Source organism: Bacteroides sp. GD17 (assembly GCF_038448625.1).
Classification (GTDB): domain Bacteria; phylum Bacteroidota; class Bacteroidia; order Bacteroidales; family Bacteroidaceae; genus Bacteroides.
Window position 1 is genome coordinate 1 of the sequence record NZ_JBCEZS010000019.1, and the last position, 57,671, is coordinate 57,671.

At 50.8% G+C, this 57,671-nt stretch carries 52 protein-coding genes (1 of these 52 running past the window's edge); 37 read left to right on the plus strand and 15 right to left on the minus strand.

All coding sequences use genetic code 11. The features are described 5' to 3' along the window. The 14 genes from AAE250_RS21265 to AAE250_RS21330 all read left to right on the plus strand — a co-directional run. Positions 1-836 (plus strand): FimB/Mfa2 family fimbrial subunit (locus AAE250_RS21265; protein ID WP_342289429.1); only part of this gene is annotated, 836 nt, incomplete at its 5' end. Between the two features lie 42 nt (positions 837-878). Further along, complete coding sequence (locus AAE250_RS21270) at positions 879-1,790, plus strand: fimbrillin family protein (RefSeq protein WP_342289430.1); 912 nt, start codon at positions 879-881, stop codon at positions 1,788-1,790. 34 nt (positions 1,791-1,824) lie between these two features. Continuing rightward, the gene (locus tag AAE250_RS21275; RefSeq protein WP_294602451.1) at positions 1,825-2,727 is read left to right on the plus strand and encodes a fimbrillin family protein; all 903 of its coding nucleotides are present in this window, start codon (positions 1,825-1,827) and stop codon (positions 2,725-2,727) included. A 210-nt stretch (positions 2,728-2,937) separates the two neighbouring features. Further along, complete coding sequence (locus AAE250_RS21280; RefSeq protein WP_294602979.1) at positions 2,938-3,102, plus strand: hypothetical protein; 165 nt, start codon at positions 2,938-2,940, stop codon at positions 3,100-3,102. Beyond that, positions 3,095-3,655, plus strand: a complete 561-nt coding sequence (locus tag AAE250_RS21285) for a GNAT family N-acetyltransferase (RefSeq protein ID WP_294602980.1) — start codon at positions 3,095-3,097, stop codon at positions 3,653-3,655. The genes AAE250_RS21280 and AAE250_RS21285 overlap by 8 nt, the downstream gene beginning before the upstream one ends. Before the next feature lie 111 nt (positions 3,656-3,766). Continuing rightward, positions 3,767-5,572: a fimbrillin family protein gene (locus AAE250_RS21290; RefSeq protein WP_294602981.1), complete on the plus strand. Its 1,806-nt coding sequence runs from the start codon at positions 3,767-3,769 to the stop codon at positions 5,570-5,572. A 14-nt stretch (positions 5,573-5,586) separates the two neighbouring features. Continuing rightward, the gene (locus AAE250_RS21295) at positions 5,587-7,173 is read left to right on the plus strand and encodes a fimbrillin family protein (RefSeq protein WP_294602982.1); all 1,587 of its coding nucleotides are present in this window, start codon (positions 5,587-5,589) and stop codon (positions 7,171-7,173) included. 286 nt (positions 7,174-7,459) lie between these two features. Next, entirely contained in the window at positions 7,460-7,909 is a 450-nt protein-coding gene (locus AAE250_RS21300; protein WP_294602984.1) for a hypothetical protein, read from the plus strand. Positions 7,910-8,027: 118 nt separating this feature from the next. Beyond that, the gene (locus AAE250_RS21305; protein WP_294602986.1) at positions 8,028-8,333 is read left to right on the plus strand and encodes a DUF4248 domain-containing protein; all 306 of its coding nucleotides are present in this window, start codon (positions 8,028-8,030) and stop codon (positions 8,331-8,333) included. A gap of 238 nt (positions 8,334-8,571) precedes the next feature. Next, a complete protein-coding gene (locus tag AAE250_RS21310) occupies positions 8,572-9,225 on the plus strand; it encodes a hypothetical protein (protein WP_294602988.1) in 654 nt (217 codons plus the stop codon). Next, positions 9,215-10,603, plus strand: coding sequence for a replicative DNA helicase (dnaB, locus tag AAE250_RS21315; RefSeq protein WP_294602990.1), 1,389 nt, complete (start codon positions 9,215-9,217; stop codon positions 10,601-10,603). Before AAE250_RS21310 ends, dnaB begins: the two co-directional genes overlap by 11 nt. 140 nt (positions 10,604-10,743) lie before the next feature. Continuing rightward, positions 10,744-11,271 (plus strand): HU family DNA-binding protein, encoded by a 528-nt coding sequence (locus AAE250_RS21320; RefSeq protein WP_294601744.1) that lies wholly within the window; start codon positions 10,744-10,746, stop codon positions 11,269-11,271. Positions 11,272-11,419: 148 nt separating this feature from the next. Beyond that, positions 11,420-11,521, plus strand: coding sequence for a smalltalk protein (locus AAE250_RS21325; RefSeq protein WP_294601746.1), 102 nt, complete (start codon positions 11,420-11,422; stop codon positions 11,519-11,521). 59 nt (positions 11,522-11,580) lie between these two features. Next, positions 11,581-12,069 (plus strand): N-acetylmuramoyl-L-alanine amidase, encoded by a 489-nt coding sequence (locus tag AAE250_RS21330; RefSeq protein WP_294602992.1) that lies wholly within the window; start codon positions 11,581-11,583, stop codon positions 12,067-12,069. Here AAE250_RS21330 and AAE250_RS21335 read toward each other — a convergent pair. The 4 genes from AAE250_RS21335 to nadB all read right to left on the minus strand — a co-directional run bounded on the left by AAE250_RS21335 (position 12,052) and on the right by nadB (position 19,072). Continuing rightward, a complete protein-coding gene (locus AAE250_RS21335) occupies positions 12,052-13,326 on the minus strand; it encodes an ATP-binding protein (RefSeq protein WP_294602993.1) in 1,275 nt (424 codons plus the stop codon). The two genes, AAE250_RS21330 and AAE250_RS21335, sit on opposite strands and share 18 nt — an antisense overlap. A gap of 158 nt (positions 13,327-13,484) precedes the next feature. Next, the gene (locus tag AAE250_RS21340; protein WP_294602994.1) at positions 13,485-15,656 is read right to left on the minus strand and encodes a DUF3857 domain-containing protein; all 2,172 of its coding nucleotides are present in this window, start codon (positions 15,654-15,656) and stop codon (positions 13,485-13,487) included. 9 nt (positions 15,657-15,665) lie between these two features. Further along, positions 15,666-17,480, minus strand: coding sequence for a transglutaminase-like domain-containing protein (locus tag AAE250_RS21345; RefSeq protein WP_294602995.1), 1,815 nt, complete (start codon positions 17,478-17,480; stop codon positions 15,666-15,668). Positions 17,481-17,500: 20 nt separating this feature from the next. Next, entirely contained in the window at positions 17,501-19,072 is a 1,572-nt protein-coding gene (gene nadB / locus AAE250_RS21350; protein ID WP_294602997.1) for an L-aspartate oxidase, read from the minus strand. Between the two features lie 108 nt (positions 19,073-19,180). Here nadB and AAE250_RS21355 point away from each other — a divergent pair, with 108 nt between their 5' ends. Both AAE250_RS21355 and AAE250_RS21360 read left to right on the plus strand, forming a co-directional pair. Next, positions 19,181-19,576, plus strand: coding sequence for a PH domain-containing protein (locus tag AAE250_RS21355; protein WP_294602998.1), 396 nt, complete (start codon positions 19,181-19,183; stop codon positions 19,574-19,576). 78 nt (positions 19,577-19,654) lie between these two features. Continuing rightward, positions 19,655-20,401: a LytR/AlgR family response regulator transcription factor gene (locus AAE250_RS21360; RefSeq protein ID WP_294603000.1), complete on the plus strand. Its 747-nt coding sequence runs from the start codon at positions 19,655-19,657 to the stop codon at positions 20,399-20,401. Between the two features lie 153 nt (positions 20,402-20,554). Here the strand turns inward: AAE250_RS21360 and AAE250_RS21365 are convergent, their stop codons facing one another. Further along, positions 20,555-21,766, minus strand: a complete 1,212-nt coding sequence (locus AAE250_RS21365) for an OmpP1/FadL family transporter (RefSeq protein ID WP_294603002.1) — start codon at positions 21,764-21,766, stop codon at positions 20,555-20,557. Further along, on the minus strand, positions 21,763-23,079 hold the full coding sequence (locus AAE250_RS21370; protein ID WP_294603004.1) for a DUF4270 family protein: 1,317 nt from the start codon (positions 23,077-23,079) through the stop codon (positions 21,763-21,765). The genes AAE250_RS21365 and AAE250_RS21370 overlap by 4 nt, the downstream gene beginning before the upstream one ends. A 202-nt stretch (positions 23,080-23,281) precedes the next feature. On the opposite strand from AAE250_RS21370, the gene AAE250_RS21375 reads away from it, so the two are divergent. Both AAE250_RS21375 and AAE250_RS21380 read left to right on the plus strand, forming a co-directional pair. Beyond that, on the plus strand, positions 23,282-24,331 hold the full coding sequence (locus AAE250_RS21375) for a Kelch repeat-containing protein (RefSeq protein ID WP_294603005.1): 1,050 nt from the start codon (positions 23,282-23,284) through the stop codon (positions 24,329-24,331). Between the two features lie 334 nt (positions 24,332-24,665). Further along, positions 24,666-25,043 (plus strand): DUF4907 domain-containing protein, encoded by a 378-nt coding sequence (locus AAE250_RS21380; RefSeq protein ID WP_342289431.1) that lies wholly within the window; start codon positions 24,666-24,668, stop codon positions 25,041-25,043. Between the two features lie 105 nt (positions 25,044-25,148). Here the strand turns inward: AAE250_RS21380 and AAE250_RS21385 are convergent, their stop codons facing one another. Further along, positions 25,149-26,084: a hypothetical protein gene (locus tag AAE250_RS21385; RefSeq protein ID WP_294603218.1), complete on the minus strand. Its 936-nt coding sequence runs from the start codon at positions 26,082-26,084 to the stop codon at positions 25,149-25,151. A 156-nt stretch (positions 26,085-26,240) separates the two neighbouring features. On the opposite strand from AAE250_RS21385, the gene lpdA reads away from it, so the two are divergent. The 4 genes from lpdA to dacB all read left to right on the plus strand — a co-directional run bounded on the left by lpdA (position 26,241) and on the right by dacB (position 30,820). Next, on the plus strand, positions 26,241-27,599 hold the full coding sequence (lpdA, locus tag AAE250_RS21390) for a dihydrolipoyl dehydrogenase (protein WP_294603221.1): 1,359 nt from the start codon (positions 26,241-26,243) through the stop codon (positions 27,597-27,599). A 77-nt stretch (positions 27,600-27,676) separates the two neighbouring features. Then, on the plus strand, positions 27,677-28,888 hold the full coding sequence (locus tag AAE250_RS21395) for a TlpA disulfide reductase family protein (protein WP_294603223.1): 1,212 nt from the start codon (positions 27,677-27,679) through the stop codon (positions 28,886-28,888). A 6-nt stretch (positions 28,889-28,894) separates the two neighbouring features. Beyond that, positions 28,895-29,320, plus strand: coding sequence for a putative signal transducing protein (locus AAE250_RS21400; protein WP_294603225.1), 426 nt, complete (start codon positions 28,895-28,897; stop codon positions 29,318-29,320). Positions 29,321-29,374: 54 nt separating this feature from the next. After that, entirely contained in the window at positions 29,375-30,820 is a 1,446-nt protein-coding gene (gene dacB, locus AAE250_RS21405; RefSeq protein ID WP_294603227.1) for a D-alanyl-D-alanine carboxypeptidase/D-alanyl-D-alanine endopeptidase, read from the plus strand. Positions 30,821-30,830: 10 nt separating this feature from the next. Here the strand turns inward: dacB and AAE250_RS21410 are convergent, their stop codons facing one another. Further along, positions 30,831-31,742 carry a helix-turn-helix domain-containing protein gene (locus AAE250_RS21410; RefSeq protein ID WP_342289432.1) on the minus strand — a complete coding sequence of 304 codons (912 nt, stop codon included), beginning with the start codon at positions 31,740-31,742 and terminating at the stop codon, positions 30,831-30,833. Between the two features lie 227 nt (positions 31,743-31,969). On the opposite strand from AAE250_RS21410, the gene AAE250_RS21415 reads away from it, so the two are divergent. From AAE250_RS21415 to AAE250_RS21430, 4 genes are all read left to right on the plus strand, one after another. Continuing rightward, on the plus strand, positions 31,970-33,073 hold the full coding sequence (locus tag AAE250_RS21415; RefSeq protein ID WP_294603232.1) for an efflux RND transporter periplasmic adaptor subunit: 1,104 nt from the start codon (positions 31,970-31,972) through the stop codon (positions 33,071-33,073). 13 nt (positions 33,074-33,086) lie between these two features. After that, positions 33,087-36,266 carry an efflux RND transporter permease subunit gene (locus AAE250_RS21420; protein ID WP_294603235.1) on the plus strand — a complete coding sequence of 1,060 codons (3,180 nt, stop codon included), beginning with the start codon at positions 33,087-33,089 and terminating at the stop codon, positions 36,264-36,266. 415 nt (positions 36,267-36,681) lie between these two features. After that, entirely contained in the window at positions 36,682-36,804 is a 123-nt protein-coding gene (locus AAE250_RS21425) for a hypothetical protein (RefSeq protein WP_294603238.1), read from the plus strand. Next, complete coding sequence (locus tag AAE250_RS21430) at positions 36,801-38,186, plus strand: TolC family protein (RefSeq protein ID WP_294603240.1); 1,386 nt, start codon at positions 36,801-36,803, stop codon at positions 38,184-38,186. The genes AAE250_RS21425 and AAE250_RS21430 overlap by 4 nt, the downstream gene beginning before the upstream one ends. 140 nt (positions 38,187-38,326) lie before the next feature. Here AAE250_RS21430 and AAE250_RS21435 read toward each other — a convergent pair whose 3' ends face one another. Both AAE250_RS21435 and AAE250_RS21440 read right to left on the minus strand, forming a co-directional pair. Then, positions 38,327-39,823 carry an acetyl-CoA hydrolase/transferase family protein gene (locus AAE250_RS21435; RefSeq protein WP_294603242.1) on the minus strand — a complete coding sequence of 499 codons (1,497 nt, stop codon included), beginning with the start codon at positions 39,821-39,823 and terminating at the stop codon, positions 38,327-38,329. A 117-nt stretch (positions 39,824-39,940) separates the two neighbouring features. Continuing rightward, positions 39,941-40,381, minus strand: a complete 441-nt coding sequence (locus AAE250_RS21440; RefSeq protein ID WP_294603245.1) for a hypothetical protein — start codon at positions 40,379-40,381, stop codon at positions 39,941-39,943. A gap of 785 nt (positions 40,382-41,166) precedes the next feature. On the opposite strand from AAE250_RS21440, the gene miaB reads away from it, so the two are divergent. Continuing rightward, positions 41,167-42,540 (plus strand): tRNA (N6-isopentenyl adenosine(37)-C2)-methylthiotransferase MiaB, encoded by a 1,374-nt coding sequence (gene miaB, locus AAE250_RS21445; protein WP_294603563.1) that lies wholly within the window; start codon positions 41,167-41,169, stop codon positions 42,538-42,540. A 79-nt stretch (positions 42,541-42,619) separates the two neighbouring features. Here miaB and AAE250_RS21450 read toward each other — a convergent pair whose 3' ends face one another. Further along, positions 42,620-43,123: a DUF3836 domain-containing protein gene (locus AAE250_RS21450; protein WP_294603560.1), complete on the minus strand. Its 504-nt coding sequence runs from the start codon at positions 43,121-43,123 to the stop codon at positions 42,620-42,622. A gap of 454 nt (positions 43,124-43,577) precedes the next feature. Between AAE250_RS21450 and AAE250_RS21455 the strand changes: the two genes are divergently transcribed. From AAE250_RS21455 to folK, 7 genes are all read left to right on the plus strand, one after another. Next, positions 43,578-44,480 (plus strand): class I SAM-dependent methyltransferase, encoded by a 903-nt coding sequence (locus AAE250_RS21455; protein WP_294603557.1) that lies wholly within the window; start codon positions 43,578-43,580, stop codon positions 44,478-44,480. 64 nt (positions 44,481-44,544) lie between these two features. Then, positions 44,545-45,426, plus strand: coding sequence for a cell division protein FtsX (locus AAE250_RS21460; protein ID WP_294603555.1), 882 nt, complete (start codon positions 44,545-44,547; stop codon positions 45,424-45,426). Between the two features lie 37 nt (positions 45,427-45,463). Continuing rightward, complete coding sequence (locus tag AAE250_RS21465) at positions 45,464-45,706, plus strand: DUF3098 domain-containing protein (protein WP_294603553.1); 243 nt, start codon at positions 45,464-45,466, stop codon at positions 45,704-45,706. A gap of 36 nt (positions 45,707-45,742) precedes the next feature. Then, on the plus strand, positions 45,743-46,543 hold the full coding sequence (locus tag AAE250_RS21470; RefSeq protein WP_294603550.1) for an undecaprenyl-diphosphate phosphatase: 801 nt from the start codon (positions 45,743-45,745) through the stop codon (positions 46,541-46,543). A 21-nt stretch (positions 46,544-46,564) separates the two neighbouring features. After that, a complete protein-coding gene (truB, locus tag AAE250_RS21475) occupies positions 46,565-47,272 on the plus strand; it encodes a tRNA pseudouridine(55) synthase TruB (protein WP_294603547.1) in 708 nt (235 codons plus the stop codon). Positions 47,273-47,292: 20 nt separating this feature from the next. Further along, a complete protein-coding gene (queA, locus tag AAE250_RS21480; RefSeq protein WP_294603544.1) occupies positions 47,293-48,351 on the plus strand; it encodes a tRNA preQ1(34) S-adenosylmethionine ribosyltransferase-isomerase QueA in 1,059 nt (352 codons plus the stop codon). Between the two features lie 283 nt (positions 48,352-48,634). Next, the gene (gene folK, locus AAE250_RS21485; protein ID WP_294602617.1) at positions 48,635-49,126 is read left to right on the plus strand and encodes a 2-amino-4-hydroxy-6-hydroxymethyldihydropteridine diphosphokinase; all 492 of its coding nucleotides are present in this window, start codon (positions 48,635-48,637) and stop codon (positions 49,124-49,126) included. Positions 49,127-49,130: 4 nt separating this feature from the next. Here the strand turns inward: folK and AAE250_RS21490 are convergent, their stop codons facing one another. The 4 genes from AAE250_RS21490 to AAE250_RS21505 form a co-directional block, all read right to left on the minus strand. After that, positions 49,131-50,876, minus strand: coding sequence for an ATP-binding protein (locus tag AAE250_RS21490; protein WP_294602614.1), 1,746 nt, complete (start codon positions 50,874-50,876; stop codon positions 49,131-49,133). Positions 50,877-50,955: 79 nt separating this feature from the next. Beyond that, positions 50,956-51,447, minus strand: coding sequence for a hypothetical protein (locus AAE250_RS21495; protein WP_294602612.1), 492 nt, complete (start codon positions 51,445-51,447; stop codon positions 50,956-50,958). 552 nt (positions 51,448-51,999) lie between these two features. Next, the gene (locus AAE250_RS21500) at positions 52,000-53,028 is read right to left on the minus strand and encodes an endonuclease/exonuclease/phosphatase family protein (protein WP_294602609.1); all 1,029 of its coding nucleotides are present in this window, start codon (positions 53,026-53,028) and stop codon (positions 52,000-52,002) included. Positions 53,029-53,072: 44 nt separating this feature from the next. Further along, the gene (locus AAE250_RS21505) at positions 53,073-54,254 is read right to left on the minus strand and encodes a PDDEXK nuclease domain-containing protein (protein WP_294602606.1); all 1,182 of its coding nucleotides are present in this window, start codon (positions 54,252-54,254) and stop codon (positions 53,073-53,075) included. Between the two features lie 455 nt (positions 54,255-54,709). On the opposite strand from AAE250_RS21505, the gene AAE250_RS21510 reads away from it, so the two are divergent. The 3 genes in view from AAE250_RS21510 to AAE250_RS21520 are tightly spaced (each overlapping or abutting the next) and all read left to right on the plus strand, a layout consistent with a single transcriptional unit that may run on beyond the window. After that, positions 54,710-56,284, plus strand: a complete 1,575-nt coding sequence (locus AAE250_RS21510) for a nucleotidyltransferase family protein (protein WP_294602603.1) — start codon at positions 54,710-54,712, stop codon at positions 56,282-56,284. After that, positions 56,274-57,182 carry a CDP-alcohol phosphatidyltransferase family protein gene (locus tag AAE250_RS21515; protein ID WP_294602601.1) on the plus strand — a complete coding sequence of 303 codons (909 nt, stop codon included), beginning with the start codon at positions 56,274-56,276 and terminating at the stop codon, positions 57,180-57,182. The genes AAE250_RS21510 and AAE250_RS21515 overlap by 11 nt, the downstream gene beginning before the upstream one ends. Then, a protein-coding gene (locus tag AAE250_RS21520; RefSeq protein ID WP_294602598.1) for a lysylphosphatidylglycerol synthase transmembrane domain-containing protein crosses the window boundary here: on the plus strand, positions 57,172-57,671 show its 5' portion. It continues 496 nt past the right edge of the window; only the first 500 of its 996 coding nucleotides appear in the window; the start codon lies at positions 57,172-57,174; the stop codon falls past the right edge of the window. The genes AAE250_RS21515 and AAE250_RS21520 overlap by 11 nt, the downstream gene beginning before the upstream one ends.

The window sequence follows — 57,671 nt, forward strand, 5'->3', positions numbered from 1 at the left end:
TATCCCATTCATTAAGCAGTTGTTCAAAGGACGATCCTTCCAACACGCCGCATCCCGACGAAGGCGCGGTTGTGGTCACTACCGACTGGAACGCCCGCTCGTCGGATGCCGTACTACCGGATAACTACATCCTGCGCATTGGTGCACAAGAGCAGACCGTCAGCGGAGTAACGAACGCTTTCCATGCGCTGTTTCTTCCCGGCGAACAAGAACTTCTGGTCTATCATCAAGCCGAAGGAATCACTATCAGCGGAAACACCGCCACGGTAAACACACTGTCGGACGGCATGCTGGAACCCTTGCCCGGCTACTTGTTCTCTGCCTCCCGTAAACTGGAAATCGTGAAAGACGATACGCTGAAAGTAACCGTACCGATGCAGCAACGCATCCGCCGCCTGGCGTTGTCGCTGCAGTTGAAGCCCGATGACGAACAACGTATCGCCCATACTGCCGCTACTCTGATGGGCATCGCCTCTACCATAGATTTGACCACCGGAGCCATCACGTCCACCGAAGGAAAAACCGTCATCCCAACATTCACTCTCCAAACAGACGGCAGCGGAACACGCGCCGCAGGACAATCGCAGCTCAAAACTACCCTGTGCCTGCTGGGAGTGGTGACCGCAGAAAAGCAGATACTGACGATCGACGTTACCTTGCACGACGGATCTGTGCAGACCATCACCACCGACCTGACGGATATGCTGAAGAATTTCGGCAGCGACAGGAAGCCTTTGGAACTGGATGCCACGCTGGAACTGCCCACAGCAGCAGGCATGAGTGCCACTATCGCGGGCTGGAATGTGATAGACAACGGGGAAGTGGGAATTCATTGAGAATGAAAAATGAAAAGTTAAAAATCAAATAGAATAAATGATATGAAAAGACAGTTATTATGTATTTGTGTATCTGCTGCCTTGCTGGCGGGATGCACGGGCGACGGCGAAGCTACAGTACCGGACCGCGACGGACGAGTACCCCTGCAGGTGAATAGCGGCATCCATGTGCAGACGCGTGCCTACGATGACAAGTGGGAAACGGGCGATGCCATCGGCATCTACATGCTGGACGGTGAAACGGCCGAGAGTGAAAACAACCGCTACACCACCGCCGCCGATAAACAGGCGACCGGCAGCTTCTCTGCCGCCGACGGACAGACCATCTACTTTCCCGCAAGTGGTGATGCAAGGGACTTCATCGCTTACTATCCCTGGCAGGACATCCCGAGGGGGAGCACCACGTACCGTGTGGACGTAGCCACCCAGGACCCGCAGCAAGCCATCGACCTGATGGGCGCCGCCAAAGTGACGGGCAAGGACAAGAGCGACCCGGAGGTAACATTCCGGTTCACCCACAAACTGGTGAAGCTGGTACTCACCATCCGGCCTGCCGCAGGGATGAGCAGCAGCAACCTGCAAGGGTTGAAAGTGACGCTCACCAACCAGCGCACTCAAGCGACGTATGACGTGCTGAAGAGGGACGACGTAACCGTTGATACGGATGTCGCTGCTACCGCCATCCCCCTGAAGACTGCCGCTGACGGAGCAAGCGCCGAAGGCATTGTACTGCCTGCCGCTGATACCGCCGACATGCTGCTGACCTTTACGTTAAGCGACGGCGGTACGCCTCTGACATGGGCCGTAAAAGACGCCCCGTTGTCCCGGCGGTTCGTTGCAGGCAGCAAATACCTGTATACCATCACCATCGGTAAGACCGACCTCGAAGTGACTTCCACCGTGACCGACTGGGCGCCGGGTAACGGCAGCGGCGAATCGGGCAGTGCCCAATGACAGAATGATAACAATTTAATTAAAAACCATAAAGATGAAAACAAGATTATTTATGACAATGGCTGCCGCCACGCTACTGCTGGCAGGTTGCAGCAACGACGAGAACGAACTGGATAACTGGAACGGTGAGATCCGCCTGAGTAGTGGCCTGGTGGTGCAGACACGTGCCAACACTGCTGCCGTGCCCGACAAGCAGATTGCAGAGGACGAACAGATAGGCGTCTACGTGACCGGCGTTTCGGGTGAAACCGATTACAACGGATATACCAACGTCTCCGCCACCGCCGACGGTGCAGGAAAGTTCAGCAATTACTCCACCACCATGTATTATCCTCAAAGCGGAAACGGTGTGCAGATTTCCGCCTATCACCCTTATGATAGCAGAACGGATGCCGACGAGTACGACTTCACAGTAGAAACCGTCCAATCCACGGCTGCCAATTACTTCAAGTCCGACTTGCTCTACTGCACTACGGCTACTTATGCCCGCAGCAAGGATGCGCATAACCTTACCTTCGACCATAAACTGGTGAAAGTGGTGTGTAACCTGACTGCCGGTGCCGGAAGCCCCGACATCACTAATGCAACTGTAGAAATTGTAACCCCGAAACGTGCCGTCAAGTTCAACCGGAAAACAGGTGCTGTAACTACTGCCGGTACACCTGCCAAAAGCGCCAATGTAACATTGGGACAATACGGTGCTATCATCGCTCCCCAGACTTATACCATGGGCACAAAGTTCCTGAAAGTAACTTTAGCCGGTGGCAGCGGTGCATTCTATTATACCATTCCTAAGGATGAAGCGAATTTGGATTTGGCCGCCGGCAGCATCTATACCTTTAACATCACCGTAGATCTTACCGGACTGACGGTTACTTCTGCAATCAATGAATGGACGCCGGTAACTACCAAGGACGGTACCGCCGTAATGGATTAAAACTTAATAACCTCAGCCACCGTCGGACACTTGTGTGCGTAAGTCCGGAGTGAGCTGCCTGTCAGGGGTAGCACTGACCACGTCGCTGTGGTCGGTGGCGCACAACGTAAGATATTGAAAACAAAAGCGTTCTTTGAAAGATTGTGTTGGAGATTCGGAAAGTAAAGCGTATCTTTGCATCGTAAATTAAATAGAAAGGAGGAAAGCTGTATGGCAAGACCTATCAAGGAAACCCCGATACTTTACGGGGAAGATGCCCGGAGATTCCTGGAACGGATGAAGAACCCGCCCAAGGAAACGAAGGAAGAGCGTGAACGCCGTTTGGCACATTATAGAGCTGTGATGCAATGGTTTGAAAATGGAAAGAATGAATAGATTGGACAACAAACTAAGCATACGAAAGCTTAATAAGAATGAAAAGGTAAACTCGTTCGATTGCGGAGATGCAGATTTGAACGAGTTTATTTTAAATGAATCGGTTCTCTACCGCAAAGCTTTGCTTGCTGTCAGTTATGTGGTGGAAGACTTGACAGACAGACAAGTTTTGGCCTACTTCAGTTTGGCAAACGACCGTGTATCACTAAGCGATTTCGGTAGCAAGACGGAATTCAATCGTTTTCGCAAGCATCGGTTCGTCAATGAGAAACGCCTGAAAAGTTATCCGGCAAGTAAAGTATGTCGTTTAGGCGTGGATCTTTCGGCAAAAGGTATGCGCATTGGTTCGTATCTTATCGACTTCATCAAGAGCTATTTTTTGGTGGACAACAAGACCGGTTGCCGTTTCCTGACCGTAGATGCATACGCCGATGCCATTCCTTTTTACTTGAAGAACGGCTTCGTTCCCTTGAATGATGAAGATGCTGATTCCGATACCCGTTTGCTGTATTTTGATTTGGCAACCATAGCCGATGATGAATTAGACGATTAAGCCTTTGTTTCGGCAGATTACAAATCTGTCGTTCTTTCACCCTCCAACACCTCTCCTTTCATCCCGAACGCTTATAACGACATTGTAGAAACAATAAAAATTATAAGCGATATGAACTATAACAATTTATTTCGGTCTCTCCGGCAGACAATGTACCACCGCCCTACAGCGGGGATGCTCACGGCGATGCTGATGATGCTCGCCGCCGCAGGATGTACGGACGATGCCGACAACGACAACCGCCTGCCGGACGGGAAATACCCCATAACATTCAGTGCCGCCGTGGACGGTTTGACCGTGAGTCGTGCCACAGGTAAAGACGCGTGGGCAGAGAACGACGAAGTAGCCATACAGATAAACGGTAAGACAAAAAAATACACAGCCGCATCCGATGGAAGTTTGACCGTAGCAGGCAGCGATGCTCCTTTCTACTGGCAAAGTACGGGCGACATTACCGTCAACGCCTGGTATCCCTATAATGACGGCACAAAACCCACCGATAGCGACTTGCGAGTGAAGGCCGACCAAACCACCGACAACAACTATCAGGAAAGCGACTATCTGGAAGCGGTGGATGCTACTGTGACGTTTAATCAAACGGCATCACTTGCTTTCAAACATCGCACGGCAAAGGTCGTAGTAACGCTGCAAGCAGGCGACTTCGTAACTGATTTAACCAGTGCTGCTGTTACATTTGTCAATCAAATAGGTGTAGACGGCAATGGAACAGAAGTCACCCCGAAAACAGAAACTACAAGCGGAGGCGTAACCACCTATTCCGCCCTTCTTATTCCTCAGAACATGCAGGGAAAGCAGTTCATTAAAGTGACCTTGGGCGGCAATACCTATTATTATACTCCGAAAGGTGCGGAGAACGCCAACCTCCGGGCAGGCTATGTTGAGAATTACACCATCACCGTGAAACAAAACGGGCTGTCGGTGGTATGGCAGCAAGGGGAGCAGATAGACTATACCCCCGAAGAAGCCACCACCTTTAAAATACATTTGAATGCTTTCACTGCACCGCAGAACACAAGCTATAAAGTAACTGATGCCGACGGAACAAAGTTGCAGGCAACCGATGGCGTATATACCTTGACAGGCAATGAACTGAATGTCTCTCTAACCGTTAATGAAGGCTATTTATTTGGTTTTTCTACAGACATAACAGGCGGCATAGGCAAACGGAAAAAAACACTGGCAAACAACACCTATACCTATACATTCTATGATATCCGGTCTGATTTATGGCTAAGCGCAGTGCAGGCTACAACCACTTCAAGCCCGACAGAATATACAAACGTATCCGTAGGCGACTATTTTTACTCGGATGGTACATGTTCCTCTGCTTTGGATAATAATAAAACTTGTATCGGCATTGTCTTCAAGGTCGGTGTCGGTCAAGGGGATAAGATAGATAATTATGATAGCTTCTTGACAGGTAATACCATTCACGGCTATGTGGCAGCTTTGATAAATGCCAATTCGGGACAGACATTGCAATGGAGTACTGCAAATGTGGCAACTGGCGTAAGTACCAGTCAGGAGAATTTCGACGGATACAGTAATACTCTAATTTTAAGGAAGAAAGATGATTCACAAAACAAATATCCAGCCGTGTGGGCTTGCATTTACAATAATAACATTTCTGCTCCCATATCTTCGAGCAGTTGGTATTTACCGTCTTATGCACAAATGAAAGAATTGAGTACCCAAGAAGACGATGAAAGTTTCGCGGCAAAATTAGAAGCAGTTCAGGGCTCTATAATGAAGGTTTGGGGTAATCCCGATTTCTGGACAAGTAGCGAGGACAATAATACTAACGTCTGGCATTTTTCTGGATATGAAGGCGGTACTTTCTGGAATGACCATGCAAAAACAAATTTTGATTATGTCCGTGCCGTATTAACCTTTTAACCCCGTAAATGAAGATGAAACATACCATTCTATCTATTCGTCTTGCAGCCTTTGCATCGCTTTTGTCCTTGCTGGGGGCTTGTAGCAGTGAGTTCAACGAACTGCCCGTGCAGGACAATCCTTCTGCTCCCCTTACCATTCGTGTAAATATGGACGGCTTTTCCGATGAACTTGAACCAAGTACCCGTGCCATTGACGACGGCGTGCATACTTTCTTTCAGGATGGCGATTGCGTGGGGATTATTGCCATAAAGAGTGACGGGACTACGCAACAAACCGTTACCTATAATGCGACCAGCCGTTCATGGAAGGCAAGTGATAGTGATACCTATGATGATAGCGGTGCTACGACTTATGTCCCTTATTTCCCTTACGATGAGAATTTAACATTGACAGGTATCAGCGATGAGGCATCAGCCCTTGCCGCCATCAAAGCAGCCATTCAGCCGAAAGAAGACCAGCGCACCGCCGCTGCCTATCGTGCTTCCGACCTGCTGACAGGTAGTTGTACATACAGCGAAAATACACTCAGCATCAACTTGGCTCATGCCTATTCTTTATTGTGGTTGCAAGCCGGTACGGAATATTCCACTTCGGATGATTATATTTACCGTACTCCTTTAAGCGATGTGGTAGTGAATTTGAATGATAAGTTCTTGTACCCCAACTCCTCTATCGATGGTTACCGGTTGGTGACAGATAAAGGAACGTCCTCTCCATCGACTCTTGATATGACGTGGTTTTATACGCTTGCCGGTGGAAAGACTTATCAGATAACAGCCAATACTCTTCCCGATGCCGGCAAGTACCGTTTATACCGCAATGTAACCAGTGGTGGTCTTCGTCCGATAAAGGCCGGTGATTATTATTACTCCGACGGTGGGATTGTTCCCGGTGACACAGAGAATCCTCCGGCAGAAGGTTGTATCGGTATTGTTAGCTGTACGGATGTAAGCCGTATCGGTAAGGCGGCAGTCGCAAAGTTGAAAACATTGGGCGTACAGAAACCTCACGGTCTTGTAATGGCATTGACCAATGCTTCGGAAGGTTGCCGGTGGGGAGATTACTATAAAGATGAAAACAGTGATGGTAGCGACGGAACGCCTTTTAAGGATAATACCGACAAATTGAACAAACAATATAATAACGTTGACGGTTATGCCGAAACACATTGGATGTTCGATAAATTAAAAAATGGAGGATATAACCAAGAGACTTATAAGGCTTTCACTGTAGCCAGGAGCTACAATGTTGCCACTCCTGATAATACTACCGGTTGGTTTATTCCCAGTATAGGCCAGTGGTGGGATATTCTATCTAATTTGGGCGGGATAAATTTAAGTGAATATCAGGATAATAGTCAAGCCGGTTCTACATCTATATCAGGAGCTGCTCAAACAGCCGTAAATAATATGAATAAATATTTAGATAAAATCAGTGGCGCAACGATATTCAGCAAGGACACATATTTTTGGTCGAGTTCGGAGTACAGTAGCTACAATGCCTGCTCCGTGTATTTCAGCAGCGGTGGCGATCTCTACCTGAGCAACAACGGTAAGAACGACACCTTCTATAGGGTGCGGTGTGTTCTCGCTTTCTGAGTGCGACAAGAAGTCGTATAAGTAATTGTTTGTCATATAGTTATCTATAGCATAAACCTGCTATTCCGTTAGCAGAGCCTAGGGAAACATGCGTATTTAGTAATGAATGGGTATGAAGCTTTCCCGGAAAGAAAATCTCCATCATCACCTTTATAGCAAACGGATGATACGTTCCCCCCGAACACATCATCCGTTTACTATACATGCATCATCCGTTCTCCCTGAACGGATGATGTATTTTTTTTGAATAAACCATCAGTTATCAACTTTTAAAACAACATCTGAAATGAAAACAAAAAACAGCAACAACAAAGGAATGAAAATGACAGCCCAAGACCTGGAAGCCCTATTGGCCCGAAAGAAAGAACGCTATGCCGGGCAACAGGAACGAAAGGAAAAGCTGGAACAAACCATGCAGAACACCCGCAATGACATAGAACAACTGGAATACACACTACGCCAGCTGAAGCGTGCCGAAAAGCCCCGCAAATGCCGCTCCCGCTTCATTCCCCACGAGCGCATCGCCGCCTTCTTCTCCCACGCATCCCGCGTATTCAACCGCCTTCTTCTCCGCCTGAACCGGACACTGAACTATACCTGGTTCTGCCTCGTGCTCTGTTCCCGCTACACCATAGAAAGCCGCACTAAGCGCACCGGACACCGGTGCCTGACGCCTGCCACCGTACTGAGTTACTTCAAGAGGCAAAAGGAGGACTTCGTTACATGCCTGGATTGATTATTTTCGGACATACATCCTTCTCTGGAAAGTCTTTTTGGGGTAATCGAAATTTTTACCGTTAACGCATCCTGCCTAACTTCGCGGCGTATTAAACAAATAAAAAATTTATAGTAACATGAGTAAAAATCCGAATCATGACTGGCTGCTCGAAGGCTGCCATCACATCACAGACGTTGCAGTAGTCTATTTCCCCAATTATTCGTACACCACCTCGGCCGTAAAGGCCATGCGGCGCACCATCACCGAGCATGCCTTGCTGCTGCAGGAGCTCACCGCCGAAGGCTATACGCCCAAGACGCTGCATCTCACCCCGAAGCAGATAGACGTCATCGTGCGCTTCTGGGGAATGCCCGACCACGTGAAGGTGGCCGTAGACAAGAACCCATACCTGGCCGTTCCCAAAAAGTATGGAAAGATATAATGCATTTTAATGCATTAATTACTTTGTATACATAGTTACATGGTGGTGAAAGACGGGGTGAATGGCTTTTTCAAGCAATCTCCGTATCGGGCTGTGCCAGGGAGATAGCGCAAGGTCTCCGGGTGGTGGATCGGAGGGTGGCATTTTTCATCCTATTTTGCCGATTACAACCGGATAATTGCGCTGTCTCCGCCCGCACCTTACCTTTGCTGCATCAAATATTGAATAAGGAAAAGAAATGAGTGGATTAACCCTGGAGATCCTGAAAAAAGGCTATCTCCTCTTCCCCAAAGTACTCTTTGAGGAACAAATGAAAATGAGAACAAGTAAGCAAGCAGCGGGAAACTTCGAGGCTTTTGTCCTTGTACTGACACACGTCAACTACAGCACCGTGTCGTGCCGCGTCAAGGGCCATACCTTCGACTGCATGCGCGGCGAGTCCGTACTGACTATGAGCCACTGGATGCAGATCTTCGGCTGGAACCGCAACCGCACGCGCTACTTCTTCAACAAGATGTTCGGCTGCGGCATCATTGAGCGGCTGCTGAACCCCTACGTGTTGCATATCCGCATCCCCGACTACGATTTGCTGACGGGCAACGTCCGCCCGCAATCCGCAGCCCCGTCTTCACGGCCGGGCACTGCCCGCACCAAGGACGCGCCGGGACAGGACTTTGCCACCTTCTGGCAGAAGTATTACGACGTCACCGAGTACCCCAAGATCAACATCGGGCGGGCGCGCCGCGAGTGGAAGAAGCTGTCGCCGCAAGAGAAACTCCTCGCCATAGAGCGCATCGACGAGTACTACGACCACCTGTCCAACCTGAAATATTGCAAACAAGCCGCCAGCTATCTGGCCGATAAATCTTACAATGACGAGTATGACGACTGATACCCCCAACCACCACGACGCCGAACTGGAAGCTGCCATCCTGGGCGCCTGTCTGATAGAACGCACGGCCATGCCGCTGGTAGCCGACAAGCTGAAACCGGAAATGTTCTACGAAGAGAAATATGCCGAAATCTACGCTGCCCTGCTGAGCATGCACCACGACGGCAAGTCGATAGATATCCTGACTGTGAAGAATGAGCTTGCCACCCGTGGCAAGCTCGCCGCCGTGGGAGGCCCCTACGAACTGACGCGGCTCAGCTCGCTTGTAGCCTCGAGCGCCCACCTGGAATATCATGTACTCATCCTGCGCCAGATCTACATGCGGCGAAACATGCGCCTGGGCTTCCAGCAACTGCTTGCCATGAGCGCCGACGAATCCACGGACATCGACGACATCCTGGTAGAAGCCCACCATCTGCTGGAAGCCCTGGAGAACGAATGCGGTGTGAACGACCACCTGCGCCCCATGGACCGGCTGATGGCGGACACCCTGGTGCAGATAGAGAACCGCGTGGCGCATGGCAGCTGCGATGGTATCACGGGCATCCCCACCGGTCTGCACGACCTGGACCGCCTGACGGCAGGTTGGCAGCGGAGCGACTTGTACATCATCGCCGCCCGTCCCTCGGTGGGCAAGACGGCCTTTGCGCTGCACCTGGCACGTGCCGCCGCCACCGCAGGTCACCACGTAGCCGTCTACAGCCTCGAGATGCAGGGCGAGCGCCTGGGCGACCGCTGGCTGCTGGCTGCCACCGCGGACGTAGATCCGCAGCACCTGAAGAGCGGACAGCTGACGCCGGACGAGTTGCAGCAGGTGCGGCAGGCATCGGCCGAGTTGTCCGCCCTGCCCATCCATGTGGACGACCATGCGGTGATGGGCATGGACCAGGTACGGGCATCGGCACGGCTGCTGCAAAGCAAAGGGATGTGCGACATGGTAGTGGTGGACTACTTGCAGCTCTGCAACATGAAGTCCGACCAAAAGAACCGCAACCGCGAGCAGGAAGTGGCGCAGGCCAGCCGCAAGGCGAAGCTGCTTGCCAAGGAGCTGAACATCCCCGTGATATTGCTGAGCCAGCTGAACCGTGAGAGCGACGGAGGGTATAGCTCCGACCATCGTCCAGGGCTGCACCAGTTGCGCGAGAGCGGGGCGATAGAACAAGATGCTGATATGGTAATGCTGCTCTACCGGCCCGCCATGCACGGCAAGGCGATAGACAAGAAGAGTTCCTTACCCACGGAGGGCCTGGGAATAGTGATCGTGGCCAAGCACCGCAACGGGGAGACGAGGGAAGTGTATTTCCATCATAATGTCAGCCTGACGAAGCTGGTGGATCATGTGCCGCCGTTGGAGTGGATGATGAGGAATGCGAAGTAGAAGGATGCGTGCGAAATAAATTGAAGAATTAGTAGTAAATAATTGGCAAAATACTTGACTTCCGGTGTAGAATGTTGTATCTTTGTTGTGTGCTCAGAGCACGGAATTTTCTTAACTTAAACCTTAACTTTTTTAATTTTATGGAAGTAATTGTAGAGCGCTTCAAGCGCAGAAAGATTGTGAGTGACAAGAACTCGCAGGTGTTGTACTATCTTCGTCAAAAACCTAAGACATGCGGCACGGTGGATATCGATGTGTTGGCGGCAGCCATTCAGAAGAACTGCGCCATGACGAAGGGGGATGTGAAGCATGTGATCGAGGCGCTGGTGGAGGAAGTGCAGGCGAATCTTGCCAACGGGGACAAGGTGAAGCTGAACCAGCTGGGTACGTTTCACATAACGTTCCGCTGTCCCGGTGTGGAGACGTCGGAGAAGTGTACGGTGCGGAACATTTCGAAGGTGAATATCCGGTTTATTCCGGACAAAGGGTTGAAACTGGTGAACGGGAGTACTGCCGTGACGCGAAGCCCGGCGAATGTAGGGTTTACGCTGGATAAGCCGGAAGATGGCGGTTCGACAGGTGGCGGATCGGGAGAGGAGAAGCCGGGAGACGGCGGAAACACCGGCGGCGGTTCGGATGGGGACCAGAGTGAGAATCCGCTGGGTTGATAAATTTTTAGACATAAGAACAAAAGAACAGATTTAAGATGATTCTCTCTTTTGTCCTTTTGTTCTTCTGTCTTAAGAATATCTTCTGTCTTAAATGAGATTTTCTGTCAATCAATAATTTCTATTTATTTATATAAACCTAAACCTTATGAGTACGAAATCATCTACCTGGGACAAAATCTTGAAAGTGATAATCGCTATTGCCTCGGCTATTCTGGGCGCCGTCAGCGCCCATGCCATGACCAAATAGCGTCGCGACAAGATAACATCCCTTCCCTTTTCATTTTTCATTCTTAACTATTCATTCCAATGAGAGTCATCAATCTTATCGTTGTCCACTGTTCCGCCACCCGCAGCGACCGCTGCTATACGGAACACGACCTGACAACAGACCACCTGCGCCGGGGTTTCTCCGGCGCAGGCTATCATTATTACATCCGTAAGAACGGAGATATCAAGAGTTTACGCCCCGTTGACAAGCCCGGTGCGCATGCCAAAGGCCACAATGCGAATTCAATCGGTATCTGCTATGAAGGCGGCCTGGACGAACACGGCCGTCCTGCCGATACGCGTACTCCTTTTCAGAAGCACTCGCTGAGAGTTCTCGTCATGCTGCTGTTGAAAGATTATCCCGGTTCCCGCCTCTGCGGCCATCGCGACCTCAGTCCCGACCTGAACCACAACGGCGAGATAGAGCCCGAAGAATGGATCAAAGCCTGTCCCTGCTTCGATGCGGCGAGTATCCTTCAAAATCCGCCGCCACCGAATCCGGCATGTTTATTAGGAATATTCTCGTAGTAACCAGTCTATAATAGATACCATCTGTATAGTATGATTGTCTTCTTCGATCACTCTACTGTCAGTCATAGTTATAAGAGTCAGTTTATCACATTTTAAGTCTGCAGAAGCTCTACATAATGCCGATACTTCCCGGTTATAAGTTTTTGCAGAAGAAATATCAACCGACACCTGAATTAGTTCTTTTACATTATTTCCTTCACAAATCACGAAGTCAATCTCGTATTGCTCCCGATAATAGAAAACATCATAAAAGAGAGGCTTATTCCTTCTTAACAACTCAACATAAGTAATATTCTCTAACTTCCACCCTATGTTTTGTCCGGTCATAGCATCATCCCTCTCAGTAATAAAGGCTGTATCAACAACATAAGCTTTTTCATTGCGGATGCGCTCTTTACTTTTAAATGAGAATTTATGAATACCCAGCAAGAGATACGTCTGTTTTAAATATGAAACGTAGTTCTCTGCTGTATGTGAAGAACCAAAGCCAAAACGTTCTGCAAGGTCGGAATAGATAATCTCCTGACCGAAATTGTCAATCAGATAATTGGCAAGCATACGTAATGACTCTATGTACCTGACTTTAAAACGCTGCTGTATGTCTTTGCGTATGATGGAATCGAATAATCCCTGGATATATCCACGACTGTTTTTTACTTCGAGTAATTCGGGAAAACCTCCTTTCTTGAAATATTCTTCAAATGCAACTTTCTTGAAAGCTACTCCCTTGGTTGAGATATCTTTAGTATCTACTTTTCTATATTGGCAGAATTCTGCGAAAGAAAAAGGGTAAAGTTCAATCTGATTATATCGCCCGGTCAAATGCGTACTGAGCTCACTACTCAGCAGTTTAGCGTTAGAACCGGTTATGATAAGATGAATTTTCTGCCTAAGCAATCTGTTTACGAAAAGAAACCATTCTGCAATATTTTGTATTTCATCAAGAAATAAATATTGGAAGTTTCCGTATACCATATATATTGCTTCCAATAGTGAGTTTAAATCTTTGGAATCTAATTTATATAATCGTTCATCATCGAAATTTACATAGGCATAAGGTACGCCCTTTTCTTTTAGAATTTTATGGCAAATAGTTGATTTACCACTCCGGCGCACTCCTATGACAATTTGTGCTAAAGGGCTATCAATATCAAATAGACTTTCTTCTTTCCGGGAACATAAGTCTTCTGGATTGATTAATTTCAGTTCCTCTTTTTGGTCTGCTACAATTTGTGCATATTCGTTGATGTTCATAACAGTATGTTTTTATATCTCAGCAACAAAGATAGTCTTTTAAATGTCTACAACTGCACTATTTTGCCACTTTTTCGTTTTCAAACTGCACTATTATAGTTAATTTTCGTTTTGTAACTGCACTATTCATCACTTCACCTTCAGCATCCTCCTCCTTTTTATTTCTTCAGCACTACCGAAAGCCCTTCATAAGCTTTGGCAGCATCGATGATTTCGAGCAGCTTCTCCCAGTTCTCCACCGGTTCCATCTTATGCTCGAAGCGCTTTTCCGCTTTTATCGTCAGGACACCATTTCCGGTGGTGGCTTGGGCGGTGAAAGCGCCGCATTCGTTCTCCACTTTCATATTCAGCTTTTCCAGTCCTTCGGGGGAAACCTGGTATCCCTCGGGCAGGCGGACTGTGATGTCCCATCCGTAGCTGCGTGGCATTTCCCAGTAGATGTCTTCGCGACGTTGGCGTTGTTCGCCTTTAAATTCAAGTTGCGAACCTATCAGGCGACCTGCGGCGAGGACGAGGTTGGGGCCTGCCTTCTTTACATGCCCATCCAGCGTATAACCCACTTCGTAGGCAAAGGTCGTGCTGTCCGTACGGTTACCGATACTGAGGAGGCGGTAACTGATATCCGTACCTATCCCTTCGTCCGAGCCGTGGTAGCCGATGATTTCGCTTCGGTAACGCTCTTTCTCCTGTTCGCGTTCGCGGCGGTAGCTCTCGCGCAGGTCGGCATGGTATTTCTCTTTGGTTTCGTCGAAGATGGTGGTGGTGATGCCCAGCACGCGGCGCAGGGAGTTGTAGAGATCTTCGTCCAGCACGAGGTAGGGCTGGAATGGCTCTTTCAATGCACCGGTCCGCTCTTCCCGACGGTTGACGTGCATCGTGGTTCCGTCGATGGAGGCGGTGAGGATGGCCACGTCGCGGTTCTCTTCGGGACTCGCCGTGGGGAGGGTGGCCCGGAAATTACCATCCAGAATGGCTTCTTCGCCCTGCAGGTTGGCAGGGAGCTCGCCGGGGGCGGCGTAGCAGGCGGGAGGTGCGTAATACTTTCCGTTGGCTTCCAGCCGGATGAGCCAAACGGTGTAGTGGTAGCTGATGAGCTGGCGGAGGGGGACTTGCGTGTCTTTGGTGGTGATGCCTACCTGATGGCGTATGCCGACTTTCTCCAAGAGGTCGTGCATCAGCAGGATGAAGCTGGCAGGGGTGTAGTCGGCACTGGCTTCCATGTAGCGGTAGTAGCAGTATTGGTAGAGGTAGTCCATCAGTTTCTCATCGCTCCATCCCTCGGCCTGGCGGGCTTTGAGGGCTTTGGCTATTTCGTTTTTCCGTCCGCTGCGCAGGCCGGACCATTGGGTGCCGGGGGCTCTCATGGAGGCGCGGGTGTCATCGATAATCAGTTGCGGGTTGGGGTTGGCATGCAGTCCTTGTTGGCGGACGCTGGGAGGCATCCAGGCGTATGGAGTCTTGCTGTTGTAGATAAACATCTGAATCATGGGCATCTGCCGGGCAACGTTGTACCACAGACTGGGAAGGGGATGCCTGGGGACGATGGTCTTCAGGTCGAGGATGTAGTTCCCTTCGGCGTCGGTGCTTGGATCGAAGTCGGGGGCACCGTTCAGGCAGCGGTAGAAGGTGCTCAGTTTGGGGTCGATTTCGCAATGCACGGAGTAGGCAAGCATGGGGTATTGCCCGTTGAGGTAGAAGCTGAAAGGTTCCAGGTTCTGGTCGTTCAGGGTGGTGTATTTGGCGAAGAAGACGTCGATGATATCGCCTATCTCCAGTCCGGGAACGGCTACCTTTTGCCATTTTTCCCGGGTGTTGCGGCTTCGTGCCTGGTGGCTTTCGTCGGTTTCAAGGAACTCTTCGGGGTCTACTTCGTTGATGGTTCCGTCGGGTTTAAGGATACGTATGCCCAGCACACGTTGTTGTTCGTTGCGGGTGTAGCGCTCTTTCTCCTGCGAGAGGAAGCTGTATTCCGACATCTCTTCCAGGGCGCTTTGGCTGTTGATGTACACCAGTTGGCGGAAGATGCCGCGGCAGGTAATCTGCTGCTTGGTCAGTCCCACGCCCCACCAGTCGAGTTTGGTTTTGCGTGTCACTTCCAGGCGGTTGTGCGCGGCAAGGATGACGGCGGGGGCGTTCTTGTATTTCCCCGGTATGGATATGTTGTCGAAGCCGGGCAGCTCCATTGCCCATACTTCGTTGCGCACTTCGCGGGTGAGGGCGGCGTACTTGTCGTCTTCTTTCTGGGCGCTAGCGGCAGGGGCGGTGAGCAGGAACAGGAGCAGCAGGAGTAGGGGGCGTACTGCTTTCCGGGGGTGATGTGTTGCTTTCATACGGGGTGTTTATTTGATTACTATTTGTTCTTCACAAGCCTTCTTCCAGCGGCGCAGGGCATCGTTCCATGCAGGTATCAGTGCAAGAGGGATGTGCCTGTTACGTATCTCCATTACTTTGCGGAATAGGATGCGGTCTGCTTCTGCGTGGTAGGAACAGCTCAGCGTTCCCTGGTCGGTTTCTGTGCAGAAGTCCGGCGGCAGGTAGGAGACGGTTCGTCCCGGGGGAACGTCAATCACCACTTCGCGGACGGTGCGGCACCTCCACGGCAACAGATAATCCTGCCGGCGGCGGGTGGTGTCGACGGGTTGGGCAAAGAAATCGTCGTGCGGGTCGGGTTCGATGTAGAGTTCTTCGTCGGCGGACTGCACGGCGGTGGCATTGTTTACCTTACCCGTAAGGCGGAGGCAGGGAGCTTCGGGGCGTTCCTCTTCCAGCCGGATGTCTGTGGCATGGTAGTGGTGCTGCTTGTCGGCAAGCATGGTGCCGAGGAAGTCGTTTTGCAGATCTTTGGCGCGGCTGTGGTAGAGGCTGAGCATGATTTCCTTATTCTCGCCGGTGCATGTGCGGACGGCGGTGCCTTCCAGGGCCGGTTCATCGGTCAGGTGATAATGATAGCGGAGGCTGTCGGTGGCAGTGGGACTTTCCGGTTGGGGAAGGGGCTGCACGAGGCAGTTTGCTCCGTTCTCTATCAGTGCTTTCCGGCCTTGTATTCCTTGCGGGATGGTTTCCAGCGGGATGTAGCGATGGGTAGCGTCCAGACAATAGCTCTGTCCTTGGTGATAGAGAAGGCAGACGGCATGATTGATGGAGGCAAGCGTGGGCACTTCGTCGGGGGAGTAGGCGATGTGGTCTGTGCCGATATAAACCATCCGGGCATCGAAGCCTTGTGCCCGGAGCAGGGTGCGGAGCAGCAGCGCCATGCCTTTGCAGTCGCCGTAGCGTTTGCGCAGCACCTCGGCGGGACGGTCGGGCTGATGGCCTGCAAGGCCGCTTTCGAAGGCTACGTAGCGGATATTCTGCTGCACGTAGGAGTAGGTGCGGCGTATCTTCTCCATATCCGTGGAGCATCCGGCGGTGATTTCTGACAGCAGCGCTTCTGTCTGGGGGAGGGTGCAGTCTACATCCGCCAGCCTGCTCAGCCAGCGGTACATGTCTTGGGTATCAGAGAAAGAACCCGTTATCAGCAGGTGCGGGTAGAGGTAGCTGCTGCCGGGCGCATCGTCTTCTTTCTCCATGGCGGGCAGTGCTCTCAGGGTGTAGACAAAGACGGAGTCGCCTTCCTTGTTTACGCTCTTCTCGCACCGGATGCCGGGGGTGAAGTTCTTCTCTATCAGCCGGAAACGGGAGAGGGAGGCGGGAATGGTGACGGTGACGCGCTTCTCGCGGACGAAGTATTCTTCGGAGAAGTAGATTTGTGTAAAGTAGCGCAGGTCGTGAAAGGTACGGCCGAACTCTACGCCGGTCTTTTTGCCTTGCCGGTCCAGGTAGAGGTTGAAGTAACAGATGCGGGTATCGTCGAAGAATACGTTCTCCGGCGTGGCATTCCGGTGGATGGCTTTGGGGGCGAAGATGCCCTTGGCCCTGGCATTATCGAGGGAGATGAATTTGCCGTAATAGATGTAGGGCTGCACTTCTGCGCCCATGCGGAGGGCCTCGTATTCGGTTTCCCGGGCGTTGTGCACTACGACGTTGGCCCCTTCTTCCATAAAAACATAGCTGTCTTCACAGCTGTTGATGATGACATTGTCGTCCATCGTCTGGCTGTGAAGGCAGCTTGCTACCAAACAGAAAAGTATGAGTGCATGAAATCTCTTCCTCATGCTTCCGGGTTATTTTTGTGTTACTTCTTGGCGTGCGGATAATCCAGTGTGTAGTGCAGTCCGCGGCTTTCCTTGCGTTCCATGGCCTGGCGGGTAATCAGGTAACCCACATTAATCATGTTGCGCAGTTCGCAAAGTTCGCGGGTAGCCTTGCTGCTCTTGAAGAGTTTCTCCGTCTCCTCGTAGATAATGTCCAGACGGTTCCAGGCACGCGTCAGGCGGGTGTTGCTGCGGACGATGCCGACGTAGGCTTCCATAATCTGGTTTACTTCCTTCATACTCTGCGTTATCAGTACGCGTTCTTCGTTGGAGATGGTTCCTTCGTCGTTCCATTCGGGAATGTCCTCGTTGAATTCGTAACGCTCGAATACGCTCAGTGCATGCTTGGCGGCTGCATCGGCATAGACCACGGCTTCAATCAGTGAGTTAGAGGCCAGACGGTTTCCGCCATGCAGTCCGGTGCACGAGCACTCGCCGATGGCATACAGGCGGCGGATGCTGCTCTGTCCGTCCAGATCCACCTTGATACCGCCGCAGAGGTAGTGAGCGGCAGGGGCTACGGGGATGTAGTCTTTCGTGATGTCGATGCCTATCGAGAGGCATTTCTTATAGATGTTGGGGAAGTGGCGTTTGGTTTCCTCCGGGTCTTTGTGGGTGACGTCCAGGTAGACGTGTTCGTCGCCGCGCAGCTTCATTTCGTTGTCGATGGCACGTGCCACGATGTCGCGCGGGGCCAGTGAGAGGCGCGGGTCGTACTTCTGCATGAACTCTTTGCCGTCCATCGTGCGGAGTACGCCGCCGTAGCCGCGCATCGCTTCGGTGATGAGGAAGCAGGGACGGTCGCCCGGATGGTAGAGGGCGGTGGGGTGGAACTGGATGAACTCCATGTCCTTCACGGCACCTTTGGCACGGTATACCATCGCAATGCCGTCGCCCGTGGCAACCAGCGGGTTGGTGGTGTTGCGGTAGACTGCTTCGCAGCCGCCCGTGGCCATGATGGTCAGTTTGGAGAGGAAGGTGTCCACTTCGCCGGTGGCTTCGTTCAGCACGTAGGCGCCGTAGCACTTGATGCCCGGCGTGTAGCGGGTGACGATGATGCCCAAGTGGTGCTGGGTGATGATTTCCACAGCATAGAAATCGGTAAACACAGTGATATTGGGATGCTGCTTCACAGCTTCAATCAGGCTGGTTTGTATCTCTGCACCGGTATTGTCCTGGTGGTGCAGGATGCGGAACTCGGAGTGGCCGCCTTCCTTATGCAGGTCGAATTCTCCACTCTCTTTCTTGTCGAAGTTCACTCCCCACTTGATGAGCTCGTCTATCTGTTCGGGGGCGTTGCGTACAACTTTCTCTACGGCTTCGCGGTCGCTGATCCAGTCGCCTGCAATCATGGTGTCTTCGATATGCTTTTCAAAATTGTCTACTTTCAGATTGGTGACTGAGGCGATGCCCCCTTGCGCAAAATAGGTGTTTGACTCTTCCAGACCTGCCTTGCAGATGAGGGCTACTGTTCCTTTATGCGCTACTTTCAGCGCAAAACTCATACCGGCAATTCCGGAGCCGATAACGAGAAAATCGAACTTTCTTACCATAGGTTTGTATTTTTGATATTGCAAAACTACAAAATAACTACATTCCTTGTGCCATTTGTTCGCATTTATTCGTGGAAATACCTACCTTTATCGCAAAAATCTGACATTATGAACCGTATTTTCCATGCCCGCATTGCCATGGGGCAATATTTATTCTTGGTTTTGATAGGTTTCCTTGCTGTCTATGGCTTGTGGGAGAAGCGCATTGTAGTGGCAATTATCTCCATGCTTTGGCTGATAATCATGATTGAAAAACTGATTCATACTACTTATACGATAACGCCCGACGGGAAGCTGGTCTTGTTCTTCGGCCGCTTCTCGCGCGGCAAGGAAATCTTGTTGAAAGATATTGTTTCCGTAGAGCGAGCTTCGTCCATGCAGTTCGGTAAGTTTGCCGTGATGCGCTACGTGCTGGTGAAGTACAGGACAGGGAAGTGCGAGGCGCTGCTTCCGGTGAAGGAGGAGGAGTTTATCCGCTTGTTAACAAATAAATCATTACTATGAAGAAAACTTAATTTTCTTTCTTCCCCTTGCAGCCTTTCCGGACTGGGTGCGTCCATTCTCCAAAAAGAAAGAACAATCATGAATTTGAATTGCGCCATTTTGCATGCAGACCCGAAGGTTGCCGAGCAGTTAGAGGAATATATCGGTAAGATACCCTTTCTTTCACTATGCGGAAAATACGGAGATCCCCTTGAGGCACTGAAAGACTACTATGAGACGAAAGTAGAGGTTTACTTTGTCGGTATCTATCCGGTGGAAGAGGGCGGAATTAACGGGATGGATTTCTGCAGGCTATTGTCCTCGTCTACCCGCGTCATTTTCATTACAGATACCGATCGCCATGCTGCGGAGTGCTTCCGCCTCGATGCTTTGGACTACTTATCGGGCGAGATCAATTTCTCCATATTTTTTCAGTCGGTGAGCAAGGCTGCCCGCTGGTTCTCTTTGCAAGAGGGCAGCGCTGCCGGACAGAATCCCCCTAAGAACCGGGAAGAATCACCTAAAGTGATTTATATAAGATCAGACAGCCGCATCATGCGGTTGGACTTGGAGCAGATCAACTATATAGAAGGGTTGGGCGATTACGTCAAGATCTATTGCAAGGGAGCTTCCAAACCCATCCTGAGCCTGTGCAGCATGAAGTATATGGAAGAGAAACTTCCTGCCGATGCATTTATACGCATACACCGTTCTTTCATTGTCCGCCTGGACTGTATCAGTGCGATAGGGCGTGGCTCGGTAATGGTCGAACAGAAAGATGTACCTATCGGGGATGCGTACAGGGAACGGGTGAAGGGATATGTAGCGAGATTGTCGGTGCTGTAAGTTGCTGACTGACTGAAAGGTTTATGTCCCACTCATTCCCATCATAGTGGGACATCGGTTCCATTGTATTGGGAGCCCGGTTCCATTGTATTGGGAGTACCGTTCCATCGTATTGGGAATATGCTTCATTCGTATTGGGAATGAGCGGTGTCTTTATTTCAGCTTCGCCTTCGACAATCTCTCTCCGAACGTCAGATTCAGATTCAAGCTGAACCGGCTTTCCTGCATCAGATTCTTGCGCGAGTTTATCTGCTTCCGCCAGGTGGCACCCAGCGACAGGTACGAATACCGGATTGGGAAACTGGCGCCGCCGCTTACTTCCAGATACTGCATCTTCCCACCTTTCAGATTGATATAAGAATTACTGAACCCCACTCCTCCCATCAGCTCCGTAGAGCGCGGTAGGCGCGGGTTGGTGACGTAAATCCCTCCTACATTCACTTTATGCTGATTCTCGTACTTCATGGAAGTATAAGAAGAAGAGTTGCGGCTCCAGTCCAGGTAGTTGTAATCGGCCGTCAGCGTCCAGCGCTCCGTGGTCATGGAGAGGCCGGTGCCGAGGTGCATGGGCAGATATTGCGTGCGGTTGTGATAACTCTTGTCCACATTCTCGGGGGTAGAGGAATTGCTGTAGGTCAGCTTGTTATCGTGTTTTATTTGGAAAGAAGGCGCAAATACCACTCCTGCCGCCCACTTCCGCCGTCCGGCAGGATTGAACTCGTAATGTATCCCGAAGTCGGCATAGAAGGCACGTTTGGAGGACTCATACTCTACGAGGGCGCTTTCCTGCTTTTCGCTCTGCGTCACGGTTCCCATTATCATGCCCAGGTTCACGCCTACGGACAACTGCTGCGTCAGTGCAAAGGCATTGGTGAGGTAGCAACGGTACAATCCGCCCGTACCTTCGAACAGAGAGTAGGCATAGTTGCCGGGCATGCCTTCTATCTCTTCTTGGGTTTGGATGACGTAGCCCACGCTGCTGTAAGGCGCCGCGCCCACAATGGCGTACCAGCGGGGCAGAACGCGGAAGCCCATGCTGATGCGGTTGGGATTGCCCGTCGTGTTGGAGCTGTGGTCGCTCAGGAAGGAGTAGCGGGCATGGGAGGCCGATGCGCCTACATCGAAGGTGAAGCAGGTGGTATCCATGCGGGTGATGGCGGCGGGGTTCAGGGTGTTCTGGAATCCGATGCGGTTGAGGGCGATGCCGATGTTGCCCATGCCGGCGTAGCGGCCGCCTTCGCCGGCGCTGAGTTCGCCTACTCCGTACATGGAGGTGGGCAGGTTGGTGGTGTTTTGGGCTATGAGGGGGAGGCTTGCCGTGCAAAGACTGCACAGTAGCCAGAGGGTGGGGTAGGGACGTTTCATTTCTCGTTGTATATTTTAAGTCTTACATTTAATCTGCATTGGCGTTCCTGGTCGGGATCGTTGCTGAAGATTACCTGGTTGAAGGTTTTTACGGTTTCGTCGTCCGTCAGGCTCAGCAGCAGCTTCTGCCGGCGGATGCCCCATGTGCCGAAGTTGTTGCGGATGAACTTGGTGAGATCGAAGGAGTAGTAGGTATCGCGGCCGAAGAGCTCGTCTACGGTGAGATTGCCGGTCTGCACGGTGACGCCGTCGGTGCCGTAGACGTAGTCCTCGAGCACGTTGTTCTCGTCGGTGATGTAGAGGCGGATATCCTTGGGCAGTTGGTTCAGGCGGTTGTAGCTGTCCGCCAGGGGATAGAGGTAGAGAGTGGCGCTTTCTATGGAGACGATTTCGCCGGCATCTTGCAGGTTGTTCAGGTAGGGGAATTCTATTTGGTTGTAGAGTCCGGTGAGGCCTTGCATGTAGGCGCGCCTGCCCAGGTCGGTGGAGTGGATGAGGTTCTCGATGCCGCTCTGCAAGGGGGCGAGGGGAGTGCCGGTGCGGTCGTGGCGGATGCCGGTGTAGGCATGGTCGGTGTCGATGCTGAAGGCAAGCTTCTTCTCGGTGCGCTGGGTGGAGATTTCCTGATAGTGCAGGGTGATGCACATGGAGGAGTCGTTGGCCATGAAGCCGGTGATGCACTGTCCGCTGCTTTCGGCCACGAAGGCGAGGCCGGGGAAGTGTTGCCTGAATTTATCCTGGTTGTCGAGGTAGTCCTCTTGGGCTATGAGGTCGTCCAGCAGTTGTTGGCCCAGTCCGTCGGGCAGGCGGATTTCGAGCACTTTCTTCTCTCCGGGGCGGGGGGTGAAGGTGAAGCTGAAGAGAGGGGTGGTTTCGGTGGGGAGGACGGTATGGTTGTACAGTCCCTGGTCGTCGGTCAGGTCGATGGGCTGCTTCAGGCGGTAGACGGAGATGCGTTGCTGCGTCAGGGTATCGCCCCAGAAGTGGCCGGAGTGGGCCATTTTCAGGACGAGGGAGTCGAGGGTGTAGCTGTAGTTCTCGTTGGGGGTGAAGCTGTTGACGGAGTATTCGGTGTAGTAGGTGGCGGAGACGTCGCCCCAAGAATCGTCCTTGTAGTGACCCAGTTGGCAGATGCTGTCGCCTCGGGTCTCTATGGAGTCGAGGAGGATGGTGCTGATGTCTACTGTGCAGGTATCGGCGTAGGCGTTGTAGAAGGAACTGCTCGTCAGGCTCCGTCCCAGTCCGGAGTCCTCGTCCTGGCAGGAGCAGAGGGCGAGGGTGATTGTAATCAGGCTATAGAATAATTTCTTCATTGATTGGTACTGTTGTTATTTGTCCGCAAAGGAAAATGAAACTTTCCTGTCTTCCTACTAAAATCGTCCAGCGGGCGGTTTTTATCGGTAAAGGCGTTTAACGGGAATTTCGCCCCGTTTGTCGGTTCTTTTTGCAGATGCGTTTTGCTCCTCCTATCTTCGCAGCCATAATTATGGTAATTAAAACAATTTCGTAGAAACTATGAATCGACTATTATTAGGAATGATGCTCCCGGCAATTGCATGCCTCTTCGGCAGCTGTACGGAAGGTGATGAATACACGCAAGGTGTATGGATGAGGCGTTCGGACTTCGACGGTGTGGCGCGCTCGAGTGCCAGCAGTTTCACCATCGGCAATAAAGGCTATCTATGTTGTGGCTTTCGCGGCTCCAACAAGTCCTACCTGAAAGACCTCTGGATGTACAACATCGACGGCGACTACTGGACCCAATGCGCCGACATGCCCGATGCTGCTCAGGGCCGCCACAGTGCCGCCTCCTTTGCCCTGAACGGCAAAGGCTACATCACCACCGGCGCCATCAAGGAAGAGCCCAAGTACCTGACCGATACCTGGGAGTACGACCCCGATACCGACACCTGGACGCAGAAAGACGACTTCGGCGGCGGCATGCGAGACGGGGCACTGGCCTTCTCCGTAGGCGGATACGGATATGTAGGCGCCGGCTACAACGACAACTATCTGAAGGACTTCTACCGCTTCAACCCCAACGCCGCTGCCGGGCAGCAGTGGGAAATAGTGAACGGCTTCGGAGGCTACAAGCGCCGCTATGGTACGGCTTTCGTCATCAACGACGTAGCCTACATCTGCTGCGGGCAGAACAACAGCGTTGCCGTGGACGACTTATGGAAATTCGACGGCACCACCTGGACACAGCTTCGCGACATCGCCGACAACAATGCCGACGAGGATTATGACGACGATTATGCTATTGCACGCTATGCCACCGTCTCTTTCGTCATCGATGGCAAAGGCTACATCGCTACCGGTACCCGTAGCGGGGTGACCAGCGACTATTGGGTTTACGATCCCGTCAAAGACCTGTGGTCCGGCGATTCCGATGACGACTACACCCCTCTGACGGAAGTGCACAATGCTACGGGAGGTTCGTCGCGCAGCAATGCCGTCTCCTTCTCCACCGGCACGCGCGGCTTTGTGCTGACGGGAGCTTCGGGTACCAGTTACTTCGATGATGTTTATGAACTGTTGCCTTACGAGCAGGAGGATGTATGAAAAAGATAATTTAGGGGCGTAGCGCCCCGGCAAGGTTTCCATTCGGATTACTTGCGTAGCAAAGCCTGAAAGGCTTCCAGCTATCAGCCCAGGGCAACGCCCTGGGTAATAATGCACCTCTATCTCTGCGCCCTGAAAGGGCAAAAGCCCGTTATGCAATCTTATGCCCTTTCAGGGCGTAAGGTGAAGGGGCGTTCTTAAACCCAGGGCGTTGCCCTGGGCTGATAGATGAAAGCCCTTCAGGCTTTGCTGTGCAAGTAATCCGAATGGAAACCTTGCTCCAGCGCTACGCTGGTAAATTCCCATTTATTAAGCTATGATATACAAAATATAAATGATAAAGCTGATGTTTATTATGAAGATAGGTGTACTGTCCCTCGTGGCGGTATGCCTTTCTTGTTGCTCCGGCGGTAAGACTTCCGGCAGCAAGGATATGGCCGGTCAAGGGTTTGCCTGTCGTGCCGTGCAGGTAGAAGATGGTTATGGCTATATTGTACTCCATGGGTCGGACACGCTGATTTATCAGCCTTATATCCCTGCCGTAAGCGGTCACCAGCCGTTTGCCACAGAAGAAGATGCGTTGAAGACCGGCAAACTTGTATGCCGTAAACTTGATGAAGGCCAGCCTCCTACCCTAAGCAGGGAGGAAGTAAAGTCGTGCCTGACAGACACTGGCCTCTATCACGACAAAGACCAGTGTCTGTCCCGTTAAACACTGGCCTTTGTCACGACAGACACTGGTGTCTGTCATCACAAACACTGGCGTCTGTCGTGATGGGACAGACGCCAGTGCTTGTTAAGATGGGATTGTTTGGGTTTATTTTTCTTCCGGCAAGTCCTTGGTTTCGTGATGAAACTCCGAGTAGTCATAGGGATATCTCCTTGTGAATTTTCCCTTGAATTGACGCTCTGCACGGGTATCGGTGTTGACGATGGTCAGGGTGTAAGTTACCCGTAGGGACTTGTAGTAGATGTCCCCCCAATATATATTTGTTTTCATGGGTTCTAAAGTAGTCGGAAAGGGGACGTCTTTCAGCTCATTTTCCAATGTTGTGGAGAAGTTATCGTAAGTTATCATAGTAGTCCTGTCAAGCACTATTTCCCCGTTTTCTATCTTTAGGGGCACTGCCACTGTATGTGCGGTGTGTTCGCCTACCCAACTGAATGCACCGATTTCCGAACTTTGGAATGAGCAGTATATCCTGCCGTCTTCATAGGGATATAAGATGACCTTCATTGGAGTCTCAGAGTGATTATCGACAATTCTTACCCATTTGGAGCTTTGCATTTCCTTTTCTCCGTCCCCTTCTTCCAGGCTGTAAACAATCGACTTCAGCATGTAGGTGCTGGTGCACTGCTTCTGTCGTATGATGATCTGCTCCTTATAAAACCCCGTTTTCATTTCCAGGTTTATGATAATACCGCGTTCTTCTCCGTCGAAGTTATCTTCCACTTCGACGATGAGTGCATCCTCTTTTTCGCGCTTGATAGTAGCCCAGCTGTAGGAGACGGTTCCCAATCCTTCCAGCTGGGTGGAACCGCCGCCAATGATGTAATCTCCGTCAAGACCGGTTACGGAGGCTATGCGCCAGTCGCTGCGGTTCATGTTGATCTGCAGGGTGGTGGCATCACCTTCGAGGGTGGCCTCTTGGATGGATGCGAGGCGGTTGTCATCGTCATCGCTGCAAGCTGCCAGACAGCAGAGCAGAAGGGCGAACAGTGGGATTAACCGGGATAACTGTAGTGTTTTCATGTCGGATTATAGTTTAGTTTTTGCCAATTAACGCGCAGTCGTTGCGTGAATGTGCACTGCAAAGATAATTAATCTGAAAGAAAGATGTATTCTTTTTTGCCGGATAATATGGGTTTTATTAACTTGCGCACAAATTAATAATTAACCAGCAAATCTATGAAATACCAAGTAGCCATCATCGGTGGAGGTCCTGCGGGATATACAGCTGCCGAAGCTGCCGGAAAGGCAGGACTGAGTGCCGTGTTGTTTGAGAAACAAAACCTGGGCGGAGTGTGCCTGAACGAAGGATGCATCCCTACCAAAACCCTGTTGTATTCAGCAAAAACGTATGACGGAGCGCGTCATGCTTCCAAATATGCAGTGAATGTACCCGAAGTGTCGTTCGACTTGTCCAAGATTATTGCCCGCAAGCAGAAAGTGGTGCGCAAGCTGGTGCTGGGTGTCAAAAGCAAGCTGACGGCACACAATGTGACTATCGTCAGCGGTGAGGCAACGGTGATAGACCGGAATCATGTGCAATGCGGCGAAGAAATCTACGAGTGCGAGAACCTGTTGCTCTGCACCGGTTCGGAAACCTTTATTCCGGGCATCCCGGGAGTAAACTCAGTGCCCTACTGGACACACCGCGACGCGCTGGACAGCAAGGAGCTTCCCGCTTCGCTTGCCATTATCGGCGGCGGGGTCATCGGTATGGAGTTCGCTTCCTTCTTCAACAGCCTGGGAGTGCAGGTAACGGTGGTCGAGATGCTGGACGAAATTCTGGGCGGTATGGACCGGGAACTCTCTGCCATGCTGCGTACCGAATATGCCAAGCGGGGGATTAAGTTCATGCTCAGTGCCAAGGTGGTATCTGTGGCCGGAGCTTCTTCGGAAGACGGGCAGCCGCTGATACAAGTAAACTACGAGACTGCCGAAGGTGCAGGCTCCGTGATAGCCGAAAAACTGCTGATGAGCGTGGGCCGTCGTCCGGTGACGAAAGGTTTCGGGTTGGAGAATCTGAACCTGGCAAAAACGGAGCGCGGAAATATCTGCGTCAACGAGCAGATGCAGACTTCCCTGCCGGGCGTATATGCCTGCGGTGACCTGACGGGCTTCTCCCTGCTGGCGCATACAGCCGTGCGCGAGGCGGAGGTAGCGATACATACCATTATCGGGCAGAAAGATGCCATGAGTTACCGTGCCATTCCCGGTGTAGTATATACCAATCCCGAAATAGCGGGTGTGGGCGAGACGGAAGACTCTTTGCAGCAGAAAGGTGCCACTTATCGTGTAGTAAAGCTCCCAATGGCATACTCAGGCCGCTTTGTGGCGGAGAACGAAGGTGTGAATGGTGTTTGCAAGCTGTTGCTGGGTGGTGACGATACCGTATTGGGAGCGCACGTCCTGGGAAATCCGGCTTCGGAAATCATCACACTGGCAGGCATGGCCATCGAACTGAAGCTGACGGCCGGGGAGTGGAAGAAGATTGTCTTCCCGCATCCTACGGTAGGGGAGATATTTAAAGAGGCTTTATAAGCGTGTGTTTACGCAGGGTGTGTCCGTAGCTCCGCAGTGGAAATCAACTGAGACGATAACTCAAAACAAAATATACAATGCAAAAGTATTTATTCCTTCTTCTTCTGTTCGTGTGCAATGCATACAACAGTTGGTCGCAAGACACCGCTGCCTCTGAGCGTTTCTTGATAACCGGACAAGTACCCGCCCTTTCCGACGGGACGGTTATCGGTCTGTACCAATCGGATGGACGGCTTATTGTGCCGATAGTTCTTGATACCGTTGCAGACGGAAGATTCACGTTCAGTGATACGACCTCCTGCGTAAAGCCGCTTATGCTTCTCTCTTCTGATGAAGGCTTCCCTTCCCACTGGCTGGATGTATGGGTGGCACCGGGCAGGCAGATAACCATCACCGGAGAGGACCGGTTGCTACCCCTTTGGCGGGTAGAGAGCGACATCGCCGAGCAGCAGGAGCAGAACGGCTTTCAGGACTGCGTACGCGAGTTGAACCGGGAATATTTAGGCTATAACGTGGCCGAATGCGGCTGGTTTCGGCAGATGCAGCTGGAGCACGACGGCGATGAGGAGTTCGCCCGGTTGGCGTGGGCGAAAGTAGACTCTCTGCGTAAATACTCGTTCCCGTTGATGCGTGCCATCTATAAGAAGGAGTTGGACTATATGATAACGGCTCCCGTGGGCAAGGTCTATATGCAGAAACTGGTATCTTATGCACAGATGACTGTGGCGAAGGCATTTATGCCTTATTCGGACGAAGTGAAGGCTCTGTACGCCGGATTGCCGGAGGCTATGAAGCATACGTCGGAGGCTGAGTTGGCATACCAGCACCTTTATCCTACAGCAGCGGTGGAGGTGGGCGACGAAATGGCTGATGGTGAGCTGTATGACGTTCAGGGTGGTAGCCACCACCTTGCAGAATTCAAGGGGCGGTATATTCTGCTCGACTTCTGGAGCTCCGGATGTGGTCCCTGCATTGAGTCCCTCCCCGAAATGGAGGAGGCAGCGGAGAAATACAAGGATATACTGGCTATCGTCAGCATCAGCATCGACCCTAAAAAGGAATGGGAAGCATTTGTGGAGAAGAAGCAGATGAAGGGTAACCAGTGGAACGAACTGCGCAAAGCAGGCACCGGCCTTGCCATGTCTTACCGGGTGAAGGGATATCCTCATTATGTGCTGATTGCTCCCGACGGAAAGATACAGAGTGTGTGGGGAGGCTATGGCAAGGGTTCCCTGCTTGGGAAACTGCAGGAGGAGATTCACCGTGATACGAATTTAAATCAAGAATAGCTACACATGAAAACCGTAAAACTTATCACCTGCAACGATGCCTTTCAGGCACACGTCATTCAGGGAGCATTGGAGAATGAAGGGATTACTTCGATTCTGCATAATGAGAATATGTCCGGCGTGATGCGTGGATATATCAGTGATATCGCAGGGGTGGATGTGCTGGTATATGAGGACGACTATGACAACGCGCTCCGCTTGCTGGAGCAGAATCAAATGATTCCGGAACAGTTGAAGTATTGTCCCCATTGCGGTTCGGACGATATTAAGCTGGTGCTGAAGAAGAAACATAGGGGACGGGCTATTATGGCCGCCATTATGTCTGCTCTGTCGGCAGCCCCTCCGGGCACGGAACATTGGGAGTACGTTTGCAACAAGTGTAATGCCCGCTTTGAGAAACCGGTTGCGAAAGAGACGGACGTACGTTCTTGAAGTAGACAGATGCGTACTCTTGAAAGAGAAGAACGAAAAACTTGAATAGAAAACATGAATAGGATATTACTGTATTTACTTTTATCGGTTTGCTGCTTGCCGTTGTCTGCACAAGAGGCCGGGAATGGGGCAAACACTCTCTCGTCCCGCCTGGACACGCTTATCAAATATAAGTTGCCACAAGGCTCCAACGTTGCCATCTCCGTGTACGACCTGACGGCCAAGGAGCCGCTGTACACCTACCAGGCCGACAAGCTATCCCGTCCCGCCTCCACCATGAAGCTGCTGACGACGATTACCGCCCTCTCACGCCCCGAAGCCGACGAACCGTTCCGTACGGAAGTATGGTACAAGGGAGCGATCGAAAACGATACCTTGCGGGGCGATGTCTACGTGATAGGCGGCTTCGACCCCGAATTCGACGACAGCGCGCTGGACTCTTTGGCCGATGCCCTGGCGCGCCTGCCTTTTACCGTTATCCGTGGAAAGGTCTATGGCGATGTGTCTATGAAGGACTCCTTGTATTGGGGCAGCGGCTGGGCATGGGATGATACTCCCTATTCCTATCAACCCTATCTCTCTCCGCTGATGCTGAATAAGGGAGTGGTCACTGTCACTGCCACGCCCGGCGAACGGGGCGAAGAGGCGCGCCTGGCAGCTACGCCCGCTTCCTCCTACTATACCTTGACCAACCAAACCGCCTCCCGCACCCCCTCCGCCGGCCGTTTCCGTGTGTCGCGCAACTGGCTGACGAACGGAAACAACATCCTCGTCACCGGCAATGTGGACGGCCGACGGGCGGGCACCGTCAACATCTACTCTTCCCAGGATTTCTTCATGCGCACGCTCATGGATCGCCTGCAAGCGCGGGGCATCCATTGCATTGCGGATAGTTGTTCTTCCGGTGATTATGCTTTCGATGAGTTCCTGCAGGACAGCACTTCCGTGCAGGTGGCTGTTTACGAAACCGATGTGCAAGCCGTTGTCAAGCAGATCATGAAAGAGAGTGATAACCTGAATGCCGAAGCCATGCTTTGCCGCCTGGGTGCCCAGACGACAGGCAAGAAGCGGATTTCTGCGGAAGACGGCTTAACCGCCATCCGTGCGTTGATAAAGCAACTGGGGCACAACCCCGACCACTATAACCTGGCCGATGGTTGCGGGCTATCGAACTACAATTATATCTCGCCCGAGCTGCTGGTTTCTTTTCTGAAGTATGCCTACTCCCGCACCGATGTCTTTCAGAAGCTGTATAAGGCACTGCCCATCGGCGGAATAGACGGAACTTTGCAGTACCGCATGGCGAAAGGCACCCCCTCTTATCGGAATGTCCATGCCAAAACAGGTTCGTTCACCGCTATCAATTGCCTGGCAGGATACCTCAAAGCCGGCAACGGGCACCAGATTGCTTTTGCCATCATGAACCAGAGTGTATTGTCGGGCAGGGAGGCACGGGCTTTCCAGGATGCGGTGTGCGATGAGGTGATAAAGACGAAGTAATTTCTCCCGTTTATTCCGCCTCCGAATTCCGGTAACTTACCGGCGACATGCCCACATACGCCTTCACATACTTCCCGAAGAAAGACTGGTTGGGGAAGTTGAATTCGTCGGCAATCTCTTTGATGGATCTGTCCGAATGCTTCAGACGGTACTTGATGTGGGTGATGGCACTCTCATTAATCAGTTCCAGCGGAGTGCGCCCGCACGCCTGCTTGATGACTTTCGAGAAATGCTTGGGACTGTAGCAGAGTGCGTCGGCAAAATAGGACACCGAACGGTGCATGCCGTTATCTTTCGACAGCATCTCGGCAAACTTACGCAAGATGTAGTCGGACTGTTTTATATTCTCCCTTGACTGGCCGACCTCGTTGGACTGGGCAATTTCCTTGTTGAGATGCCCTATCATTTCGCAAAGCAATGCTGAAAACAAGTGTTGCATCACCTGCTTCTGATAGCTGTGGGGCTCGTCATCTACCTTTGCCATGATCAGGCTCCGGTAGTACTCAAAGATTCCTTCGCCACTCTCTTCATTGACATGCGCCACCGGGTTTTTATAGATATGTGCGGCCGTATCCCACGTGTTCTTCTCTATCTTGACGATGCGCTGCAAGAAGCGGGTGGAGAATCCGACGAGTCCCAGTTTATGCTTGGGACTCAGCATGGCATTGCCGATAACCGTATTGGGAAGCCCGAGAAATAAGTCGCCTGTTTGCAACTGGTAGGTTTTGTAATTAATATCCAGCTGGATGCACCCTTCTACACAAACCACAATGAGGAAGCACTCCAGCCTTGCTGCAGTATTACTGTCGGAAATACCTTCTAAACTATCTATTATGGCAAAGTCGTCGTCTACATAGTGTATCACATGGCTGCTGTCCTTAAAGTCTTCAATACTAATCGTCTTGATGTTTTCTTTTTCCATACTCTTTCTTTTTTCTTTTTGCAAAGTTGGTGAATAATGAGGGAAATGGAATGTTCTGTTTTCCTCATTTCTTGCTCCATACGGCGTTTATACACAGTATGTTAGCCTCTGAAGGTGTGAATGGAGAAAATGGAACACCCTTGGGGGGAAATGGGTCACCGCTGCGTTGGTCTTTTCGTTTACCTTTGCCCGAGTCAAAAAGAGTACAATAAGAATAAAAGAGTAGTATGATTACAGAGAACAGAAAATGGATACGGCTGATAGGAATTATCGGTTGTACAATGTGGATGGCATCTTGCAAACAGGCACCCGATGCTGGTGTTAAACCTTCCTATGCAACCATGAAGGTGGAAGCGGCGGATCGAGAACTTTCCACCTCGTATTCGGCAACGATACGCGGGCGGCAGGATATCGACATCTACCCGCAGGTGTCGGGAACCATCGAAAAGCTATGTGTGACCGAAGGACAGAGAGTGCGACGCGGACAGCTGCTTTTCATCATCGACCAGGTGCCCTACAAGGCAGCACTCAAAACCGCCGTTGCCAACGTGGAAGCGGCACGTGCAGCACTGGCCACCGCCCAACTTACTTATAATAGTAATAAGGAACTGTATACGCAGAAAGTTGTTTCCGAATTCAGCCTGAAAACAGCCGAGAACACTTTCCTCACTGCCAAAGCTCAGTTGGCGCAAGCCGAAGCCCAGGAAATGAGTGCACGCAACAACCTCTCGTACACCGAGGTGAAAAGTCCCAGTGACGGAGTGGTAGGTGCACTGCCCTACCGGGTGGGCGCATTGGTCAGCGCTGCCATGCCGAAGCCGTTGACTACCGTCAGCGACAATTCGGACATGTATGTCTACTTCTCCATGACCGAGAATCAGCTGCTTGCCCTGACGCGCGAGTATGGCAGTATGGACGAGGCGTTGAAGAACATGCCTCCGGTGGAACTGAAGCTGAACGACAATTCGCTGTATGATAAGAAAGGTGCGATCGAATCCATCAGTGGCGTGATAGACCGCCAGACGGGTACGGTAGTGGCGCGCGCAGTCTTCCCCAACGAATCGCGGCTGCTGCATAGCGGAGCTTCCGGCAGTGTGATAGTGCCCACTACTTACAAGAACTGTATCGTGATTCCGCAGGGAGCCACCGTGCAGATGCAGGACAGAACCATTACTTATAAGGTAGTAGACGGCAAGGCGGTATCCGCATTGATTACCGTAGCCCCCATCAGCGACGGACGTGAATTCGTAGTGATGGACGGACTGCAACCGGGCGACGAAATCGTATCGGCAGGTGCCGGATTGCTGCGTGAAGGAACAGTGGTAAAATAAAGTATAGACGATTATGAAAGGAAACATATTTATAAAGAGGCCGGTGATGGCTATCTCCATCTCCGTGCTGATTCTGGTCATCGGGCTTATCTCGCTTTTCACGCTTCCGGTAGAACAGTATCCGGACATTGCACCTCCTACAGTATACGTCACCACCAGCTATACGGGTGCCGACGCCGAGGCAGTGCTGAACAGTGTCATCATGCCGCTCGAAGAGAGTATCAACGGTGTGGAGGACATGATGTACATCACTTCTACTGCCACCAACGCCGGTCTGGCCATTATCCAGGTGTACTTCAAGCAAGGCACCGACCCGGACATGGCAGCCGTGAACGTGCAGAACCGCGTGACCAAGGCACAGGGATTGCTCCCTGCCGAGGTAACGAGAATCGGTGTGACCACACAGAAACGTCAGACGAGCTTCTTGCAAATCAATTCACTGGTTTGTACCAACGGCCGGTACGATAAGACCTTCCTTGCCAATTACCTCGACATTAACATCATTCCGCAGATAAAGCGTATCGAAGGTGTGGGCGATGTGATGGAAATGGGTGATACCTACAGTATGCGTATCTGGCTGAAGCCGGAACTGATGGCACAGTACGGATTGGTACCCTCGGATGTGACGGCAGTGCTGGGCGAGCAGAATATCGAAGCACCTACCGGTTCGCTGGGTGAGAACTCGAAGAACGTGTTCCAGTTCACGATGAAGTATCGCGGACGACTGAAGACGGTGGAAGAATTCCAGAATACCGTGATCCGTTCGCAGGAGGATGGCTCCGTGCTGCGGCTGAAGGACGTGGCAGATGTGGAGCTGGGTACACTGACCTATAGCTTCGAGAGTGAAATGGACGGCAAACCTGCCGTAATGTTCGTTGTATTCCAGACGGCTGGCTCCAACGCTACTGCCGTTAACGAACAGATTTCTGCCGAAATGGCGGAGATGGCGAAGACACTGCCCGAAGGCGTGGAGTTCGTCAATATGATGAGTTCGAACGACTTCTTGTTCGCATCTATCCACAATGTGGTGGAGACGTTGATTATTGCCATTATATTGGTTATCCTGGTGGTATATTTCTTCTTGCAGGACTTGAAGAGTACGCTGATTCCTTCTATCTCCATCATAGTGTCATTGATCGGTACGTTTGCCTGCCTGGTGGCTGCCGGGTTCAGTATCAATATCCTGACGCTGTTTGCTCTGGTGCTTGCCATCGGTACGGTGGTGGATGATGCCATTGTGGTGGTGGAAGCGGTGCAGTCCAAGTTCGATGCCGGGTATAAGTCGCCCTATCTGGCCACCAAGGATGCGATGGGCGATGTGACAATGGCTATCGTTTCGTGTACCTGCGTGTTTATGGCAGTGTTCATCCCCGTGACGTTTATGGGCGGTACTTCGGGTATCTTCTATACACAGTTCGGTATCACGATGGCTACGGCCGTGGGTATCTCCATGATTTCGGCATTGGTATTGTGTCCCGCTTTGTGCGCCATGCTGATGCGCCCGTCCGACGGGACAAAGAGTGCGAAGAGCATCAACGGACGGATACGTGCAGCCTACAATGCTTCGTTCAATGCAGTGCTGGGCAAGTACAAGAAAGGTGTAATGTTCTTCATTCACCATCGCTGGATGGTATGGACGGCACTGGCACTGGCGGTAGCATTGCTTGTGTATCTGATGTCGACTACCAAGACGGGACTGGTACCGCAGGAAGACCAGGGCGTTATCATGGTGGACGTGAGCACAGCACCGGGCAGCACGCTGCAAGAGACAACAAAGGTTATAGATAAACTGGAGGATATCCTGAAGGATACTCCCGAGATAGAGCACTATTCCCGTGTAGCCGGATACGGTTTGGTATCGGGGCAGGGTACTTCCTACGGTACCATCGTCATCCGTCTGAAGGACTGGGACGACCGTAAAGGAAGCGAGCATTCGTCCGATGCCGTAGTGGCACGGCTCAATGCACAGTTCAGCAACATAAAGGATGCGCGGGTATTCAGTTTCCAGCCGGGTATGATTCCGGGCTACGGTATGGGTAACTCCATCGAACTGAACTTGCAGGACCGTACGGGTGGAGACATGACGGCGTTCTACCAGTCGGTGATGCAGTTCCTCGGTGCACTGAACGAGCGGCCCGAAGTGGCAATGGCCTATACCTCATACGCCATGAACTTCCCGCAGGTTTCGGTAGATATTGATGCTGCCAAGTGCAAGCGTGCCGGTATATCGCCTGCTACGGTGCTCGATGCACTGGGAAGTTATTGCGGTGGTGCGTATATCTCCAATTACAACCAGTACGGTAAGGTGTACCGCGTCATGATGCAGGCATCGCCCGAATATCGACTGGACGAACAGGCACTGAACAATATGTTTGTACGCAACGGTATGGAGATGGCTCCGGTGAGCCAGTTCGTGACGCTGAAAAAGGTACTCGGCCCGGAGTCGGCCAACCGTTTCAATCTGTTTTCCGCTATTACGGCAAATGTGAATCCTGCCAACGGATATTCCAGCGGTGAGGTACAGAAAGCTATCAGCGAAGTAGCCGAACAGGTATTGCCCGTGGGTTATGGTTTTGAGTACGGCGGTATGGCTCGTGAAGAGGCCAGTTTGGGTGGAGCGAAGACTATCTTCATCTACGGAGTGTGTATCTTGCTTATTTATCTGATTCTGGCATGCCTCTACGAGAGCTTCCTGGTACCGTTTGCCGTTATCCTTTCCATCCCGTTCGGACTGATGGGCAGCTTCCTGTTTGCCAAGGTGCTGGGTTTGGAGAACAACATCTACCTGCAGACGGGTGTGATTATGCTGATCGGATTGCTGGCAAAGACGGCCATCCTGATTACGGAGTACGCCATAGAGCGCCGGCGCAAGGGCATGGGTATTGTAGAGTCGGCTTATTCGGCTGCCCAGGTTCGTCTGCGTCCTATCTTGATGACGGTGCTTACGATGATCTTCGGTATGCTTCCGCTGATGTTCTCTACCGGTGCAGGTGCCAATGGTAACAGTTCGCTCGGTACGGGTGTAGTAGGCGGTATGGCTGTCGGAACGCTGGCACTGCTCTTCGTAGTTCCGGTATTCTACATCATCTTCGAGTTCTTGCAGGAGAAGATCCGCAAGCCCGAAGAACAGGAAGCCGATGCACAGGTGTTGCTGGAAAAGGAACGCAGTGCAGCGGAGAAAGGAAAAGATTGATCGAGCTTCAGACAGTAAACGAATATAAGTTCGAATAAGAGCAGCCCCTCCCAAGGCCTTTCGAGGCTTCGGGGCTCCCCGAAAAGATGCTGATTGAGGCTGGAGAGGCTTCGGGGCCCCCCGAAAGTACGAAACGCAGCCGTTTCAAGGTTTCGGGCTCCCCCGGAGGAACGAAACGCAGCCGTTTCATGGTTTCGGGGCCTCCCGAAGGTGCGAACCGCCGCCGTTTCGAGGTTTCGGGGCCCCCGAAGGTGTGAACCGCCGCCGTTTCGAGGTTTCGGGGCCCCCCGAAGGGTGAACCGCCGCCGTTTCAAGGTTTCGGGGCCCCCCGAAGGGTGAATCGCCGCCGTTTCAAGGCTTCGGGCCCCCCCGAAGGGTGAGCCGCTCTTATACCGAACACTAAACTAAGAGAATTATGATGTATTACGAAACCGAATTCTGGTTGGAGCAGGCAATCGCCTTCGGCATTGCCCTCCTGCTGATATACTTTATAGATAAGATGAACGTCAAGAAACATGCTAAAGACATTGAAGTATGAAGAAGCATATAATTACACTCGCCGCCCTCGGCCTGCTGATGAGCAGCTGCGGCATATATACCAAATACAAACCCGCCACGGAAGTTCCCGACAACCTGTATGGAGCGGAAGTGACGGACGCCCTCAGTCAGTCTTCGGCCGACGACAGCCTGGGCCTGGGCGGACTGGACTGGCGCGAGCTCTTCACCGACCCGCAGTTGCAGGCACTCATCGAGCAGGGCTTGCAGAACAACACCGACTATCAGTCGGCACAGCTCCGCGTAGAAGAGGCCGAAGCCGCTCTGCTATCCGCCAAGCTTGCCTTTCTGCCCTCCTTTGCCCTTGCGCCGCAGGGTACGGTGAGCAGTTTCGACAACCACCGGGCTACGCAGACTTATTCGTTGCCGGTAGCTGCCAGCTGGGAACTCGACGTCTTCGGCCGGATGCGCAACGCCAAGAAGCAGGCAAAGGCACTTTATGCCCAAAGCCAGGACTACCGGCAGGCCGTGCATACCCAGCTCATAGCCGGGATAGCAAATACTTACTATACCCTGCTGATGCTCGATGAGCAGCTTGCCATCTCGCAGCAGACGGAAGAGTCGTGGAGGGAAATCGTATCTTCCACCCGCGCCCTGATGAATGCAGGCATGTCCAACGAATCGGCAGTGTCGCAGATGGAAGCCACCTACTATCAGGTGCAGGCTTCCGTCCTCGACCTGAAGCAGCAGATCAACCAGGTGGAGAACAGCCTCGCCCTGCTGCTGGCAGAGACGCCCCGCAGCTACGAACGGGGTAGCCTGTCCGACCAGCAGTTCCCCGAAGACTTTGCAGTAGGCATTCCGGTGCAGATGCTTGCCCGCCGTCCCGATGTCCGCATGGCGGAACGTTCGTTGGAATCGGCTTTCTATGGAACGAACGCGGCACGTTCTGCCTTCTATCCCTCCATCACGTTGAGCGGAAGTGCAGGTTGGACGAATTCGGCTGGAGTGATGATCGTCAATCCGGGTAAGTTTGTGGCTTCGGCAGTAGGTTCGCTCACGCAACCGCTGTTTGCCCGCGGACAGGTCATTGCGCAATATCGCATTGCCCGTGCACAGCAGGAAGAAGCTGCCCTTGGATTTCAGCAGGCATTGCTGAATGCCGGCAGCGAGGTGAACGATGCCTTGACTGCCTGGCAGACGAGCAAAGAAAAAACTATTCTATTGGATAAGCAGGTTGCCTCTCTGCAAACGGCACTGCACAGCACTTCTCTGTTGATGGAGCACGGAAACACTACCTATCTGGAAGTGCTCACTGCCCGCCAGACCTTACTCAGTGCCCAACTCTCGCAAACGGCCAACCGCTTCGCGGAGATTCAAAGTATGATCAGCCTTTACCAGGCGCTGGGAGGCGGTCAGGAATAAGCAACAGTGCCGTACTTTCTCTGTATCTTCATCTTCACTTTCGGATGAAGAAAGGGCTGTCCGGGAAGTGATTCCAGGGCAGCCCGCTTTTTTGTGATAATCTTTTGTGCAGCTATATTAGCTGATTTTATGAAGCATATTTATTTGTACTGTGCCCAGTCTACATTCTTCATATCCCCGCTTTTGGCCAGTTCGGCATGCATGCCCAGTGCGGCGCGCAGAGCGTGAGGAGTTTGAGATTTGCCGTCGGTCAGTTTCAGGTAATCCCAGAGGAGATTCTTGTAATCCGGGTGAGCGCAGTTCTCGATGATGGCTTGTGCGCGTTCCTTCGGGCTCTTGCCGCGGAGGTCGGCAACACCTTGCTCGGTGATGATGATGTTGACGTCGTGTTCGGTGTGGTCCATGTGCGAAACCATCGGCACAATGGCGCTGATCTTGCCTTCCTTGGCCACGGACGGGCAAGTGAAGATAGAGATGTAAGCATTGCGCGTGAAGTCGCCGGATCCACCGATACCGTTCATCATCTTCGTACCGCTGATGTGGGTGGAGTTCACGTTACCATAAATATCGGCCTCGATGGCGGTATTGATGGAGATGATACCCAGGCGGCGTACTACTTCGGGACTGTTGGAGATTTCCGACGGGCGGAGTACCAACTTGTCGCGGAAGAAGTCCATATCATTGTAAATGCCTTCCAGACAGTCGTTTGTTACGGTCAGTGAACAAGCACTGCCGAACTTCACGCGGCCGTCGCGGATGAGGCTGATAACGGAGTTCTGAATAACTTCGGTGTACATTTCGAAGGCAGGGATGGTCTTGTCGCGTCCCAGTGCGCCCAGCACGGCGTTGGCAATGTTTCCTACACCGGATTGCAGAGGCAGGAAGGTAGAAGGGATGATGCCACGTTTCATGTCGGCAGCCAGGAAGTCGGCTACGTTCTGTCCGATCTTGTCGGTCAACGGGTCGGCGGCGGCAAAGGAGCGGGCTTCGTCGGGCCAGTTGGTCTCTACTACGCCTACAATCTTCTTCGGATCTACCTGGATGTAAGGTTGTCCGATGCGGTCGCTCGGCTTGTAAATGGGGATTTCGCGACGATAAGGCGGGTCCAGCGGTTCGTAAACGTCGTGCAGACCCATGGCGTTCTTGCTGTGGGCAGCGTTCAGTTCCACGATGATCTGGTCGGCCAGGCGGCAAACGGTGGGGGCGATACCGCCGGCTGCCGTGAGGTAGATTTTACCGTCGGGAGTTACTTCGCAAGCCTCGATGATGGCCACGTTTACTTTTCCCATGAAGCCGTAGCGTACTTCCTGTGCCATTTGAGACAAATGGATGTCGTTGTAAGCTATTTCGCCGTTATTCACTGCCTTGCGGAAGTCGGCGTTGGTTGTGTAAGGAGCACGGTAACGGATGGCTTTGGCGCGTGAAAGGATGCCGTCGCAAGAGTCGCCGGTAGAGGCACCGGTGAAGATACCTATCTGGAACGGGTTTCCTTTTGCATGTTCTGCTTCCGCGATTTTTGCTAATTCAGCCGTAACGGCTTTGGCTGTTCCTGCGGGAGTAAATCCGCTCAAGCCGATGTTGTAGCCATGTTTGATAAGGCTCGCAGCTTCTGCTGCCGAAATGTAATTCAATGCCATAATATTATAGTTATTTTTCGTGTAAAGATTCTGAAGTTATTTCCCGGTTCTTTCGCTTTTCGGTGCTCCGATTCTTCGGTTTCCCGATGCCCGGTTCTTGGGTTCTGTTTCTTGGCCTTAATATTTCCGTTGAAGTATTTCCGACCAGATGATAGCACGTCGTGCTTCTTCTGCCGAGCGAATGCTGAATTCAGACGGCTCTTCGGATTCCTGCAGTCCGGATGGCGGAGGGGAATCTTTGGATTTTGAAGAGGTAGTATTTTGGTAAGAAGATGTGGCAGTATGGATGGAGCGGTCTTTTTTGGCCTGAGTGGCTTTGTGCTGTGCCACTGTTTTTTCTTTTCCGAGCGGTGCGGCGGCGGCTTCAGGCTTGGGACCTTCGGGGATATATCCTCCGTAAGTATCTCCTCCCCAATATTCGGGTAGTGGGTTTTCTGCGGTAGGGTGGGGCATAGCAGGTTTGCTATCAGTACTTTCTTTGGCACTTTTCTTAAACTGCTTGATAAGTCCGATTACAATAACTGCTGCGACGAGTAGAAACTTGAAGGTATCTTCCATATCGTTTTTATTTTCACCGCCAAAGGTAGCTATTTAATCTGATTATAGCCAAATAAATAGGTAATAAAAAAGGGCAGCTTCACAGCTCCCCTTAATTTTTTTAACCTAAACCTTAACTATGAAAAAATCTAATGTTTCTTTCATTCCACAAAAGTGTGAATTTATTTCGATTGCGCCAAATTAACACTCGGGAAATGTTTGATGTGTTAACATTAATTAGGGAAACTCCTGCAAATCGACAGCCTGAAGCACTCTTTTTGCCTTTTTTCTGTAGTTAATTACGAGGGAAGAAGTATCTTTGCGGGGATAAATGATAATTTAGGGGCGGAGCGCCCCAGCAAGGTTTCCATTCGGATTACTTGCGCAGCAAAGCATGAAGGGCTTTCATCTACTTAGTGCAGCAAAGCCTGAAAGGCTTTTATCTATTAGCCCAGGGCAACGCCCTGGGTAATAATGCGCCTCTGTCTTTGCGCCCTGAAAGGGCAAAAGCCCGTTATACAATCTTATGCCCTTTCAGGGCGTAAGGTGAGGGGGGCGTTCTTAAACCCAGGGCGTTGCCCTGGGCTGATAGCTGAAAGGCTTTCAGCCTTAGGCTGCGCAAACATGCCGAAAGNCTTTCAGGGCGTAAGGTGAGGGGGGCGTTCTTAAACCCAGGGCGTTGCCCTGGGCTGATAGCTGAAAGGCTTTCAGCCTTAGGCTGCGCAAACATGCCGAAAGGAAATCTTGCCGGGGCGCTACGCCCCTAAATTCCCATTTATCAAACTAACTAATAAGATAAAGAAACAATGGAAAAACAAACGGGAGCAGACTTTAAATCTGCAACTGCCGAGGACAACAAGAAGTTGTTCATCGAAACCTATGGCTGCCAGATGAATGTGGCAGACAGTGAAGTAATTGCATCCGTCATGCAGATGGCGGGCTATTCGGTGGCCGAGACGCTGGAAGAGGCCGATGCGGTATTTATGAATACCTGCTCCATCCGCGACAATGCCGAACAGAAAATCCTGAACCGTCTGGAATTCTTCCACTCGCTGAAGAAGAAGAAACGCGGTCTGATTGTCGGTGTGCTGGGCTGCATGGCCGAGCGCGTGAAGGACGACCTGATCACCAACCATCACGTAGACCTCGTTGTCGGCCCGGATGCCTATCTTACTTTGCCCGAACTTATTGCCGCCGTAGAGGCCGGCGAAAAAGCCATGAACGTAGAACTGTCTACTACAGAAACCTACCGCGACGTCATTCCTTCGCGCATCTGCGGGAATCACATCTCAGGCTTTGTATCCATCATGCGTGGTTGCAATAACTTCTGCACCTATTGCATCGTTCCCTACACCCGCGGTCGGGAGCGCAGCCGCGATGTGGAAAGTATCCTCAACGAGGTGGCGGACCTGGTGGCGAAGGGTTATAAGGAGGTCACCCTCCTGGGGCAGAACGTCAACTCCTACCGCTTCGAGAAACCGGACGGGGAAGTGATTACCTTTCCGATGTTGCTCTGTACCGTGGCCCAGGCTGCTCCGGGTGTCCGCATACGCTTCACCACTTCACACCCCAAGGACATGAGTGACGAAACCCTCCAGGTCATTGCCGACGTGCCCAACGTCTGCAAGCACATCCACCTGCCGGTGCAAAGCGGGAGTTCGCGCATCCTGAAACTGATGAACCGCAAGTACACCCGCGAATGGTATCTGGGACGCGTAGATGCCATCCGACGCATCATTCCCGATTGTGGCTTGTCTACCGATATTTTCTCCGGTTTCCACAGTGAGACGGAAGAAGATCATCAGCTTTCGCTTTCTCTGATGGAGGAATGCGGTTACGACGCTGCTTTCATGTTCAAGTATTCCGAGCGTCCGGGCACGTATGCCTCCAAGCATTTGCCGGACGATGTACCCGAAGAGGTGAAGATACGCCGCTTGAATGAAATTATCGCTCTTCAGAACCGTCTTTCGGCCGAGGCGAATGCCCGCTGTGTAGGCCGGACGTACGAAGTGCTGGTAGAAGGTGTCTCCAAGCGTTCGCGCGACCAGTTGTTCGGCCGTACGGAGCAGAACCGAGTGGTGGTCTTCGACCGTGGCACGCACCGGGTGGGCGACTTTGTGATGGTGAGGATTACCGAATCCAGTTCGGCAACGCTGAAAGGGGAAGAAGTTATCAGTTAAATAAGAAGTCATCAATTAAAACAGAAAGCACGAACCTCACGGTCCGTGCTTTCCTAATTAGTATTGTTAATTTTAAACATTATTCTGCCATGGCAAGCAAATTGTCTACGTAGTTCTTCTTGTTGAAGCTTACCATTGTCAAATCGGACTTCTGTACGTCTTGATTGTAGATTCTGTAAGCTACCGGCATATTTTCGTCGTTCAACTCATAAACGCTTTGTTTTACGTCCTTGTCGAATGCTTTGTGAGACTGGTTCCAGCGTGCATAAGACATGGTGATTTCATCATTGCCGTATTGGTAAGTCATCTTGAAGTAGGGTACCCATGTATCTTTGGTACCATCCCACTTGGAAGCTTCCTTGCTGATGAGGCGTTTTTGGTCGTCATAGGTAAATTCATAACGCATGTGACGGTAAAGTTGTGAGCCGTCTTGCTTGAAGATGGTTTTGGCAACTACTAATTCGTTTTTCACTTCTTCATTAGTGATGAAGTTGCTGTCTTGTGCTTTCACTTCTGAATTCATAACACTTACGATAACCATTGCTACGAATGCGACTGCTTTGAATAAATTTGTAGTTTTCATAATCTTTATTTTTTAATTGTTACTGACTTTGTTTTATATATAAGACGTCGTTCTCAGTTGAAAAGTTGCATTGCTGCTTGTTTTCTTTTCGAACGCCTTCGCCTAATAATAGTCAATTCTCATGCCAAAGTATTAATGCGTTGATAATCAGATGAAATGATGTTTCCCAGACTGTCCATTATCGGACACTTGTCCGCTTAAGAACGGACAGTACGACAGACACTGGTGCTTGTCTTGACAGACACTTGTGTCTGTTGTCTTGAACACTGGCCTCTGTCCTGACAAAGACTGGTGTTTGTCGCGCTGAAGACTGGTGTCTGTCAAATGGGGTATTTCTCTTAAATCTCCTTAACGAAAGCCTTGTAAATCACTTTTTATTTGTTATTTTGCACCAAATTTAGGTATAGTGTGGCCTGTCGGTTCGGGCTGCACTTCCTTATTGGCTGAACGTTCGATGAATAAATTCACTATAAAAGCTTGTCCGTTATGTGGTGGGACGCATTTGGAGCGTGCCCTTACCTGTGTCGACCATTATGCTTCGGGCGAGATGTTCCACTTGTGCCGTTGTCAGGATTGCGGATTCCTTTTCACGCAAGACTTTCCTGTAGAGGCTGAGATAGGACGCTATTACGAAACTCCCGATTATATATCACATTCCGATACCCGGAAAGGAGCGATGAACTCCGTGTACCACTGGGTGCGCAGCTATATGCTGGGGCGCAAGGCGCGCCTGGTAGCCCGCGAGGCACACCGCAAGGAAGGCCGCCTGCTGGACATCGGTACGGGCACCGGCTACTTTGCCGACACCATGCTGCGCCGCGGCTGGCAGGTAGAGGCGGTGGAGAAGAACGAACAAGCCCGCGCCTTTGCCAAGGAGCACTTCAATCTCGACGTAAAGCCTGACACGGCTTTGAAGGATTTTGTACCCGGCAGCTTCGACGTCATCACCCTGTGGCACGTCATGGAGCATCTGCAGCCGCTGAACGAAATCTGGGAAACCTTGTACTCCCTGCTGACTGAAAAGGGGGTACTGATTATAGCCGTACCCAACTGTTCGTCGTTCGACGCCAAGAAGTACGGCGCCTACTGGGCTGCTTACGATGTACCCCGCCATCTGTGGCACTTCACTCCGGGCACCATCCAGCAGTTTGGTTCCAAGCATGGATTTATCATGGCAGAGCGCCATCCCATGCCGTTCGATGCCTTCTATGTGTCGATGCTGACGGAGAAGCACATGCGGCATTCGTGCACTTTCCTGCGGGGAATGATTACCGGTACGCTGGCCTGGCTCAGTGCGCTGGTGAAGAAGGAGCGGAGCAGTTCGATGATATACGTGTTCAGGAAGAAGCAGAAATAGGGTGGTAAAGTGATAAGGTGATAGGGTGATAAGGTGATAAAGTGGTAAACGATTAATAAAGCGGATGAAAGCGAAAGGTAAAAACAACTCGGTATCTTATTTTGATATGCAGTTCATCACGTCCAGCATCAGTACGACGTTGGTGTTGCTGCTGCTGGGGCTGGTGGTGTTCTTCGTGCTGGCGGCGCACAACCTTTCCGTGTACGTGAAGGAGAATATCAACTTCTCCGTGCTTATCAGCGATGATATGAAGGAGAGCGACATCCTGAAGCTGCAGAAGAAGCTCGATAAAGAGGTCTTCGTGAAGCAGACCGAATACATCTCCAAAAAGCAGGCACTGCGCGAGCAGACTGAGGCGATGGGCACAGACCCGCAGGAGTTCCTCGGCTATAACCCTTTCACGGCATCCATCGAAATAAAACTGCATTCGGACTATGCCAACTCAGACAGCATAGCCAAGATAGAGAAACTGATCAAGAAGAATACCAATATCCAGGAGGTGCTTTATCAGAAGGATCTGATAGACGCCGTGAACGATAATATCCGCAACATCAGCCTGCTGTTGCTGGGCCTGGCGGTGATACTGACGTTTATCTCCTTTGCGTTGATAAACAACACCATCCGCCTTGCCATCTACTCCAAACGTTTCCTTATCCATACCATGAAGCTGGTGGGGGCGAGTTGGAGTTTTATCCGGCGTCCGTTCCTGCGGCGCAACCTGTGGATTGGCGTGCTGGCAGGTGTCATAGCCGACGGCATTCTGTGGGCGGCCGCCTACTGGCTGGTGTCCTACGAACCGGAACTGATCAGGGTGATTACGCCGGATGTGATGATGCTGGTATCTGTGTCCGTGCTGGTGTTCGGCGTGCTTATTACGTGGTTGTGCGCGTTGCTTTCTATCAATAAGTATTTGAGGATGAAGGCGAGTACGTTGTACTACATATAGAGTCATACAGTAAAATCGTTATAATAGTAATATACAGATGAATAAACAGAAATTCGCTTTTGATAAGACCAATTTTATCCTGCTTGCCATCGGCATGGCAGTGGTAATCATCGGTTTTCTTCTGATGACCGGCCCGGCGTCTACCCCGACGACTTTCGAACCGGATATCTTCAGTGTGAGACGTATCAAGGTAGCTCCGGTGGTTTGCCTGCTGGGCTTTGTGTTCATGATATATGCCGTGCTTCGCAAGCCCAAGAGCAGCGGAGCGGAGGAGCAGTAAACTTACAAACTTAATAACTCATAACTCATAACTCAGATGGAGTGGTTTGAAGCGCTTATCCTTGGGCTTATTCAGGGATTGACGGAGTATTTGCCGGTGAGTAGTAGCGGACATCTTGCTATCGGTTCGGCTTTGTTCGGAATAGAAGGAGAAGAGAATCTGGCTTTCACGATAGTGGTACACGTGGCTACGGTGTTCAGCACGCTGGTGATACTGTGGAAAGAGATCGACTGGATTTTCAAGGGACTGTTCAAGTGGCAGATGAATGCCGAGACGCGTTACGTCATCAACATCCTGGTGTCCATGATACCTATCGGCATTGTAGGCGTATTCTTTAAAGATAAGGTGGAAGCGATTTTCGGTTCGGGACTGGTCATTGTAGGCTGCTGCCTGCTGCTGACTGCCTTTCTGCTGGCTTTCTCCTATTATTATAAGCCGAAGCAGAAGGAGAATATCTCGATGAAAGATGCCTTCATCATCGGACTGGCGCAGGCATGCGCGGTGCTTCCGGGGCTTTCCCGTTCGGGCAGCACCATTGCCACCGGATTGTTGCTGGGCGACAATAAAGCCAAACTGGCACAGTTCTCTTTCCTCATGGTGATTCCTCCCATCCTGGGCGAAGCCTTGCTGGACGGAATGAAGATGATGAAAGGTGAAGCCATCGCAGGCGACATCCCGACGATCTCACTGGTAGTAGGCTTCCTGGCCGCTTTCGTTTCGGGCTGCCTGGCTTGCAAGTGGATGATAAACATCGTGAAGAAGGGCAAGCTGATTTACTTCGCCGTCTATTGTGCGATAGCAGGTGGTGCAACGCTGGTTATCAGCCTGCTGAATTAAAAAAGAACATTAAAGTATAGGATGAATTTTAAAGAAGGAGAAGTAATCTACTTCAATAAACCGCTGGGTTGGACCTCGTTCAAAGTCGTGGGACATGCGCGTTACCACATCTGCCGGCGGATAGGAGTAAAGAAGTTGAAAGTCGGCCATGCCGGTACGCTCGACCCGCTTGCTACGGGTGTGATGATAGTCTGCACAGGCAAGGCCACGAAGCGGATAGAGGAGTTTCAGTATCATACGAAGGAGTACGTCGCCACCATCCAATTGGGCGCTACCACCCCCTCTTACGACCTGGAACATGAAATAGATGCCACCTATCCCACCGGGCACATCACCCGTGAGTTGGTGGAAGAGACTTTGAAGACGTTTGTAGGCGAGATACAGCAAGTGCCGCCCGCCTTCTCGGCCTGCATGGTGAACGGCAAACGCGCCTACGACCTCGCCCGCAAGGGAGAAGAAGTGGAGTTGAAGCCCAAGTTGCTGGTCATCGACGAGATAGAGTTGCTGGAATGCAACCTGCCCGAAATCAAAGTCCGCGTGGTGTGTAGCAAAGGCACCTACATCCGCGCCCTGGCACGTGACATCGGCGAAGCACTGAATAGCGGCGCCCACCTCACAGCCTTGGAACGTACCCGCGTGGGCAACGTCCGCATAGAAGACTGCCTGAACCCGCTCGACTTTAAAGAGTGGGTGGACGCGCAAGAGATAGAAACAGAAGAAGATAAATAACATTTAAAGAAAGAATAGATATGAAACTGTCGCAATTTAAATTCAAGCTTCCCGAAGAGAAGATAGCTTTGCACCCTACAAAGTACAGAGATGAGTCGCGCCTGATGGTGCTTCACAGAAAGACAGGTGAAATCGAGCACAAGATGTTCAAGGACGTCCTGGAGTATTTCGATGACAAAGATGTGTTTATCTTCAACGACACCAAGGTGTTTCCCGCCCGTCTGTACGGAAACAAGGAGAAGACCGGTGCCCGCATTGAAGTATTCTTGTTGCGTGAGTTGAACGAAGAGCTCCGCTTGTGGGACGTACTGGTAGACCCTGCCCGTAAAATCCGCATCGGCAACAAGCTCTATTTCGGTGACGACGACTCTATGGTAGCCGAAGTGATAGACAACACCACTTCACGCGGCCGTACCCTCCGCTTCCTTTACGACGGACCGCACGACGAGTTCAAGAAAGCCCTCTATGACCTGGGTGAGACTCCGCTGCCGCACAGCATCATCAACCGCCCCGTAGAGCCGGACGATGCCGAGCGTTTCCAGTCTATCTTTGCCCGCAACGAAGGTGCCGTGACGGCTCCCACTGCCAGCCTGCACTTCAGCCGCGAGCTGATGAAGCGCATGGAAATCAAGGGTATCGACTTTGCCTACATCACCCTGCATGCCGGTTTGGGTAACTTCCGCGACATCGACGTAGAAGACCTTACGAAGCACAAGACCGACTCCGAGCAGATGATTGTAAACGCCGAAGCCGTGAAGGTGGTGAATCGTGCCAAAGACCTGAACAAGCAGGTTTGCGCCGTAGGTACTACCGTGATGCGTGCTATTGAGAGCACCGTCAGCACAGACGGCCACCTGAAGGAGTACGAAGGCTGGACGAACAAGTTCATCTTCCCGCCCTACGACTTCACCGTTGCCAATGCCATGATCTCCAACTTCCACATGCCGCTCTCCACGCTGCTGATGATTGTAGCTGCCTTTGGCGGTTACGAGCAGGTGATGGAAGCCTACAACGTAGCGTTGAAGGAAGGTTACCGCTTCGGTACGTATGGGGATGCGATGCTGATAACGGACAGGTAAATGATAATTTAGCGCAGCCAAGCATCAGCGCAGCAAGCCTGAAAAGCTTTTATCTATTAGCCCAGGGCAACGCCCTGGGTAAGAATGCGCCTCTATCTTTGCGCCCTGAAAGGGCAAAAGCCCGTGTGTTTTATCTTATGCCCTTTCAGGGTGTAAGGTGAGGGGACGTTCTTAAACCCAGGGCGTTGCCCTGGGCTGATAGATGAAAGCCCTTCAGGCTTGCTGCGCAAGTAATCCGAATGGAAACCTTGCTCCAGCGCTACGCTGGTAAATTCCTATTTATATGACCATTTATTTCAGTCTTGGAACCAATCTCGGCGATAAGGAGCAGAACCTCCGTACCGCTGTTCAGAAGATAGAAGAGCGGATAGGGAAAGTCGTTTCCCTTTCCGCTTTTTATGCTACTGCCCCGTGGGGCTTTACTTCGGAGAACACGTTCCTCAATGCTGCCCTTTGTGTGGAGACGGATGGGCGCTTGCAGTCCGACGCATCCTTCACTGCCGAAGAAACAGTCTTTGCCGTGCTTCGCGCCACGCAAGAGATAGAGCGCGAAATGGGGCGTGCCCATAAGTCTGTAGGTGGTGTGTACAGCGACCGCGTGATAGACATCGACCTGCTTCTTTGTTTTGCCCCTGACGGTACACCTGTTTTGCTCGATACCCCCGAACTGAAACTTCCCCATCCGCTGATGCACGAGCGCGATTTCGTGATGTGTCCGCTGGCGGAGATTGCACCGGAGGTGGTGAGAGATATCTCAGGTGGTCACATCCGATGATGTATCATAGTTGCTCTGCAACTACCAATTCCCATCCCTTGAATATCAGTGTGATGAGTCCCAATTCCGTACGCCCTTTGGTGTGGGCTACTTTCTCGTCTGCCGCATAGCGTTTCAGTTGTTCTGCAGCTTCCTGCTTCAACCGGATGATATCAGCTTCCGAGGCGTCACGCCGGGCATACTTCACTTCTACGATATAGCTGTAGGCAATGTCCGGCTGATGCAGCAGGTCTGGCATCATGTAGAAGTCGGCGTAGCCTTTGGACGATTCGTGTTCGGGAAAGAGGACATAGCCTTGTGTCAGTCCAAGATACGCCAGCAGGAATCCTTTGATGTGCGCTTCCCCATCGATAAACTCGCGGATGGCGCTCTGCCGATCCAGTTCGCCGGCGAAGAAGCGGAAGACGGGCTCCCATTCGCCGTCATAAGCCATTGCCATGACTAAAGAGGACAGGTGGCTGATGTCTATATTGAAAATAGATGCTTTGCTGTAGGCTTCCACCAGATAGGTGTAAAGTTGTTCGCGGACAGTCAGGTTGGGGATTCCAAGTACAGGAGTTCCACGATAAACGCCCTGTATGGACAGCATTCCGAAGTAGAACAGCAGGCTCTTGAAGTTCTCCGTATCAATCATCTTTTCAGCCGGAAAGGAAGTGGTAATCTGTGCCGTAATGCTGCCATCCGCCACAATCTGCTGGATGACGGAGGCATTCGCACCGAACGTCTTGTCTATCTGCACCAGATGGCGGAGCTTGTTGTAGTCGGTACGGATATTATTGTCGATCATCATTTCAGGAGGCAACCCCTGCTGTAAGTAACTGTTCAGGAAGTAGAGCGTCATATCGGAATTGAACATCCGCTCCTCCAACTTTCGGGAAGAGAAGCAGTAATTATCGTACCATGGTTTCATCAGCTCCAACAGCCCCTCCATCGTGACGTCTGCCGGCAACACGCCTTCATCCATATAGTACGTCACCATCTTTCTTACTTCATCCTCGGTGAAACCAATGACGGCATTGAACTGTGGAGACATGCTGATATTCGTACCGATATTGAAACCGCTCGTCACGTCATCCATCGTTATGGGGCTGACGCCGGTAATAAAAAGTCGCTCGATGGCAGCATCGGCATTCGAGGTGGAAGCCTTTATGGTATTGAAAAAGCCGCGGATAAAGCCGTCGCCATGCATTTGCTTCCTATAGTTGTCCTGGCCATAGGAGGAAAGGATGGTGTTGGTGAAGTTATCGTACTCATCAATCATCAGGTAGATACGAGGGCAGTTCGTGCGGCTGACGTATTCCTTCAAAGAGGACAGCATCTGTCCGGGATCCGTTTCCTCCCGCTTCACCACTTCCCAAACTTTGCTACCCATCAGATGCTCGTACTTCAGGATAAAGTTCTTTATCACCATGCAGCAGTATTCTCCGAACTTCGCTTCAAGTTCTTCCAGGCGTGCCTTGACTTCAGAGAAGTTGAATCGTAGTACCATATAGCTGCTATGGTCTTCGGTGGGGTGCTGGCCGATATACAGGTCTCCGAAGAGTTCGTCGAAGTTCGCTGCATAGTCGATGCTGTAGTATGTCTCGAGCATAGCCAGAAACAAGGACTTTCCGAAACGTCGCGGGCGAATCAGAAAGATGTAGGATGCTTGACGTTCAAGTGATTCGATGAACTGCGTCTTGTCCACATAGTAATAGTTCTTCCGTATGATGCGGGGGAAGTCCGATATTCCATAGGGTAATGCTTTCATAACTATTTAGCTTTTAATGTTTCCACAGAGCAAAGATAACAAAAACGAACGGCATAGAGTTGGTGAAATTTCCATTTTATTACCTATTTGCGGAATAAACCTTCTTTCTTTTGAAGAGGTGATTCAGAAAAGACCATATCTTTTTGTCTTTTCTGCGTGTTACGCATCCCATATCTTTGGTCATCTTTGCACTTAGGCTTGTTATCTGATTCGCGAGGGATGCCAGGCTTTTTAAATCTTTCCTAAGTATTGCTTCTTTGCGGTTGAAGGAACGAATATCCTCCAATAACTGGTCATTGATTTCTTCTGATTTTTCATACTCCTTGTAAAGCCAGTTCAGATGACTGACGGGAACTCTTTCGATTGTTCTGTCGTCAGGGAAAGACTCTATCCTGTTAAAATGGAGGAGTTTGTCAATCTCGTCAGTATCGACGAGGGGACCACTGTTATCATCCAGATTACAGTCTAAAGAGGAATATGATATATAACGAAGTCTTATCAGTTCGTATATCTGTTCCTCTGCGATGCCGTATTTTTCGGCTGCGGATTTTATTGAAAGCCAGTTTGCCATATAAAGATTGAATTTGAGTTGCATGATTAATCCTTATGAGGCTATTGTGCTTCTTATGAAAGAGGTACGGGACATTACTTCATCCTGAAAGTCAGGTATGTGGCGTACCCTTAACGCAGGTTGAGTAAGCCCGTACCAATAATTGATACTAAAAAGGAATATGCTTAACGAAGTCTCATCTGACTGTATATCTGTTCCTTTGTGATACTGTACTTTTTCAGCTGCGGATTTTATTGAAAGCCAAATAGCCATATAGAGATTGATTTTGAGTTGTACAATTAATCCCTATACGGCTATTATGGTTTCTATAAGAGAGGTACGGGGCATTACTTATCCAAAAAGCTAGGTATGTAGCGGCACCCTGACACATGGACAAGTAAGCCCGTACCAATGCAGATACAGGCTGTACTCATCCGGTGTGTCATAAAATCGCTACATTTTAGCTCTACCGGAGAGAACTGCGTATATTGACGTAAAACTTACGTCGCTTTCAAGTTCTGTTGCAAAGATACGTATTTTTTCATATCCTAACAACGAAAGTGTTTATTTGTTTTATTCTACCTCGAACGTCACCATTAATCCTTTGTGATCGGTAGGCCAGACGCCCTTCGGCAGCAAGAACTTGTCTTTGGACTTCTCCGCTATCCGTTGGTTCTTGACGATACTTCCTTGCGGGCCGAAAATGACGGCATCTTTCAGCCGGATGGCGGGATGCGGGTAGTAGAACACGTAATCTATGCGGTCGCGTTCGTCGGATTTCGGGGCCCAGGTCAGTTTCTCTGTGGGGATTAGCGGATTATCGGCAGGGAAGGTGAAGCCGGGGTAGGCAAGTACGTCCGGATATAGGGTGCGGTAGGTGTCGATAAATCCGTTATTGTCCAGCAGCAGGGGAACGGTCCAGGGGATGATGAGGCCGTTGTGGTCGTAGAGGTCTTTGGTTTCGCGTATCCAGTCCAGGTGGGAGGGTTCGTTGAAGTCTCCACCCAGAATGACGATGGTTCCTTCGTCGATGTCCTGGCGGGCGGCGGTGATGAAGTCTCGGATGGCATCATCGCGCAGGGAGGCGTCGTTCACTTCCAGCACTTCGCGCACGGTTTGTGGAACGGGGATTTCTTCCCAGGTGGAGCCGTCGTAGCCCCGCACGTTGTAGTAGGCGTCGTTCAGATAATCCAGGTGCGCGGTGTAGACGGCTATCTTGTGACCGTTTATCTTGCTGGTCATCTTGTAGATGCTTCCGTGGTCGTCCTTTTCGGGGAATACGGTCAGGGAGTCGGTGATGGGGTGGCGGCTCAGCAGGCCGGAGTCGTAGCTGTAGAAGGAGTAGTAGGTTTCTCCGCTCGACTTCAGCGACTGTACGATGCGGTCGCAGAAGCGGGTGTTGTGGTAGTTCCTCACTTCGCTGAAGGTTACAAAGTCCGGCTTCAGGCGGATAATCTCATCTACAATGGCATCATATCCTCCGGACACTTTCGTCCCTTCTTGCCAGATGTTCCATTGCAGCACGGTGAATTCACTCTTCTCCTGGCTCTTGACCAGGGCGGGTGCCAGCAGCAGCAGGCACCATAAGATCAGTTTTCTCATGATGATATTTAGAATAAGGATTTGTGTATCTATGTTTATCATTGCTACAGCAATTTTTTCAGTTCTTCGATATCGGGTAATGTCTTTCTTAATCGCTCAGGCATGTCTGTTGCAGTTTTATAAGTTGCTACTCCCATTGGTTTGTCATAGTCGCGTACTGCATATTCTACATATGCTTTATCTGCACTTTTGCAAAGCACGATGCCAATTGAAGGGTTTTCGGTTGGTTTGCGTACAAAATCATCGAGTACGCGAAGATACATATTCAGTTGCCCTAAATAGGCCGTTTTGAATGGTCCTGTTTTCAATTCTATTGCTACTAACGATGATAATTCCCGGTTGAAAAACAACAGATCGATAATATGTGTATGCCCAAGTGCCTCTATTCGGTATTGATTTCCAACAAACGTAAAGTCACTGCCAAAAGTCATAATGAAGTTCTTGATATTCTGAACGATTTTCTGTTCAACAATATGTTCATCGACATCTTCAATATCTCTTGCTCCCAGTTCCTCCACGTTGATAAAGTCAAGTACATATTCATCCTTGAATGCCAATATTGCCCGTTTGGCAAATTCGGCTGTAGACAACTTATCTATAAAGTTATTTGGAAGCAGGCTCTGATTGTGGAATGTATCTGCTTTCATCATTTTCTTCAAAGCATCTACTTTTAAATGTTCATTAGCGCACAACTGAATATAGAAATATCGTTCTTCCAGTGTTTTAACTTGCGACAAGATTGCATAATGATGGGAGAAGCCAATCGTAAAGAATGCTTCTATAGGGAAATCTTTAAAATTTGGTAGTTGTAATTGGCGAATTTCCTCATATAATGTTTCTGCTATTGGTAAATCGTCAGTTGTAACTGACGATTTAGTATTTGCAATTTTCTTTGATAGTTGTAATTCGTCAGTTGCATCTGACGAATTACAATCAAGTATATTCCAACTTTCATAAAAGATACGTATCATTTTAAGGTTGGTTTCTGAAAAGCCTCTCAGTCCGGGTAACTCTTTCTGTAGTCTGTCACTTATGTAAGCGATAGCTCCTTTACCCCAAAAGCCATTGCGAGAATTCTTAGAGATATAGCGGCCTATGCCATAGTATAGAGCCAATTGTTCTTTGTTTACAAGCTTTATAGCTTGATACTGACTTTGTAAAATAGCTGTCTTAATTGTTTGGACGGCAATTGTATATCTTGCTTCTAATGAGTGGCTCTCTTTCATGATAATGCTTAGAATAAGGATTTTGTGCAAAGATAGGTATTTCCGCCCGAAGTGACGCACGTTATTATTACTATGTATCTAACGATAATCTCACAAGCTTTTTTGAAACTTAATCCTGCTTTCGGTAAAAAATAGAGAGTGGTATTTTGTCTGTAAGAGATAGATTTCATACATTTGCACCCGAAACGGAGAAGTGTCTTTGTTCAAATTTTATTGGAGATAATATTGTAAGAAGCGTTGTGCTTCATTCTTGTAACTGAAAACCTAGGAAATTTTCAAGTGAACACGAGAATGGCATAGTGGTTTCCTACGCTGATTTCAGCGTGGGTCTGCTGTCCATCTATCCGTGTTCACAGGTTTTCCTAGGACCTTCAGTTACAGATAGTGGCACGCAGTTCCACGCTTTCATTTTTATTCAGTAGGCTTTTGGGGATTGGGAAGCCATTGATTGTACTATGAAATTTGCCATAATTGCCGCCGGTGAGGGGAGCCGTCTTGCACAAGAAGGTGTTGAATGCAACAAGCCGCTGGTAAGTATTAATGGAGAACCGATGATAGACCGGTTGCTTCGGATTTTTGTGAATAATGGTGCTACAGAAATTGTTGTCATCATCAACGAATGGAGTAAAGCCGTAAGAGAACACTTGGAAAAGGTAACTTTACCTGTGCTTCTGCGTGTAGTTGTACAGACCACCCCCAGTTCCATGCATAGTCTTTATGCCATTTCGCCCTACCTGAAGGGGGAGCCTTTCTGTCTGACTACAGTTGATACTATTTTCAGGGAAAACGATTTTCAAGAATATATTCGTACTTTTGCAGCTTCTGGTGCCGATGGCTACATGGCTGTTACTCCGTTTGTAGACGATGAGAAGCCGCTCTATGTGGCTACGGACGAGCAAGATTCGATCATCGGATTCCATGATGCGAAGGAGTGCACGGACAAGTATGTTTCCGGAGGTATATACTGTTTGGGTCCCAAAGCACTGGATGTGTTGGAAAATTGCATCTGTCAGGGAATGTCGCGTATGCGTAATTTCCAGCGGCAGTTGGTGGCGGAAGGGTTGCGGCTGAAAGCCTATCCTTTTGCGAAGATTGTAGACGTGGACCATAAAGATGACATCCGCAAGGCAGAGGTTTTCTTGAAGGGAGAATCCGAATATCGTCCGGTTGAGATTATAGGAATAAGCCGTGGAAATAAATATTCGCCGAATCTGGTATGCAATGATGCCGCCATAATGAGGGAAGTGGCCGAAAGACTAAGGTCGAAAGGGTGCACCGTAACGATATATACTGAGACCGATTTTGTAGAAAAAGGTATTGAAGGCGACTATCTGTTTGACATGGCGCGCGATGGTGCTACCATCCTCCGCCTGCAACAGCTTGAGAAGGCCGGTGCGCTGGTTGTTAACTCCGGGTTTGGCATAGCCAACTGCGTGCGTCTTCCGATGACCGAAATATTGGTAGGCAATGGCATTCCGCATCCCCGCAGTTGGGTAGTGAGGCGAGATGATGCTTTTCCCGAAGATGTAGTTTATCCCTGCTGGCTGAAACGTGGAGATTGCTGTGCGCTGGTGAAGGAAGACGTCAGCTATGTGGAGAGCCGTGAGGAGGCGGAAGAAGTATTGTCCGACTTCTGGCAGAGGGGTATAGAGGTTACGGTGATCAATGAGCATCTGCGTGGCGACTTGATAAAGTTCTACGGAGTGCAGGGCACTGATTTCTTCCACTGGTTTTACCCATCGGTTACATCGCACACCAAGTTCGGGCTCGAAGCCATTAATGGAGAAGCCAAAGGGTTATCGTTCTCGGTGGAGCTGCTGAAACAATATGCGGACAAGGCGGCGCAAGCCTTGAACGTCCCTGTGTATGGCGGCGATTGTGTAGTCATGGAAAACGGTGAGATGAAGATATTCGACTTCAACGACTGGCCCAGTTTTTCTCCTTGCCGCGAGAAGGCCGCCGAGAAAATAGCCGAGTGCATCGTGAACAGAATTATGAACCATATAAAGAAACAAGAAAGTGGGAAGTGAATTTGCATCGACGCTGAAGTCCGCAGATACGGAAGAGTGGATAGACATTCTGTTCTATCGTCCGATAGGTTACCGCTGGGCATTACTGTTCAGGAGGTTGGGGATACATCCGAATACGGTGACGGTTTTCTCCATTATCCTGGGAATGGCCGCCGGCGTATTGTTCTATTACAAGGACATCTATCTTAACATAATAGGTATGCTCCTATTGATATGGGCCAATATGTACGACAGCGCCGACGGGCAACTGGCACGCCTCACCGGCCAGAAGACCCCGCTGGGGCGCATACTCGACGGATTTGCCGGTGATCTTTGGTTCTTTACCATCTATGCCGCCATCTGCTTGCGGTTGCAGCCGGAGTGGGGTGTTTGGATATGGGTGTTGGGTGCCTTTTCGGGCTGTGTGTGCCATGCCAAGCAGTGCCAATTGGCGGATTATTACCGAAACATCCATCTCTTTTTTCTGAAGGGGGAAGAGAACAGCGAACTGGACAATTCCTTGCAGCAGCAGAAGGTATATCAGGCACTTGACTGGCGGACTGCTTGCCTGCAGAAGCTCTTCCAATTCTTTTATATCCGTTATACCCGTTCGCAGGAGCAGCTGACGCCTGCCTTTCAGCGGTTCATCAGGGAAGCGCGCAAGCGGTTCCCGGGAGTGATCCCGCAAAGTCTTCGGGACGATTTCCGTCGGGGAAGCCGCCCGTTGATGAAGTATGCCAATATACTGACCTTTAATGTACGTGCCATAACTTTGTTTGTTTCGCTGCTGATAGGGCAGCCTTGGGTCTACTTTGTATTCGAGGTGACGGTAATGAACATTCTGTTTTTCTACATGCGCTTCCGCCACGAAAGGCTTTGCATGTCTTTGGATAGAAATATAAGCAATTATGAAAAATAAGTATCGTAACTGGTTCATGCTCTTCGGAGTCCTTGCCATCGTGATAATGCTTTTAACGATGGACATGGATTATTCCGACATTTGGCGAAGTCTGCTGCGCGCGGGGATATGGTTTCCTGCCGTACTGGTGCTTTGGTTTTTTGTCTATCTTTTGAACACCTGTTCCTGGTATCTGATTATCAATGACGAAAAGAAGTCCTCGATTTCCTTTTGGAGGGTGTACAAGCTGTCGGTCAGTGGCTTTGCGCTGAATTATACCACACCCTGCGGGCTGATGGGCGGTGAGCCCTATCGGATTATGGAACTTACCCCTTATGTGGGAGTCAGCAAGGCATCTTCTTCGGTCATTCTGTATGTCATGATGCATATTTTCTCCCATATCTGGCTTTGGTTCCTTTCTGTTTTTCTTTATATCTTTATGTATCCGGTGAGCCTCTCTATGGGCTTGATGCTGGCGGTGGTGGGAGGTTGCTGCCTGCTTGCCATCTA

What these genes read in the sequence shown, in the direction of transcription:
- AAE250_RS21270 (WP_342289430.1), top strand. Translation starts at nt 879, where the DNA reads ATGAAAAGACAGTTATTATGTATTTGTGTATCTGCTGCCTTGCTGGCG.
- AAE250_RS21275 (WP_294602451.1), top strand. Translation starts at nt 1,825, where the DNA reads ATGAAAACAAGATTATTTATGACAATGGCTGCCGCCACGCTACTGCTG.
- AAE250_RS21280 (WP_294602979.1), top strand. Translation starts at nt 2,938, where the DNA reads ATGGCAAGACCTATCAAGGAAACCCCGATACTTTACGGGGAAGATGCC.
- AAE250_RS21285 (WP_294602980.1), top strand. Translation starts at nt 3,095, where the DNA reads ATGAATAGATTGGACAACAAACTAAGCATACGAAAGCTTAATAAGAAT.
- AAE250_RS21290 (WP_294602981.1), top strand. Translation starts at nt 3,767, where the DNA reads ATGAACTATAACAATTTATTTCGGTCTCTCCGGCAGACAATGTACCAC.
- AAE250_RS21295 (WP_294602982.1), top strand. Translation starts at nt 5,587, where the DNA reads ATGAAACATACCATTCTATCTATTCGTCTTGCAGCCTTTGCATCGCTT.
- AAE250_RS21300 (WP_294602984.1), top strand. Translation starts at nt 7,460, where the DNA reads ATGAAAACAAAAAACAGCAACAACAAAGGAATGAAAATGACAGCCCAA.
- AAE250_RS21305 (WP_294602986.1), top strand. Translation starts at nt 8,028, where the DNA reads ATGAGTAAAAATCCGAATCATGACTGGCTGCTCGAAGGCTGCCATCAC.
- AAE250_RS21310 (WP_294602988.1), top strand. Translation starts at nt 8,572, where the DNA reads ATGAGTGGATTAACCCTGGAGATCCTGAAAAAAGGCTATCTCCTCTTC.
- dnaB (WP_294602990.1), top strand. Translation starts at nt 9,215, where the DNA reads ATGACGACTGATACCCCCAACCACCACGACGCCGAACTGGAAGCTGCC.
- AAE250_RS21320 (WP_294601744.1), top strand. Translation starts at nt 10,744, where the DNA reads ATGGAAGTAATTGTAGAGCGCTTCAAGCGCAGAAAGATTGTGAGTGAC.
- AAE250_RS21325 (WP_294601746.1), top strand. Translation starts at nt 11,420, where the DNA reads ATGAGTACGAAATCATCTACCTGGGACAAAATCTTGAAAGTGATAATC.
- AAE250_RS21330 (WP_294602992.1), top strand. Translation starts at nt 11,581, where the DNA reads ATGAGAGTCATCAATCTTATCGTTGTCCACTGTTCCGCCACCCGCAGC.
- AAE250_RS21335 (WP_294602993.1), bottom strand. Translation starts at nt 13,326, where the DNA reads ATGAACATCAACGAATATGCACAAATTGTAGCAGACCAAAAAGAGGAA.
- AAE250_RS21340 (WP_294602994.1), bottom strand. Translation starts at nt 15,656, where the DNA reads ATGAAAGCAACACATCACCCCCGGAAAGCAGTACGCCCCCTACTCCTG.
- AAE250_RS21345 (WP_294602995.1), bottom strand. Translation starts at nt 17,480, where the DNA reads ATGAGGAAGAGATTTCATGCACTCATACTTTTCTGTTTGGTAGCAAGC.
- nadB (WP_294602997.1), bottom strand. Translation starts at nt 19,072, where the DNA reads ATGGTAAGAAAGTTCGATTTTCTCGTTATCGGCTCCGGAATTGCCGGT.
- AAE250_RS21355 (WP_294602998.1), top strand. Translation starts at nt 19,181, where the DNA reads ATGAACCGTATTTTCCATGCCCGCATTGCCATGGGGCAATATTTATTC.
- AAE250_RS21360 (WP_294603000.1), top strand. Translation starts at nt 19,655, where the DNA reads ATGAATTTGAATTGCGCCATTTTGCATGCAGACCCGAAGGTTGCCGAG.
- AAE250_RS21365 (WP_294603002.1), bottom strand. Translation starts at nt 21,766, where the DNA reads ATGAAACGTCCCTACCCCACCCTCTGGCTACTGTGCAGTCTTTGCACG.
- AAE250_RS21370 (WP_294603004.1), bottom strand. Translation starts at nt 23,079, where the DNA reads ATGAAGAAATTATTCTATAGCCTGATTACAATCACCCTCGCCCTCTGC.
- AAE250_RS21375 (WP_294603005.1), top strand. Translation starts at nt 23,282, where the DNA reads ATGAATCGACTATTATTAGGAATGATGCTCCCGGCAATTGCATGCCTC.
- AAE250_RS21380 (WP_342289431.1), top strand. Translation starts at nt 24,666, where the DNA reads ATGATAAAGCTGATGTTTATTATGAAGATAGGTGTACTGTCCCTCGTG.
- AAE250_RS21385 (WP_294603218.1), bottom strand. Translation starts at nt 26,084, where the DNA reads ATGAAAACACTACAGTTATCCCGGTTAATCCCACTGTTCGCCCTTCTG.
- lpdA (WP_294603221.1), top strand. Translation starts at nt 26,241, where the DNA reads ATGAAATACCAAGTAGCCATCATCGGTGGAGGTCCTGCGGGATATACA.
- AAE250_RS21395 (WP_294603223.1), top strand. Translation starts at nt 27,677, where the DNA reads ATGCAAAAGTATTTATTCCTTCTTCTTCTGTTCGTGTGCAATGCATAC.
- AAE250_RS21400 (WP_294603225.1), top strand. Translation starts at nt 28,895, where the DNA reads ATGAAAACCGTAAAACTTATCACCTGCAACGATGCCTTTCAGGCACAC.
- dacB (WP_294603227.1), top strand. Translation starts at nt 29,375, where the DNA reads ATGAATAGGATATTACTGTATTTACTTTTATCGGTTTGCTGCTTGCCG.
- AAE250_RS21410 (WP_342289432.1), bottom strand. Translation starts at nt 31,742, where the DNA reads ATGGAAAAAGAAAACATCAAGACGATTAGTATTGAAGACTTTAAGGAC.
- AAE250_RS21415 (WP_294603232.1), top strand. Translation starts at nt 31,970, where the DNA reads ATGATTACAGAGAACAGAAAATGGATACGGCTGATAGGAATTATCGGT.
- AAE250_RS21420 (WP_294603235.1), top strand. Translation starts at nt 33,087, where the DNA reads ATGAAAGGAAACATATTTATAAAGAGGCCGGTGATGGCTATCTCCATC.
- AAE250_RS21425 (WP_294603238.1), top strand. Translation starts at nt 36,682, where the DNA reads ATGATGTATTACGAAACCGAATTCTGGTTGGAGCAGGCAATCGCCTTC.
- AAE250_RS21430 (WP_294603240.1), top strand. Translation starts at nt 36,801, where the DNA reads ATGAAGAAGCATATAATTACACTCGCCGCCCTCGGCCTGCTGATGAGC.
- AAE250_RS21435 (WP_294603242.1), bottom strand. Translation starts at nt 39,823, where the DNA reads ATGGCATTGAATTACATTTCGGCAGCAGAAGCTGCGAGCCTTATCAAA.
- AAE250_RS21440 (WP_294603245.1), bottom strand. Translation starts at nt 40,381, where the DNA reads ATGGAAGATACCTTCAAGTTTCTACTCGTCGCAGCAGTTATTGTAATC.
- miaB (WP_294603563.1), top strand. Translation starts at nt 41,167, where the DNA reads ATGGAAAAACAAACGGGAGCAGACTTTAAATCTGCAACTGCCGAGGAC.
- AAE250_RS21450 (WP_294603560.1), bottom strand. Translation starts at nt 43,123, where the DNA reads ATGAAAACTACAAATTTATTCAAAGCAGTCGCATTCGTAGCAATGGTT.
- AAE250_RS21455 (WP_294603557.1), top strand. Translation starts at nt 43,578, where the DNA reads ATGAATAAATTCACTATAAAAGCTTGTCCGTTATGTGGTGGGACGCAT.
- AAE250_RS21460 (WP_294603555.1), top strand. Translation starts at nt 44,545, where the DNA reads ATGAAAGCGAAAGGTAAAAACAACTCGGTATCTTATTTTGATATGCAG.
- AAE250_RS21465 (WP_294603553.1), top strand. Translation starts at nt 45,464, where the DNA reads ATGAATAAACAGAAATTCGCTTTTGATAAGACCAATTTTATCCTGCTT.
- AAE250_RS21470 (WP_294603550.1), top strand. Translation starts at nt 45,743, where the DNA reads ATGGAGTGGTTTGAAGCGCTTATCCTTGGGCTTATTCAGGGATTGACG.
- truB (WP_294603547.1), top strand. Translation starts at nt 46,565, where the DNA reads ATGAATTTTAAAGAAGGAGAAGTAATCTACTTCAATAAACCGCTGGGT.
- queA (WP_294603544.1), top strand. Translation starts at nt 47,293, where the DNA reads ATGAAACTGTCGCAATTTAAATTCAAGCTTCCCGAAGAGAAGATAGCT.
- folK (WP_294602617.1), top strand. Translation starts at nt 48,635, where the DNA reads ATGACCATTTATTTCAGTCTTGGAACCAATCTCGGCGATAAGGAGCAG.
- AAE250_RS21490 (WP_294602614.1), bottom strand. Translation starts at nt 50,876, where the DNA reads ATGAAAGCATTACCCTATGGAATATCGGACTTCCCCCGCATCATACGG.
- AAE250_RS21495 (WP_294602612.1), bottom strand. Translation starts at nt 51,447, where the DNA reads ATGGCAAACTGGCTTTCAATAAAATCCGCAGCCGAAAAATACGGCATC.
- AAE250_RS21500 (WP_294602609.1), bottom strand. Translation starts at nt 53,028, where the DNA reads ATGAGAAAACTGATCTTATGGTGCCTGCTGCTGCTGGCACCCGCCCTG.
- AAE250_RS21505 (WP_294602606.1), bottom strand. Translation starts at nt 54,254, where the DNA reads ATGAAAGAGAGCCACTCATTAGAAGCAAGATATACAATTGCCGTCCAA.
- AAE250_RS21510 (WP_294602603.1), top strand. Translation starts at nt 54,710, where the DNA reads ATGAAATTTGCCATAATTGCCGCCGGTGAGGGGAGCCGTCTTGCACAA.